The sequence below is a fragment of the Pseudoalteromonas sp. SR44-5 genome, from assembly GCF_014163675.1.
Classification (GTDB): Bacteria; Pseudomonadota; Gammaproteobacteria; order Enterobacterales; family Alteromonadaceae; genus Pseudoalteromonas; species Pseudoalteromonas rhizosphaerae.
On the sequence record NZ_JACJDT010000012.1, the window covers coordinates 1 to 57,671 of the forward strand.

The window sequence follows — 57,671 nt, forward strand, 5'->3', positions numbered from 1 at the left end:
AACATCATCACATTGAGATAATGCTTTTTCAACCGCTTGAACTTTAAATTCTTGTGTAAATCGACGTCTCATTTTTATCTGCCTCTATTAAAAGTTAGAGGCGACAACTATCCTGACACAGGGGGCTATTTCTACATAAGTTAGTTAATAATTGACGTAAAGATTTACTTAAAGGGAAACCATCAGAGTTACCAATAATTTTTCTTTTAGATTTTCCTTTCCAATCAGATTCTTCATCACCATGTTTATTATTGTCATTTGAAACATAAATAGATTGAGAGGTTACTTTATCTAAATCAACACGTATGCCTGAGTTTTGATTTTTTTCATCTTCATCATTGTCAGGATCATCAGAGACAAACTCAACAGTAGAAGCGTTACAACCTTCTTTGTGCTTTGCACCAAAACAAGCCATACGACTTATCTTTTGAGTTTCATAGCCTTTTGTAAACCAAGCTTTTTCGCCACAATCTATACAGTAAATTAAACCTCTATATTTATCTGGATTTTCTTCGTAGTCGATTGTAGAACAAATTGAATCGTCTTCATTAAATTTACAGTGCAGCATTCATCATCCTTGATACCCATCTCTACTTGTTGAAATAGAGAACAATATTTATTGTTGTAGATCAATTTACATTTTAAGGTACTACGAGTAAATAATCAGTTTAGTTGTTTAAGCTACTTCCTATCTAGTAGTGTTAATACATATTAACTTTGGTTGATTTTTTTGCGTATGACTTACGTCTTTTTACTATTAATCGCTTTAAACACTGAGTAGCTAACGGCTAATACTAGGCAGATGGTGGCGGGGATAAAGAGTGCATTAAATTTATAAAACTGGAATGCATAAGCACCTAATGTGCCACCGCAAATGAATCCTGAGATGATCAGTAAAAACAACAGTGCTTTGCGTTTATCAAAGGGTTCGCCTCTTAATTTAGCGCCAAGCATTAGCCCTAGATCAGTAAAAATACCGGTAACATGGGTGGTGCGAATAACTGCGCCGCTGTAAGTGGTGGCTAACGCGTTTTGTAAGCCGCAGGCTGCGGATGCTAAATAGTGCCCGTTTACAGAGTCATTCGATAAAAAATACACTGAGCTTGCTAACAGCATGGCTTCAAATAACAGCAAGCTGCTGTAGTTATGGCCGAGTTTTAATGCACCACTTTGCAAAAAAGCGCCGGAGATCGCCGCACCAGCCAAAAAACTCAGTAGGATAAGAGCTAGGTGTAATACATCAGTAACGGGGGAGGTAACAAGGCTTGTGCCAAGGAGTGTTGCAGTGCCTGATAGATGGGAAATTGATTGATGTTTGAACCCTAGTAACCCTATCGAATTAACAAGCCCAGCAACAAGCGCAAGTAAAAACGATCCATATTCTACCCAACGAGGTAATTTTGAAATCACGGCTAACAGTTAATTTAATAAAATCTGTTTGGTAACGTATCAGTTCGTTATTTATTAAACAATAGCTAGCTAAATTTTCAGTGCATAGCATAGTGTGTGCTGGATCAGCAATATTTAGGTAGCTGTTGTGGATTGGTTGCTTACCAGTGCTAAAAATTCCTGCTCGGGTAATGGCTTTGCAAACAAATAGCCTTGGCCATAATCACACCCTATACCAAGTAATAATTGCTGCTGCTGTGGTGTTTCAATGCCTTCGGCAATCACTTTTAAACCAAATTGATGTGCCATAGTGATAATTGCTTTGCATAACGCGAGATCTTGATTGTCGGCTTGAATGTTATCAACAAAACATTTATCAATTTTTAAATAATCTGCGTCCATTTGTTGCAAGTAGGCAAGCGATGAATAACCGGTGCCAAAGTCATCTAAAGCGAGTTCCATACCCGATTTTACCAGCGCTTTCAGGCGTTGTTGGGTGAGTTGCTCTGGTGCGATCATTAACCCTTCGGTGATCTCGCTAACAATTGCACTCGGTGGTAAATTGGCGGCTTCTAGCAAGGCTGGCCACTGATCAATACCGCTATCAAGGCAACTAAATTGCACTGGCGAGACATTAATACTAAGTTGAAAGTTGGCATCAACCTGGGCTCGTAAAACTGTTAGCGTTTGTAATGCGCGAGTAAATACAAATTGTCCTAATGGGTTGATATATCTAGACTCTTCGGCTAAAGGTATAAATTCAGCGGGACTAATTACGCCGCGTGTCGGGTGGCGCCAGCGCAATAGTGCTTCTGCTTTATGAATGTGCCCAGAATCTAGGTTAACGATTGCTTGGTAATAAAGATCAAATTGTTTTTGTTCAATGCCATAGCGCATATTTTTGAGTAAATCCATACGCGCTTGTGCTTGCTCGCGTAAGTTGTGATTGAAAAACTCAAAACAGTTACGACCACTTTGTTTAGCTTTATACATGGCTTGGTCGGCGGCTTTTAATAACAGCTCTGAGCTATCGCCATCGATTGGTGCAATAGCGATTCCGATGCTGGTTGCTATGTGTAGTTCTTCGCCTTCGAGTATAAATGCTTTTGTCATGGCATTGAGGATATCGTTGGCTACTTTTTTAATGTGTTCTTCAGTGACTAGCTTGGCATGCACAATGACAAATTCGTCGCCACCAATACGTGCAATAAACTCAATATCAACAATTTCTTGTTGCAAACGAATTGCGATCAACTTTAGTAATTCGTCACCATAAAAATGGCCTAAGGTGTCATTTATGTCTTTGAAATGATCAAGATCAAGTAGCATGATCACCAGTGGCTCATTAGGATTTAAGGCGTTGTTGAGGCGCTGATTTAAGCGCTCTTTAAGCTCAATTCGATTAGGTAGATTGGTTAAATGATCAAAGTGAGTTTGATGCCATATCAGATCTTCGGCTGCTTTTTTAGCGGTAATATCGGTAAAAATCGCGACTCTGCGCTGCGCTTCAGAATGTTCATTGTATACAGTATCGATAGTAAGCCACTCTGTGAATAACTCGCCATCTTTACGACGGTTAATTATTTCACCTTGCCAACGGCCAGTCTCTTGTAATTGCAGCCACATTTCTTGATAAAACGCTTTGCTGTGCTTGCCTGAAGCTAAGATAGCGGTGGTATTGCCCAGGATTTCATTTTTACTGTATTGAGTTACTTCACAAAAAGCCGGGTTAACATCTAAGATAATGCCGTTTGGATCGGTAATTGCCATTCCTTCACTGCTATTTGAGTAGACCAATGAGGCCAGATGAGATGCTTTTTCAGCGTTCTTTCGCTGGCTGATATCTTGCAATACAATAGTGTACTCGTTGCTATTATGCTTGGCACTGATCCGCGCTTCAAATACTTGCTCAACTTCGCTGTTATTGATTGTTAATTCAAATTGGCTAGTTTTATTTTTGCAGGGCAAATGCTGAAGTAACTGTTTACTTTTTTCTTCACCAAGTAGCTCGCGAAGGTGTAACTTTGAACGTGTATACACAGGTAAATTTAACTGTGAAATTTGCCCACCTAAGTTCAGTACATCACCGTGAACATTGATCCGAATGTAGGTATCAGGCAAAGCGTTTAATAAACTACTTAATTCGTCATGTTGGCGTTTGACACTCGCTTCTGCCGTCAGACGTGTTTGCGCCATCGCTTTAAAATGTTGATAGAGAGTATTCAGCTCTGGGCTATTTAAAGAAAACTGTTTTGGTAATAACCCTTGCGCAAGCTCTTTAATCGTCAGAGTGAGTTGTGCTATGGGCGTTAATACGTTGCGCTTTAATTGGTTATGAGCAAATATAGACAGGCCAATAATCATCAATGTAAATGCAGCTAATGTGATAAAAAATAGTTGGTTGGCAGCTTGAATTGCGTTATTAAATGGCATGACAACATAGACATTTAGGCTATTTTTAGTTTCATCGGTATACATGGTTTTACTGTGTAAAATGTGATTAATACCTTGCAATTCAATTGTGCTATTGAGCATTGGTAGTTCAGAGCTAAATCCATAGGCGTTAATATTTTCGCCAAACAGCGATGGATCGTTAGGGTAATTTGCAATAATGCGACCGTTGTTGTCGGTTATAACAGCAATGGCATCTTCGGGTAAGTGAGAGTTGGCAAGTATCTGGCTCCACCAATCTAATGTGACAACCGTTACTACTGCCCCATATACTTGTTGCTGCTGATCAATAAGTGGATAAGCAAAATTGAAACTGAGGGAATTGATACTGCGATCTTTTTGAAAATAGCCAATGGCAAAGCTTTTAGTTGCCACAGCATTTTTAAAGTATTCACGATCGGCAATATTAATATTTTCTTTGCGTCCTTGCGATAAACACACCGCGTCGCCTTGCATGTTGACGATACCAATATTTGCAATTTCAGGTTGAAGTTTTTGTATTTTAGCTAAGTAATAAGGGCAGCCGGTTTGTAGTGGCGCGGCAAAATCTTTTAAGTCAGCAAGTTGAGTGGTAAATGTCTTAATTTTTTTGAGTAGCTCAGTCTGCTGCTCAACAAGCTGTTCGGCAACCGTTAATGCCTGCAGCCGACTTTCTTGGCGTGCGGTTTCTTTGGCATGCCAAAGGCTAAATAAGATCACCAAAATGCCGGGTAAACTCAGTAATATAAATAACCGATAAAGTCGATGTTGTAACGATGAGGAAAAAATAACAATACTCTTCATACTGGGCTTTGGCATAAAATTGTAGCCAATTAAGTTGAAAATAACCATATATAATATAAGGTTAATTGCGGTTTATCTAATAAAGACCAAAGTAATAGCTCTGAAGAGTAAGATTGTGCTGAGCAAAGCTCAGTATCTATGAGGATTTATAGCAAACGTAACAACCAGCTAAATTGACTTAGCTTTATTTTATTGGCTGAATTTTGGCTATGACCATTTAGCGCTTGATAGCCTGCACCTGCCGTAAAGGCACTGGCAATACCGACATTCGATACTGCAAAGCGTTTAAGTCGGTAGTTGAAAGCTTGATGATGTTGCTGTTTTAACGCATTGATGCTATTCATTTTTTGACTTAAGTGACGAACTTTATGATTTGGTTTCTTAATAAAATAATCAATTAGCATTATTCACCCCTATTTATATTGAGTAATTGTTTAATGCTGTGCGCAGTTTTATCAAAGCCAATTTTGCTGCTGATATAACCAATGTTTTTCCACAGCCACATTAAACAAAGCAATTGTAAGCCAATTAGACATACAGCACTGAGCCATATTGATTGACTAAAGGCAAAAACCGCAAAGCCAAGTGTGATCAGCAAACCGGCCCACAACAATACTAAACCACCGGCAAAACTTACCAGCAAAATAATAGTCAATGCCAAAGAGCGAGTTGATAGTCGCCACTCGGCACTCGCTAATTCTTTGCAAATACCAGCCTGTTGGCGATAGTCTTGATAAAGTTGCTCACCATATTGAGATAATTTAGCAAGATGATCTTGCCACTGATCAGCACTTTGCGGTGCAGGATCAGCGGCTTGATGCTGTTTATCTTTAGGATCGGTATGTGGTTGCATAATTGCTTACTTGCTACGGCGAAATAGTGCTGTCACTAGCATACCAGCAGCAAACGCAAGACCAGCTGTAGCAAGCGGGTTTTCAGAGGCTAATTGACGAGTTTTACCACTGTATTCAGACAGTTTTTCACGCGCAATTTTTTGCTTTTCAGTGAGTGTTTCAGCTGAACTTGAAGCACCATGACGAATACTTTGTTCTGCTGTTGCAGCCTTTGAAGACAGCGAATCAACAGCAAGATGAGCCGCTGAGGTTGCTTTGTCTGTTAATGGTGATTCAGTGTGAGCAGCAATATCATCAACTTTTTTACTGGTTTTTGCAGCTGAATTTGAACTTGATGTTGAAGTAGTCATAGTAATCGTTCCTTAAATATAAAACTAGATTGTGTAATACTTGTTGCAGCCTTCGTACCACTTCTACGATCTTATTTAAATTCTTAAAAATCAATGGTTTGTTTTTTATCTTGTGAATCGCTTTGTTTGAAATAACAGCGTTTAAAGTAACTATTGCAAAAAGATCGCGTAAATTTTACAAGATCTATTAAGCAGCAATTCGCTACTAATATTTTGTAACTGTTCATTGATTATTCATTAATCATTTAAGTCTATTTATTTTGTTTTATCTCAGAATAAAATATTTTTTTTGATGTTATCCACTTTTTCCCACGTAATTCAGTAGCTTCGCGCTAGGCCTTATTTTTTCTGGCTTTAACACACCATTATAGGTTTCTGCTGACTTGACAAAATAGCTTGTCAAGCCCTAAACTGGAGCACTGTGGTAAAAAGTGGTATTTAGTGGATCAAATTGGATCAAATTAATCAAAACAGATTAATTACAAACTTTTAAAGTAGGCTTTTTATGTTCCGTGGTGCGAGTTCACTGAGTTTGGATGACAAAGGACGATTTGCGGTACCGACTAAGTACCGAGACTCGCTGTTGTCTGAAGATCAGGGGACGGTGATCTGTACTGTCGCACTGAACGAGCCTTGCTTGTGGTTGTATCCACTGGCGCAATGGCAGGATATAGAAGATCGCTTAGCTAAAATTTCCAATATGAATCCACGCGCTCGACGCATGCAACGGATGTTGTTAGGTAATGCAACAGAATACCAATTAGATAAAAATGGCCGAATATTGCTGGCACCGTCGTTACGGTCTCATGCTGATTTAGGCAAAAAAATCATGTTGGTCGGTTTGATGAATAAATTTGAGATCTGGGATGAAGAACGTTGGCATGAACAAATGCGCCAAGATACCGAAATTGAACGACTCGGTGAGTTTGAATCAACCCCAGACTTAGATAATTTTTCGCTCTGATCACACAATAAAAAGGCAAACAATAGCTAATGACAGCGCAATTTGAACATATTTCCGTACTAATGGACGAAACCATCGAAGGTCTAGCAATTAAGCCAGACGGTATTTATATGGATGGTACATTTGGCCGTGGCGGACATTCTGGACAAATCTTGGCGCGCCTTGGTGAACATGGCCGATTACAGGCCATTGATCAAGATCCACAAGCGATCAAGTCTGCCGAAAAGTTTGCCGACGATAGCCGTTTTGCCATTGCCCATACTCGCTTTTCTAACCTATACGAAGTAGCAGAGCAAAACGATCTATTAGGAAAAGTAGATGGTATTTTATTAGATATCGGTGTGTCATCACCACAACTAGACGATGCTGAACGTGGTTTTAGTTTTATGAAAGATGGCCCGCTTGATATGCGTATGGATCCTACTAGCGGCCGCAGTGCTGCGCAGTGGTTAGCCGAAGCTGAGCTGGAAGACATTGTTCATGTGATCAAAACTTATGGTGAAGAAAAGTTTGGTCGTCGTATTGCACATAAAGTACTTGAAGTGCGCGCTCATACGCCGATTACAACAACTAAGCAACTTGCTGATTTAGTTGACGAAGCAGTGCCAGTAAAGGATAAGTTCAAACACCCTGCGACGCGTACTTTCCAAGCTATTCGTATTTATATCAACAGCGAATTGGAAGAGATTCAAACGGCATTACAAGCTGCGTTGGGTGTATTAAAGCCCGGTGGCCGATTAGTGGTGATTTCGTTTCATTCACTAGAAGACCGTATTGTTAAACAGTTTATTAAAAAACAGAGTAAGGGAGCGGCGTTACCCAGAGGTCTGCCTTTAACTGATGCACAAATAAATCAAAATCTGACGTTAAAAGCAGTGGGTAAAGCTATTAAGCCAAGCCAAGCTGAAGTTGACCGTAACCCACGTTCACGCAGTTCAGTACTTAGGGTGGCACAGAGATTGGGATGAAGCCAAAAGCGAATCATCGACAACCCAATTTATTTTTAGAAATAATCAAAGGCCTAGGAGCAAACAAGTTAACCTCGGCCTTACTGGTTGTGATATTCGCATCTAGTTTGAGTGTGGTGCAGGTCACTCACTTTGCTCGCCAAGAGCTGATTGAACAAGATCAGCTGTTACAACAGCGAGATGAACTCGATTTAGAATGGCGTTATCTATTAGTTGAAGAAGAGTTTTATTCGCAACATGCGCGCATTGAAGAAATTGCTATTGAGCAACTGCAAATGAAACGGTCCACAAGCCAAGACGAACAGGTGATAGTACTGCCATGAGAAGTAGAGGAAAAAAACCAGTAAATAGTTTGATCACATGGCGTTTTATGCTGGTGTGCTCTGTGGTGCTGCTGGTTTTTGTGACTTTAGTATCTCGTGCTGCTTATTTGCAAGTTATCGAGCCTGATAAAGCTCGTTCAGAAAGTAATAAACGTACCGTGCGCGTGGAAAAGTTGCATGTGCAACGCGGGATGATTTTTGACCGTAATGGCAAAGAACTTGCTGTTAGTGTGCCCGTTGTAAGTGTATATGCGGATCCTAAAGCATTACATAAATCACTGCGTGCTAAAGTGCTCAAACAGGCGCGCAAAAATGGCGAAGATGAGAATGCCCTTGCAGAAAATACCGCGCTACTTGAACAACGTATTGCGCTGTACTACAAAAATGATTTACGTTGGCGTGAGCTTGCCGATGTACTGCGTATTGAACCGAAAAAAATTAATGGTCGCTTGCGGGATGATGCCAGTCGCCGCTTTGTTTATCTAAAACGCCAAGTAACCCCTGCCGTTGCCAATTATATTGGCGATTTACGTCTGCCTGGTATTCATTTATTAGATGAATCAAAACGCTATTACCCTGCCGGAGAAGTCACCGCACATGTGCTTGGTTTTACCAATATTGATGGTAAAGGTATCGAAGGCATAGAGAAGCTTTACGAAAACGCATTAACTGGCGTTGAAGGTCGTCGCACAATTCGTAAAGATGCACAGGGGCGTGAAGTTGAAGTGCTTGATGAACGTGAACGGATTGAACCCGAAAACATCCAGCTTAGTATTGATCAGCGTATTCAAGCGATAGCCTATAAAGCGGTTAAATCAGCCGTGCTGACCTACAAAGCAACGTCTGGCTCTGCGATGGTGGTCGATGTGAGAACTGGTGAAGTGTTAGCGATGGTTAACAGCCCGTCTTTTAATCCAAATAATTTAAATGATGCAGCGCCGCATAAACGCCGTAACCGAGCGATCACGGATTTGTTCGAACCAGGTTCAACCGTTAAGCCTCTAGCCATATTAGCTGGGTTAGACTACGGCTCAATCCAACCGGATGATAAAATTGATACTTACCCAGGCTGGATGCGCATCGGTGGTACGTTAGTTACAGACTCGCGTAACCATGGTGAAATGACCTTACGTGAGATTTTAAAGTACTCCAGTAACATGGGTGTGACAAAAATAACGCAAGATGTACCGAAGGATTACTTTGTTGGCTTGTTCCAAAAAGTTGGCTTTGGTTCTGATACAGGCACCGGCATGGTTGGTGAAAGTAGTGGCTTGTTTTATCCGAATCGACGTTGGTCTGACCATGAAATTGCAGCACTTTCTTTTGGTTATAACGTTGCTGTAAGCACCGCACAAATGGCGCGTTTTTATGCCATGTTAGGTGCCGGCGGGATCAATAGACCGTTGACCATCCTCAAGCAAGATTCAATCCCTGAAGGCGAGCGTATTTTTCAACAAAAAGATGTTGAAGCGGTTGTGCATATGATGGAAAGCGTTTTTGAAGAAGGTGGAACAGCGAGCCGCATAAAAGTTGATGGTTATCGTGCTGCGGGTAAAACGGGTACCTCTAAAAAAGCCGCTGCAGGTGGTTATGGTGATGAGTATGTTGGTTACTTTACTGGTATAGCACCTGCGAGTAATCCACGTTTAGCTGTTGTTGTAATGATCAATGAGCCCGGTGGAGATGTTTATTATGGCGGTGCAACTGCAGGACCAGTGTTTGCAGAAATAATCTCCAATGCGTTAAGAATTTTAAACGTGGCACCAGACAAAGGCTCGGTTGCCTACGTGAAGGGCATAGATGATGATGCGTGATTTAAAAATAATTTTACAACAAATAGAAGTAGCAGCAACAAGCTTACTAGTAAAGCACTTGCGTTTGGATAGTCGAGATGTCACCCCTGGGGATGTCTTTGTAGCAATTAAAGGTCATCAATTAGATGGCGGACAATTTATTGATAAAGCGATTGCAAATGGTGCAGTTGCAGTAATTGCTGATCGTTTATGTGAGTTTGAATGTGATTTTGAACCGCTTTATTTAATTTCCGATTTGAATAAGAAATTGCCCGCATTAGCGAGTCATTTTTATCAGCAACCAAGTAAACAATTAGATGTGGTGGGTGTTACTGGCACCAATGGTAAATCAACTACCACTGCGATGATTGCTCATTTAGCTAAGTTTTGCGACACCCAATCAGCGATTATCGGTACGCTTGGGTATGGGCAACCAGAAAGTTTAACTGAGTTAATTAATACCACACCGTCTTGTGTTGATTTACAAAGAATATTAGCGCAACTTGCCACTGACAATAACAAACTGGTGGCGATGGAAGTGTCATCACATGGTTTGGTACAGCAGCGTGTTGCGAAAACGCACTTTAAAGCTGCTGTGTTTACCAATTTATCGCGTGATCATTTAGATTACCACGGTGATATGGCCAGTTATGCCGATGCAAAGTTAATGCTAATGCGAGATTTTGACGCGCAGCTGGTGGTACTAAATCAAGATGATAACCAAGTAGAGCAATGGTTAGAACAATACGATTTTAATAACTTAGTGTGTTATGGCCATAAAAACTTGCAGCCAAAAGGTGCTAAGTTTGTATACTTCACTGATGTTTCTTACCATAAAACCGGTATATCGGCACAGTTGACGACAAGTTGGGGTGATATTGCTATTACCTGTCCGCTGTTTGGCGAATTTAATTTATATAATTTAGCGGCTGCAATCGCAACTTTACTTGGTTTAGGTTACCCATTAGATCAACTGGCAGCGGGTTGTGCAAGCTTGCAACCAGTTGCTGGACGCATGCAAGCATTTAGCGCGCCAAACCAACCAACCTGTATTGTTGATTATGCTCACACGCCAGATGCGTTAGCTTTAGCATTGCAAGCATTGCAACAACATGTGCCCGGTGGCGTAAGTTGTGTATTTGGTTGCGGTGGAGACCGTGATAAAGGCAAGCGACCAATGATGGCCCAAGCGGCTGAGCAAAATGCTGATAAAGTAATTATTACCAGTGATAACCCGCGTAGCGAAGATCCATGGCAGATCATTAAAGATGTTGCTGCTGGTTTAAGCCAGCCTGACCGTGCGCACTTAGAAGCTGACCGTGCTCATGCTATTGCCTTTGCAATAGATAACGCAAATGCCAATGACGTAGTGCTTATTGCAGGTAAAGGCCATGAAGATTATCAAATAATTGGTACGCAACGGATAGATTTTTGCGATCGTAAATTTGTCCAGCAGCACTTACAACAAAAGCAAAAGCTAGACCCACAAGAACAACAAATAAGAGGATCGCAGTTATGATCCCAATGGATTTTGATTGGCTAGCAAATGTGCTAGCAACTGATTATCAAGGTGATAATCAAACAGTAAAAAATATTAATACAGATACTCGCACCGTATGCGAAGGAGAAGTATTTTTAGCGCTACAAGGCCCTAATTTTGATGGCCATCAGTTTTTACAACAAGCGAAAGACAAAGGCGCAATAGCCGCTATTGTTAGTCAAAAAGTTGCCGTTGATATTCCACAGTTTTTAGTTACGGATACGCGTATTGCGCTAGGCGAAATTGGTGCTGCGGTAATGGCCAGTGTGGCACCAAAAACTATCGCAATTACAGGCAGTGTCGGTAAAACCACAGTAAAAGAAATGTGCGCAGCTATTTTAGCTCCTCACGGTGAAGTACTGTCGACTAAAGGTAATTTTAATAATGACATTGGCGTGCCATTAACCTTGTTACGCCTAGAACCGCAGCACAAATATGCGGTGATTGAGCTTGGCGCTAACCATATTGGTGAAATTGCCTATACCACGGCGATGACTAAGCCAGATGTTGCCGTTGTTTGTAATGTGGCAGCTGCGCATATTGAGGGTTTTGGCTCTCTTGCGGGTGTGGCAACGGCTAAAAGTGAAATTTACGATGGTTTGAAAGAGCATGGCATTGCGCTAGTTAACTGTGACAGCGAATTTAGTGATGGTTGGCTTACTAAGTTACAAGGGCGCAATGTAAAACGTTTTTCAAGCACTGAAAAACTAGATATTTGGGCAGAAGAAGTCAGCCTCGATGAGCAAGCTCAGGCGTCTTTTTATATTTGTACCAAGCAGCATCGAGTACCCGTTAAGCTTGCATTGCCAGGTCGTCACAATGTTACAAACGCCCTTATAGCAGCTGCATTAACCTGTGAATTTGGCGTTAGTCTTGAGGCTGTGGCAACGGCACTCGCAACCATGGCTGAAGTAAAAGGCCGAGTAAACATTATTCAAGTCAATGAAACACTAACCGTGATTGATGACACTTATAATGCCAATGTGCAATCGGTTAAGGCTGCAATTGATTTATTACGCGACCTCCAAGGTCAGCGTATTTTAGCGTTAGGTGATATGGGAGAACTTGGTGAAGAAGCCGCGCTTTATCACCAACAAGTTGGCGCCTATGCCAAACAACAAGGTATTGATGAGTTGTATAGCTTAGGTGTACTGAGTCAATACGCCAGTGATGAATTTGCTAAACCACAGCGGCATTTTTCAAGCCGCGAGGAACTGTTGCAACAATTACAAGCACAGTTAACTGACTCAGCACAAAAAACCACCATAGTCGTGAAGGGATCGCGCAGTTCTCGCATGGAATTATTAGTACAAGATTTAGTTAACAGCCAGCAAACTGGCCGCAATGGAGTATCTCAATGTTAGTTTGGCTGGCCGAGTATTTAACACAATATTACAGTGCATTTAATGTGTTCTCGTATTTAACCGTTCGCGCTGTATTTGGTATTTTAACGGCACTATTAATTTCTTTATATTTTGGCCCTAAGTTGATCCGAGCATTGCAAAGAATGCAAATTGGTCAAGTGGTTCGTAACGATGGCCCGGAGTCGCATTTATCGAAAAAAGGCACCCCAACCATGGGAGGCTTGTTAATTTTAGCGTCTATTTTTACCAGTACTTTGCTGTGGGCTGATTTAGCGAATAAATATGTATGGGCTACCTTGTTTGTGATCGGCTCATTGGGAATTGTGGGCTTTGTTGATGATTACCGTAAAGTGATCCGCAAAGATCCAAAAGGGTTGATTGCGAAATGGAAGTATTTTTGGCAGTCAGTGATTGCCTTAGTGGTTGCCTGCGCATTATTTTTTACTGCTAATCATGCCAACGAAACATCATTAGTAGTGCCGTTTTTTAAAGATGTATTACCGCAGCTAGGTTTGTTTTACATAGTTATGACTTACTTTGTCGTGGTGGGGACGTCAAATGCTGTGAATCTGACCGATGGCTTGGATGGTTTGGCCATTGTACCGACTATTTTAGTGGCAGCAGCACTGGCTATTATTGCTTACTTAACTGGTAACGTGAATTTCTCTGCTTACTTGCATATTCCACATTTACCATTGGCCAGTGAGTTGGTTGTAGTATGTACCGCCATTGTTGGTGCCGGATTAGGCTTTTTATGGTTTAACACTTACCCAGCACAAGTATTTATGGGTGATGTTGGTTCATTAGCGCTTGGTGGAGCATTGGGTATTATTGCTGTATTAGTTCGCCAAGAGTTAATTTTAATCATTATGGGCGGTGTATTTGTGATGGAAGCACTGTCGGTTATCTTGCAAGTTGGCTCTTATAAATTACGTGGCCAACGGATTTTTAGAATGGCACCAATCCACCATCATTACGAGTTAAAAGGCTGGCCTGAGCCACGAGTTATCGTGCGTTTTTGGATAATTTCTATCGTGCTAGTGTTAGCTGGCCTAGTAACATTAAAGATCAGGTAAATGACGTATTTAAACGAGATGAAAAACAAACATATTACAGTGCTCGGACTCGGTGTAACCGGTCTGGGCATTGTGCGTTTTTTATTATCTCAAGGTTTAACGCCTAATGTAGTTGATAGTCGCCAATCACCGCCCGGTTGTGATTGGTTGCAACAACATGCGCCAAATTTAACGACGCAGTTTGGTGATTTAGCAACTGCACAGCTTGAAAGCGCCGATATGATCATCATCAGCCCTGGTTTAAGTTTAACACTTCCAGCAGTTGCACAAGCAATGCAAGCGGGTGTTGAAGTGATTGGTGATATTGAGTTATTTGCCCGTTTAACAGACAAGCCGGTGGTGGCTGTAACAGGCTCTAACGGTAAATCGACTGTCGTTACGTTGGCTTATGAAGTATTGAAAATGGCTGGTTATAAGGTCGGACTTGGCGGAAATATTGGTACTGCCGCACTGGATTTATTAGCTGATGATTTTGATGTTTACGTATTAGAGCTATCGAGTTTTCAGCTCGATACGATGCACAGCTTAAAGCCGGTTAGCGCTACGGTACTTAATGTGTCGGAAGATCATTTAGACCGTTACCCAAGCTACCAAGCCTATATTGATTCAAAACAAACGATTTATGCTAATGCCGCGCTGGCTGTAGTAAATAAGACTGACCCAGCAACGTATACACAAACAATGCCGCAATTAAGCTTTGGCTTAGAAAATGCGGATTATTGTTTAATGACGTATCAAGGTGACAGTTACTTTAGTTATCAAGGCAAAGCTCTATTGCCTGTTAGTAGCTTGGCCGTAGTTGGTCGTCATAATCAGCTAAATGCGTTAGCGGTTATGGCATTATTGAGCCCATTTGATATCAGTGCTAGTCAGTTTGCACAAGCTTTTAGCCAATTTACTGGCTTGGCGCATCGTTGTCAGTTTGTTGCCGAGCAAGCGGGGGTTAAATATTTTAATGACTCTAAAGCTACGAATGTCGGGGCCACCATTGCGGCGATAGAAAGTTTAGCCGATCAGGCCAAGCAACTAGTAGTGATTGCCGGAGGCGATGCCAAAGGCGCCGATCTCGATAGCTTAAAGCCGTATTTACAACAGCAAGTTAAAGCGCTTATTTGTTTTGGTAAAGATGCCAAAGCACTGGTTGCGTTGACTGACAAAGGCCACTTAACAGAAAATATGCAGCAAGCGGTGATGCTTGCCAAGCAACTTGCCACTGCGGGCGATATTGTGTTGCTTGCACCTGCATGTGCCAGTATCGATATGTATAACAATTATATGCAACGTGGTGAGCACTTTAGTCAATGCGTATTAGCGGAGGCAGTATGATTGCTTTAGCTAATATTCGTGACACCCTGACTCCTAAGCCTTCGGCGCAGTTATACGATGTGCCACTGTTATATTGTGTGATCATGCTAATTGGCTTGGGGTTTGTGATGGTGACGAGTGCGTCGATGCCGACCGCTGATCGCTTATTTAACAATCCCTATCATATTATTATTCGCCACAGCATGTTTTTGGCGATGGGCTTTGTGCTGTTTTGGATCACCTGCTGTGTACCAATGACCTGGTGGAAACGCTCGAATCCTTACTTATTACTGTTTGGCATGGCGCTACTGATAGTGGTGTTAATCGTTGGGCGTGAAGTGAATGGCGCAAAACGTTGGATCCCAGTAGGTCCGGTGGGCTTTCAGGTTGCTGAAGCGGCTAAATTATTCTTTTTCAGTTATATCGCCGGTTACTTAGTGCGTAAACGCGAGGAAGTTCAAGAAAATATTAAAGGCTTTGCTAAGCCAATCGCAGTGTTTGCAGTTTACGCATTGTTGATTTTATTACAGCCCGATTTAGGCACTGTGGTGGTGATGTTTGTAACTACCGTAGGCTTATTGTTCTTAGCTGGGGCTAAGTTATGGCAGTTTTTTGCCTTGATATTAACAGGCGTAGGCTTAGTCGTATTGCTCATTATTGTTGAGCCATATCGGATGGCGCGGGTGGTCGGTTTTCTAGAACCATGGGATGACCCATTTGGTAAAGGCTACCAGTTAGTACAATCGCTGATGGCATATAGCCAAGGTGGTTGGTTTGGCCAAGGTTTAGGTAATAGTGTGCAAAAATTGCAATATTTACCTGAAGCCCATAATGACTTTATTTTTGCGGTGATTGGCGAAGAGTTAGGTTTTATCGGTATCGTCAGTATTTTAATGGTGTTTGGTACTTTGGTGTTTAGAGCACTGTTAATTGGTCAGCAAGCACTTAAATGTGGCAAAGAATATGAAGGTTACTTTGCATTCGCAATAGGTATTTGGTTTGCATTTCAAACCATGGTTAATGTGGGGGCGAGTGCCGGTATTTTGCCAACCAAAGGTTTAACCTTGCCGTTTGTATCTTATGGTGGCTCAAGTTTACTTATCATGACTATTGCGGCAGGTATTTTATTACGCGTGGATTTTGAAACCAAAATGGCCACTAAACAAGCAACATCCGGTGGAGGCAAGCGATGAATAAAAAATTAGTCGTTGTTGCTGGTGGTACTGGCGGGCATATTTTTCCCGGCATAGCTGTGGCTGATCACTTAAGGCAACAAGGTTGGCAAGTGAGTTGGATTGGCACTGCTGATCGAATGGAAGCGCAGGTTGTACCAAAGCATAATATTGAGATTGATTTTATTAATGTTAAAGGTGTACGTGGCAATGGCCTTGCACGTTTAGTAAAAGCCCCTTTTATGGTGATTAATGCCATATTACAAGCACGCAAAGTATTGAAAAAACAACAACCTGATGTTGTGTTAGCAATGGGCGGCTATGTTACTGGGCCGACTGGCATTGCCGCAAAAAGCTTAGGTATACCACTGGTGATCCATGAGCAAAATGCGGTTGCCGGTATGAGTAATAAGTACCTAGCCAAGTTTGCCAATAAAGTGTTGGCTGCATTTCCGCAAGCATTTGCCTCTGGATACAGTGACGTGGTTGGTAATCCGGTACGAGCCAGCGTAGCAAATGTGGCAATGCGGGAAGTATCAAGTCCGGTTAACGTGTTGGTCGTTGGTGGCTCGTTAGGTGCGCAGGTGCTAAACCAAACTTTGCCAGCAGCATTTAAACAGCTCAGCGAAGAGTTTCAGATCAATACATGGCATCAAACCGGTAAAGGTCATTTAGGCTCAGTAACACAGGCATATCAGCAGCAAGGTTTTAGTGCTGAACAAGCTAAGGTGGCTGAGTTTATTGATGATATGGATACCGCTTATAGCTGGGCAGATATTGTAATTTGCCGCGCGGGGGCGTTAACCGTAAGTGAGATTGCTGCTGCAGGAAAAATGGCCGTGTTTGTGCCGTTTCCGCATGCGGTTGACGATCATCAAACTGCGAATGCAAAATTTTTAGTTGATGGCAATGCGGCATTATTAATGCCACAGGGGCAGTTCAATCAACACAGTATTGTTGAACTATTACGCCCGTATTTAGCCAAACCAGCATTAATCAGTGAACTTGCAAGCAATGCTAAGCAATTGGCGACACTAGAAGCTACTGCCAATGTCGCATGGCATTGTATGGATGCCGCAGGTGTCCCCTTGTCAGCGCTGCAAGTAACAGAAAAAAGAGATAATTAAGTGAAACAAATGTCAACACACAAGAGCACTCGCCCGGCAATGCGCCGAATTAGCACTATCCACTTTATTGGTATTGGTGGCGCAGGAATGGGCGGTATTGCCGAAGTACTCGCATTTGAAGGATATCGTATTACTGGCTCTGATATTGCCCATAGTGCAATGACCGAACGTTTGATCCAAGCTGGGGCTGAAGTGTTTATTGGCCATCATCAAAGTAATGTTAAAGATGCCAATGTAGTGGTGGTGTCAAGTGCAATTGATGAAGCTAATCCTGAGATTATTGCTGCTAAGGCGGCACGTATTCCGGTTGTGCGCCGTGCAGAAATGTTGGCCGAGCTAATGCGCTTTCGCCACGGTATTGCTATCGCTGGTACTCATGGTAAAACCACCACCACTAGTTTGATCGCGAGTATTTATGCTCAAGCTGGGCTGGATCCAACCTTTATTATTGGTGGTTTACTTAATAGTGCGGGTAGTAACGCAAAAGTCGGTAAAAGTGATTTTTTAATTGCTGAAGCTGATGAGAGTGATGCGTCATTCTTGCATTTGCAACCTATGGTATCGGTGATCACTAATATTGAAGAAGATCACATGGATACCTACGGCGGTAGCTTAGAAAAAATGAAAGATACTTATGTGGACTTCATTCATAACCTGCCTTTTTATGGCCTTGCTGTGGTGTGTATCGATTCAGAAGTGGCAGCTGAGCTTATTCCGCGATTTGGCCGTCCTGTGATCACTTATGGTGAATCAAGCGACGCCGATTACCGCATGACTGATTTTAGCCAAACGGCAAATACCAGTCAGTTTAAAGTGCGCACTAAGCAAGGTGATGAATTAACTGTGCATTTAAATATGCCAGGTAAACATAATGCATTGAACGCCACTGCAGCGATTGCTGTTGCAAAAGATCAACAAATAGCTGATCACGCGATTTTAGAAGCATTGCAACAGTTTGAAGGTATCGGACGTCGTTTTCAGCATTATGGCGATTTTGAAAACGAACGTGGCAAAGTAATGCTGGTGGATGATTATGGTCATCACCCTTCAGAAGTTGCAGCGACTATAGCGGCAATTCGCCAAGGCTGGCCTGATAAACGCTTAGTAATGATTTATCAACCACATCGCTTTACTCGTACTCGTGATTTATATGAAGACTTTGTAAAAGTGTTAGCCGATGTTGATCAGTTATTATTGCTTGATGTATACGGCGCTGGTGAAGAGCCAATTATTGGCGCAGACAGTAAAAGTTTATGTCGCAGCTTACGTCAACGCGGTAAAGAACCACTGCATGTTGCAAGTAGCTCCGAACTAGCTGGAGTATTAGCTGATACGTTACAAGATAATGATTTAGTTATAACCCAAGGTGCTGGTAATATTGGTCAATTAGTAAAAACACTCGCGGCGACATCGCTGTCGATTGAGCAACTTAAGCAGGTAAAGGTATGACGCAATTAAACACACAGTTTGGCAAAGTGGCAGTGTTGTTTGGTGGACACTCAGCTGAGCGCGAAGTATCACTAAAATCAGGCCAAGCGGTATTGAACGCATTACAAAATGCGGGCGTTGATGCCATTGGCTTTGATCCAAAAGAGCAACCGTTATGGCAATTAAAAGAACTCGGCATTGAACGAGTATTTATCGCCCTGCATGGTCGCGGTGGTGAAGACGGTACTATTCAAGGTGCACTTGAGTTTATGGGGTTGCCATACACTGGCAGTAACGTATTAGGCTCAGCATTGGCGATGGATAAAATACGTTGTAAGCATTTATTTAAATCTGCGGGCTTGAGCACTGCGCCTTATGCGGTGGTGGATAGCAAGCGTGGTTTTGATGCGACAGCGATAATGAATGAACTGAAAAAAGTGATGGTAAAACCGTCGCACGAAGGTTCTAGCATTGGTATGGCGCAAGCAAATAATGCGCAAGAGCTTGAAGCTGCTTTAGCTGAAGCGTTTAAGTTTGACAGCCAAGTACTGGTTGAGCAGTGGATAACCGGGCGCGAATTTACAATCACTGTACTAGGCGATGAGGTACAGCCAGTGATTGAAATGACCACCCCAAATGGTTTTTATGATTACCAAGCAAAGTATCAGTCAAATACCACGCAATATCATTGCCCAGCAGACTTATCAGCTAGCGATACCACGCATTTACAAGCAATGGCTTTAGCGGCATTTGAGCTAGTGGGTGCCAGTGGTTGGGGCCGTGTTGATGCAATGCAAGATGCAGACGGTAACTTTTATTTGTTAGAAGTAAACACAGTACCAGGAATGACTGAAAAATCGTTAGTGCCAATGGCTGCTAAAGCAAATGGTGCAAGCTTTGAGCAATTAGTTGTTCGCATTTTGGAGCAAACGCTTTAATATGCATCCCTTTTTGGAAAAAGCGCAACAATTAAAACAGCAACTAAATTGGTCGCTAATTTTAGGTGTGAGCTTTTTTTTAATCGTGGTTTTCAGTTTGGTGCAAATCACCAGCGGCGTTAGACAGTGGTTGGTAGAAAATAAAGATGCGCAAATAAAGCATTTAGCGGTGTTGGGGAAACCTCAATACACAGATGAAAAAGCGATTATTAACGCGATTAAAAAAGCCGACTTATCGAGTTTTTTTGATTTAGACGTGAAAAACATACAACGTCTAGTGCAAGACTTACCTTGGGTGGCTACTGCATCGGTACGTAAGCAGTGGCCAGATACATTACAAGTGTATGTGGTAGAGCATCAGGCTGTCGCAGTGTGGAACAGTGATTTATTACTTAACCAAAGCGGTGAAGTGTTTCAAGCTAGCAGTGCGAAGCTCAGTGACGAGCTGCCACAACTTTATGGCCCTGAGGGCAGTGAATTTGAAGCATGGGGAGCTTTCAAGCAGTTTGATGAAATGCTTAAGGTTAATAATTTAAAGTTAACCAGCCTGGCATTGTCAGAGCGATTTTCATGGCAGTTATGGCTCGATAACGGTATTCGCCTTAAATTAGGGCGTAAAGAAAAAGCTAAACGGGTACAACGGTTTATAGATGTTTACCCGCGGATGGAAAAACGTGCAGATGCACAAGTAGATGTAGTGGATTTACGGTATGATACCGGCCTTGCGGTGAGCTGGAAGCTCCTGGAAGAAGCGCAATTACAAAATAAGAGTAAGGCATGACTAAGTCAGCAGAAAGAAACCTAGTGATTGGATTAGACGTTGGCACCTCAAAAGTGGTGGCCACGGTTGGTGAAATCACCGCAGATAACAAACTCAGCATTGTTGGGGTTGGCAGCCAAGTGTCCCATGGTATGGATAAAGGCGGCGTAAACGACCTTAACTTGGTGTCGGAGTCTATTCGTCGTGCAATCGATGAAGCTGAACTTATGGCTGATTGCCGTATTAGCTCCGTGTATTTGGGGATCTCAGGTAAACATATTCAGTGCCAAAACGAAAGTGGTGTTGTGGCAATTAATAATACTGAAGTGACTGATGAAGACATTGAAAATGTTATTCATATTGCGCGCTCTGTGCCTATTTCAGCCGAACGTAAAATGCTGCATGCACTGCCGCAAGAATATAGTATCGATATGCAAGAAGGGATTAAAAACCCGCGTGGTATGAGTGGTGTACGAATGGAAGCACGTGCTCACATCATAACTTGCTCAAACGATATGGCGAAAAATATTGAAAAATGTGTTGAGCGTTGTGGTCTTGAAGTTGACCAACTGATTTTCACCGCATTAGCGTCGTGTTATTCGGTATTAACCGATGACGAAAAAGAGCTCGGTGTTGCGGTACTTGATATCGGTGGCGGTACGATGGATATCACTATTTATATCAATGGTGCGTTGCGCCACTCTGCAGTTATTCCTGTAGCGGGCAACCAAGTTACTGGCGATATTGCAAAAATATTTCGTACACCGATATCCCATGCTGAATCACTCAAGGTACAATATGCCTGTGCAAGTAGCCAAATGGCCAGCAGCGAAGAAACTATTGAAGTGCCTAGTGTCGGCGGGCGACCAGCGCGGTTAATGTCGCGTCATACCTTATCTGAGGTGGTTGAGCCACGTTTTAGAGAATTATTTGAATTAGCGATGGAAGAAATACATCGTTCAGGATTAGCAGACCAAATTGCAGCAGGACTCGTCATTACTGGCGGTAGTGCTAAAATGGCTGGCGCGATGGAAGTGGCTGAAGACATTTTCCAGATGCCAGTGAGAATAGGCAAACCTATAGGGATAGTTGGTTTGACAGATTATGTAGATGACCCTTCATATGCAACGGCGGTTGGCTTATTACAATATGGCCGCACAATGCAATCGATGAATGCACAAAAATCGAAACCTGAAGGCGATAATAATTGGTGGAACCGCATAACGAAGTGGTTTCAAGGCGAGTTTTAATACTCAAGTCGGAGAGTAAACATGTTTGATATAATGGAACAACACAGCGAAGAAGCTGTTATAAAAGTAATAGGCGTGGGCGGCGGCGGCGGTAACGCTGTTGAGCACATGGTTAAGCAACAAATTGAAGGCGTGCGTTTTATTGCCGCTAATACGGATGCTCAGGCATTACGTAACTCATCAGCAGATATTACTGTGCAACTAGGTACTCAGATCACGTCTGGGCTAGGTGCGGGTGCAAACCCTGATGTAGGTCGTAAATCAGCAGAAGAAGACGCCGATACTATTCGTGCCAGCCTTGAAGGTGCTGATATGGTATTTATCGCAGCGGGTATGGGCGGTGGTACTGGCACAGGTGCTGCGCCTGTGGTTGCCAAAATTGCTAAAGAGTTAGGTATTTTAACGGTTGCTGTAGTGACACGTCCGTTTGACTTTGAAGGTAAAAAGCGCGCAGCAGCGGCTGAACAAGGTATTAACGAATTGTCAGAAATTGTAGATTCACTTATTACAATTCCTAACAATAAATTGCTTAAAGTTTTAGGTAAAGGGACTACACTGTTAGACGCATTCGCTAAAGCAAATGATGTATTATTTGGTGCCGTGCAAGGTATTGCGGAACTAATTACTCGTTCTGGTTTGATTAACGTGGATTTCGCCGACGTACGTACAGTAATGTCAGCCATGGGTACTGCGATGATGGGCACAGCGTCTGCATCGGGTCCTGATCGTGCGCAAGAAGCTGCAGAGGCTGCAATCTCAAGCCCACTACTTGAAGACGTTGATTTAACTGGCGCGAAAGGCATCCTAGTTAACATCACTGCAGGTATGGATATCGCAATTGAAGAGTTTGAAATTGTTGGTAATCACGTTAAAGCATTAGCATCTGAAAATGCGACTGTGGTGGTTGGTGCGGTTATTGACCCTGAAATGACTGATGAACTACGTGTAACTGTAGTCGCTACAGGTTTAGGCGGCGATCGTCGTCCACAGTTTGGTATTGTCGATAACGGCTTTAAAAAAGCGTCAGGTTCTGATGTTAGCAGTTCAACAAACCAAACTAGCAGTATGTATGTACCAAGCTTTGCAAGCCAAGGTAGTGGCGATGAAATGACTGCTGCTCCAGCGATTGAAAAGCATGAATCGAGCAAGACAACGCAAAGCAATAGTGGTTTATCTAAAACTAATGATAGCGGTAAAAAGTCTGATAAATCAGAAGGTGGCGATTATTTCGACATCCCTGCATTTTTAAGAAAACAAGCAGATTAAGCAAAAAGGTAATTGTTTTTGTTTAAAAAGCGAACGAATTTGGCAGCTGGTCGTATATGTGATATAATCGGCGGTCTAACTGTAACTATAAGTGAGCGAAGCTATGATTAAACAGCGTACCATTGCAGAGATAGTCAAAGCCATAGGAATTGGACTTCACAAAGGTGAGAAGGTCACTATTACTCTCCGACCTGCGAGCGCAAATACTGGGATAGTATTTCGTCGTGTCGACCTTGATCCGGTTGTTGATTTTGAAACAACACCTGAAGCCGTTGGCGATACGCAATTATGTACCTGTTTAACTAACAAAGATGGCGTTCGCTTATCTACGACTGAGCACCTTATTGCTGCGGTAGCGGCAATGGGTATCGATAATTTGATCGTTGAATTAGATAGCTCAGAAGTACCAATAATGGATGGTAGTGCATTACCATTCATTTATTTGTTACAAAAAGGCGGCATTGCAGAGCAGAATGCGGCTAAGCGCTTTATTCGGATTAAAGAAAAAGTACGTATTGAAGAAGGTGATAAATGGGCCGAGATTGAACCATATGATGGTTTTCATATCGACTTTGAAATTGCTTTCGATCATCCGGCAATCAATGAAAGCCGCCAACGTATCGGTTTAGATATTACGGCACAAAGCTTTACAGAAGAAATCAGCCGTGCACGTACTTTTGGCTTTATGAAAGACATTGAATATATGCATGCTAATAACCTAGCTTTAGGTGGCAGCATGGATAACGCCGTGGTATTGGATGAGTTTAAAGTACTTAATCCTAACGGTCTGCGTTATAGCGATGAGTTTGTTAAGCATAAGATTCTAGACTGTGTTGGTGACATGTTTATGACAGGCCACAACATTTTAGGAAAAATTACAGCTTATAAATCAGGCCATGACCTGAACAATAAGTTACTTCGTAAAATTATGGCGACTGAGTCAGCATGGGAATGGGCAACATTTGATACCCCAGTATACATGCCAGCACCAGGTTTAGAAGTAGCCACAGCTTAATCGCAAACGCTTAAAACAGTTATAAAAAATGACGCTATCTAGCGTCATTTTTTTGTTTAAATATTGCGGTTTAGTTTTTTAATGTTATACCAATCGTGTTAAGTTACTGACCATTTATAGCGACAGATAAATGGAGTGATAACAAGGCGTAAATTTTGACATGTAGTTGTTCTACTTAAAAAATTATAACGCAGTTAGCGCTTTATTTAGCTCGCTAGAATGGTTAAATATTTAAGTCGATTGGTATTAAACCTTTTTACAATCCTAACAGCTGTTGTAACTGTACCAGCTCAGTCACTTGGTATGTTGGTTCAATGCCTTCTGGCAGAACTGTGTTGGGATGCTGTAGCCAGCAGGTATCAATCCCGGCATTTTGGCCACCTAAGATATCACTGCTTGCGGTATCACCGACCATTAAGATCTGTTCTTTTGGTGGATTACCTAACAGTTCAAAAGTGTGATAAAAAATTTCTGCGGCTGGTTTTGCAATTCCCACTTGCTCAGAGATAACTAAACAATCAAACATCTCTTTTAATCCGGTATGCTCTAAGCGGCGTGCTTGTAGCTGGGTAAAACCATTAGTGATAATGCCTAATTTAGCATGCGGTTTTAGTTTATTTAGCAGTTCAATAGCACCAGGTAATGGTTCGCAGATCTCAGCCATGGCAGTTAAAAAATCATCATTAAGCTGTTGAGCTGGAACATTGAGCTTATTAGCCCACTCACTAAATCGAGAGACTTGTAGGTGAGTAGCGGAAATAGTATTGTTTTGATACTCAAGCCACAACGGTTTATTTGTTGCTTGATAATGACTGTAATCAGCGTCATTAAAATCAACGCCATAAACTGCAAACATTCTTTTTAAGCCTGCATAGGCATTAAAGCTAAATAAGGTTTCGTCGGCATCAAATAAAACATGGGTGTACTTCATTAAACTTCCTTAGAGTAAAGCGCGGGATGAAGAAAAGGCGCCATAGCGAGTGTCAGCGCTTGCGTATAGGTACTTTCTCGGGTGGCATGATGATTAGTTAATAAACCAATAGCACCGCCTTGCTGTTTGATATTGGTAGTATTAAATGCGTTATCCATTACATCGCCAAGTTCTTTGCCTTGCAATAACGCATTATACAGGCTTGGGGGTAAAGGAAGGTTACTACTACGACCGATAGCACGTTGTTGGTTATCAGCAACGACTACAAATGCAAAGGTAGCGGGGCCGTAGCTAAATTGCTCAGCACCACCTTCCATTGCAACATAAAAATCAGCTTGGTAATGCTGTTGGCAATACAAGACACGATTTTGTGCGCCTATTCGTGTTTCATCTTCACCTATTGGCTGATCAGGTACTTGTGAAGGTGCATCAACTCCTTGACAATCAATCGTCATATTAGGGTAATAGAGAGAGAAAATACTGCGGGCAGCATTTATTTTTACCGGATTTTTGGAACCGACGAGAATGCGTAATGGCTCTGTCATGCTGATATCTCCTTTTATGATGAAGTCAGCAGTTTACATAAGCTATGTATTTCAGCAAGCGTATTTCTTAAATAGGCAAATCAACGGGGGCTAATTCGGCAAGCGCACGCTTTTTAAGGATAATATCTTTGATAAGTGGGGTTAATACTAACTCCATAGCGAGTCCCATTTTTCCACCAGGGACCACTAAGGTGTTGATCCTCGACATAAAGCTGCCTTCGATCATACGTAGGTAATACGGAAAATCGACGTCATCTATGCCACGAAAACGAATAACCACAAAGCTTTCATCAAGGGACGGAATATCTTTTGCGCTAAATGGGTTTGAGGTGTCAACGGTTGGCACGCGCTGAAAGTTTATGTGAGTACGTGAGAACTGTGGCGTAATGTGATTAATGTAATCATCCATACTGCGGACAATTGAGCCCATAACAGCTTCGCGAGAGTGACCACGTTCAGAGGTGTCGCGGATTAACTTTTGGATCCACTCAAGGTTAATGATAGGCACCATACCAATTAGTAAATCAACATGCTTAGCTACATCATGATCTTCATCGACAACACCGCCATGCAGTCCTTCGTAGAATAAAATATCGGTGCTGCTTTCCAGTTCTTGCCACGGAGTAAAGGTACCTGGTAGTTGATTGTATGGCACGGCTTCGTCAAAGGTATGCAAATAACGACGTAATTTACCTGCTCCAGTATCGCCATAGGTGCTGAACAAACCTTCAAGGGCTGCAAAGTCATTAGCTTCACGACCAAAGTAACTAATGTGTTTACCTTCTTGCTGCGCTTCGCGAACTTTTTTATCCATCTCAGGACGAGTATAGCGATGAAAACTGTCGCCCTCTATAAATGCGGCCTCAATATTAAGACTACGAAATATATGCTTAATAGCACTTGTCGTGGTGGTAGTACCCGCACCAGATGAACCAGTGATCGCAATAATAGGATGTTTAGCTGACATAATTTTTCTCGTTTTAAGTAGCTCTGTAGTTATAAGGCGTAGTAAGGGGGTAGGTCAAGTGACATATCAATAACAGACTTGGGAATAACTATAAAATAGCGCTATTATAAGGGCGATAAAAATAATTAGAGAATGATATGAAATTGACTTTACCTTGGCTAAGTTTTGTTGCCACCCTTGCAGTTACCCCTAATAGCGTTTTAGCTGCGATGCCAAAAAGCGAAATTTTACTTGCTAAACTTAACACAGAATATGGGTTACAAGTAAGCCGTATCACTAATAATGATGTTTATAATAATCAGCCTTTACTTACCAAAGGTGGTATTTATTTTACCCAAGAAGTGCAAAGTGAAGGGCAAAGTCAAACAGATCTAGCTTTTTATGATTTTACCAATAAGCAAGTAACTAATTTAACAAATACTGCTGTGAGTGAATACTCGCCGACTTTAACACCTAATGGTAAGGCACTGTCAGCTATCGTAGTCGAGGCGGATGGTAAGCAAAAGTTATGGCAATATCCGTTTGACGATAATGTTAAACCAAGTCGTATTTTTGAGTGGATAGAACCAGTTGGTTATCATGCCTGGGGCGCCAAAAATGATATGGTGATGTTTATTTTAGGCGAACCACATACTTTACAATATACTCAGGTTGCTGCAGCGAAGCCAAAAGTGGTTGCTGAGCATATTGGCCGTACGTTGACATTTAATCATGCATTAGCTGCCTATACATTTAGTTATAGCAAAGCGCAGCAGCACTGGTTAGCAAGTTATGATCCGCAAGAAAATACCGTCACTGACCTCTTTCGTTTACCGCAGACTGTACAAGATTACGCATTTAAAGACGCTAATACGGTCATTTATGCGGTCGATAATCGTGTTTACCAGCGCAAGCTAAATAGCCCTGAGCAGGTCTCTCTATGGCTTGATTTAACGCCTTTCTGTGACACCAATATTACCCGTATTAGCTACTTAAATGATCAACTCGCTTTTGTATGCGTTAAATAACTATAATATAAAACTTTGCAGGTTCTTGGCTGTGCTGTAGTTTACAGCTAAGAGCTTAATGAAAATCAAGGATATCCATGTCAGCTAGTCCAGAGCAAATCAACGAGCAACTTATTGCATTAGAGTGCCGTAGTAATTTTAGAATTAAGAATATCACTGAATATATGTTACCTAAGTCCAAAGAAGCAATTTATCTGCATATAGAAGGTGGCCAAGCTAAGCTTGTGCTTCGTCCTGCACTGGAAGTCTTTAGTGATGATTTTAATAAAATAGCAGGCGTTAACCGCATTAGCGGTTTTTTTCATAGTAGTGAAATGACACGGTTTCCAACGCGTATTTTTAAAAGCACGAATCCAATCCATTATGGAATTGGTTTTAAAATGACCAGCGTTGAAGGAGCAAAAGAGTTTATTTCTCAGCTAGTAAAAATTATCAATGGATAAATAACGCTGTTGATAAAAAACGGCAAGCCAATGGCTTGCCGTACAAATTAACGTTTTAAGAAACTATTAACTGAAGCTAGTTCACGTTCTTTGAGTGCAATACAATTATTTACGCTTTCTTCAAGCTTGCTTAAGGTACGGGCATAACCTGGCTCATCAGCAATTTTGCTCATAAAGAAAGTTTGCGTTTTTGCTAAGCTGCTGGCGCTACAACCTGAGGTGGTAAAGTTAGGCAGGTTAGGTACGAAGAAAGGTGGCAAGTTTGCAACTACCTTATCGTAATTCGCGTATATCCATTCAATAAACAAAGCTTCACGGGCTTTCGTGTAAGCCTGTCCTGACATAATCGTACGCATGTCAGATGCAGTGACATCGTCAGTTAAGCTGTAATTTAATACCTTAGTTTGTAGCTCTGGCGTGCCAAAGTAACTCATAGCCGCTAGCATTTTTGTACGCACTTGCGGATCTTTGGTAGTTTTAAAGGTATTTATATACGCATCGAGTAGGTTTTTATCACCATGGAATGCGGCTAAGTTTAAGTAGATTGACGCAAGGTACGGATCAACTTTTTCTGGGTTATTTAAGTAAACACGGGCTTGTGCCTTGGCGGTATTGATCACACTTTGATCTTCACCATCAAAACCTAAACGTGCAACTACTTGAGTACGTAATTGCGAGATTGCAGCATCTTCATTTACTTTTGCAGTTAAACCATACTGTTTAGCTGCAGGCATGATGCTTTTACGAATAAATTCAGGCCACAGGTCTTGGTTGCTTTCATCTTCAAAGGTACGCTTTTGTGCGGCTAAATAACCCAAAGCGGTATTAGCAACGCGTGGGTGTTTATCGCTTACAAAAACTTCTAGTGTTTGCATTAAATGTGCAGCAGAAATAACACCAGCATCTAGTAATGCATCAGCGGCAGACAATAACGCTAAACGTTCTCGTACTGTCAATGACTGCGCGGCGTTATCAATCAATGCAGCAAATTGTTTGTCATCCATCACCCAGCGGTAATAACCTAAAGCGCCTTGATCAGGATAAATCCACTCAGGTTCAAATTCAAGTTCAACAGTTTGATTGGCTTTAGTTAGTAATATATTGGCAGTTTTAACTTTATCGCCAGCACCGTATTTTATTGCAACTGGCACATTCCAAAGCTGTGCAGGAGCATCAACGCCCGCGTTAGTAAAGCGGCTTTGATTAATGGTAATCGTTTTACCTTGCTGAGTTACTTTGATCAGTGGGAATGAAGATTGTTCGATAAACGATTTTAAAACCGCTGCCACATCTTTATTTGATGCTTTACCAAGGGCTTGCCATAAGTCGGCTGCTTCGGCGTTTTTATACGAGAACTCTTTTAAATAAGCGCGAATACCCTGCTGGAAAGCCTCTTCGCCAATCCAGTTTTCAACCATAGCTAATACCGAGCTGCCTTTGCTATAAGCTAAGCCTAGGCCGTCCATAATATCGGCTTCGGTTTTGATTGGTTTACGAATTGGCTTAGTACTTAAACGAGCATCTAACGCCATAACGTTATTTTGCGGCAGGTCTAAATGTGATTCAAATTCAGGGTTAAGCTGGGCTGTGATTTTAGCAGCCATCCAGCTTGCAAACGCTTCATTTAGCCATAAGTCATTCCACCATTTCATGGTTACTAAGTTACCGTACCACTGGTGAGCAAGTTCATGAGCGATGATAGATACATTACGTTGTTTTTTATTGCGAGTCGCTGTAGCCAAATCAAGCAGCAAAATATCTTCACGGTAGGTAACTAAGCCTGCGTTTTCCATGGCACCGAATGGAAACTCAGGAACAGCGACTGAATCTAGTTTTTTATAAACATAAGGAATACCAAAGTAGCCTTCAAGCGCGGCCAATACTTTTGGCATTGCTTGCTCGGCATATTCACCTAAGTGAATTTTACCTTGTGGCGTGATCACACGGCCTGGAATTGGCATGCCTTTGACTTCACGCTCCTCAAATGGACCGACAGCCATAGCCACTAAGTATGAAGGAATTGGCGGTGTTTTATCAAAAAAGTGAGTGGTCATATCGCCATTAACGGTCGTTTTTAACTCAGGTGTATTGGCATACACTTTTTGAGAGCTAGGTGCTGTAATCGTTAATTGGAATGGAATTTTATAACTTGGTTCATCAAATACAGGGAATGCGCGGCGGGCATCGCTCATTTCAAATTGGGTAAATAAATACGGCACACCCTGATCTAAGGTTTTATACAGGCCAACACTTTGGCGATTATAGGGGGCAGTGAAGTCGACTTTAAGCGTGTATTTACCTGGTTGAATTTGCTCATCGCAGCTAAATTTTACTTTACCTGTTTTTAGCATTTCAGCACTTAAGTCACAGTTTTCTGCCCCAAGCAGTTTGGCCATTTGCGTTGCGTAAGCAACACCATTAAGCTCGATATAGTTAGTTGGCTTAAGTACTTCAAGGGCGATTTCGGTCATGCCGCTAAAGGCTTCTTGAGCTGGATCAAGCGTTAAAGATACGTGTTGAGAACTTGGTTTTGCGAGCTTTTCTAGGACAAACTCATTAGCATGAGCTGAACTTACTGCAATGGCCACACTGAGTGTGAGTAGGCTTTTAATAAACATAGATATCCCTGATATTTTCTTGTTAGAGTTTTGTGCACAGTTATCCTAACAGTTTTTAAGCAGTGAGTAATGAGCTAGTTGGTAACAAAGTTTGTCAAATGGTGTGGCGCTGATTAAAGCGGTGCCAATCAATGTGCTGGTTGATCACGCGTATTTGTTGGCAGATCTGATTAAGGGTGATTACATCGCTAAATTCAGTCAATTCATATTCATTAAAACCCAGCAGATAATTAAAAGCATCTTTATTGCCTGCTTGAATTGCATAAATGCGGATTTGCTGCTCAAAATTGAGCCTGAGACTGCTGACAGCGGTTTTCATACCAAGTTGATCGATATTGGGAATATCACACTTTTGTAAGTAGCCGGCACGCTCTCCTTCACCAGAGAACCAAATGCGAACTTTCTCGCTATAGCGACCTGATTTAGCTGGTAAGTCAAACAATAGGCGATTGTGTCCTTGTTGTTTAACTGCTGCGATATACTCGTTTAAGCCAGCATCAAAAAGTGCTTGATGGATAGGCACAATACGGGCTTTTATCTTGCCGTGGGTATGGAAATGAAAACAAAGGATCTGTTGATGTTCAACAATATCGCACAGTTGTAAGTGGCCAATTTCATCACTGTAAGCTCCACTGTAATAAGCGATTAAAGGGAGCCAAAAATGCCAGTGTTTCGGCTGTTCGCGAGGTAAGCGTTGATCACCATATATATAGCCATGGTAAAGCGTATGTAATTCCATAGCGGAAAAAGGGCGGCGACCAAGATGGGACTTCAACGTAATACCCTGAAAGTAAAGATTTGCGCTAGTTTATAGCAAATAAACCAGCGCAGTAAAGCAATGTTAAATAATGCTTATTCGCTTAGTGCGCGTGCTAATCCAACCGGCTCGATTTCAACACATACTTGGTCGTCATTCCAGTTTAGGCCAACCAGTGCGTCATCTTCTTTTAGATCTTCAACCCAGTCATCTAAAAATTCATCCAAGGTGATTTGCAGTGGGCTGTAATCGGCCCATTCTTCTTTACACTGGGCTTTTGCTGTTGCTTCACTTTCCCACAATAGTAGTACATCGGTGTTTTCAAATTGGTTAGAGTCACAAACCACAAAACCGCCATCTTCAGCACCTAGCGCCCAGATTTGTTCACTTTGACGTACTTTTTCAACAAAACTAACTAGTTCTGATTCAATTTCGATATCACTCATGTGTTTACCCTTAAATGTTAATTACGTGGATCGGTTTGCTGCACTGCCTGTTGCTGAGCAAATGAATAATAGAACTTCATTAACTCGGTATGTGCCGTTAGATCCGTTAACTCGCGGAAGCAAATCCAATCAAGTAAGCAGTATAAACTGATGCACAGGTATTCACAGCTTTTAAATCCTGCATCTGCAAAATGGTTATTTAAATAGCTTAATGTTTCAGCAATGCGTTCATTTTGTAGATTAAAAAATAATTTATCATCTTGCGTATCGAATCCTGAACGCTGACAAAGTAATAGCTCAACCAGCGAATCATTGCATGCATTAATGATTGTTAGTAGGTGCTCTTGTTGCCAATTCAGACGAGTTTGACTGTGTTGTTCGAGCAAAAAGCGGATGATGTTATTTGAATCAGCCAAGGTTTGCTGCTTAGTGATTAGTACTGGAATTTTTCGGGCTGGATTATTTTGTATCATTAGCTGACGATCAGTGTCTGAAAAAATATCTAAGTTGATAAACTCAAGACTGCATTGATTTAACAGTGCCCAAATACGAATGCGGCGTACAAATGGCGAAGTTGTTGAGCCTAATAGTTGCATGTGCTTTCCTTAGGATAAAAAGAAAGCCGCAGAGGCGGCTTTCTTTTAGGTTAGTAATAAAACCAACGTTATTCTGTACGACTAGTCACTTCAAGTAAGTGGTAGCCAAACTGAGTTTGCACAGGACCTTGTACTTGATTAATCGGTGCTGAAAAAACCACTTTATCAAATTCAGGAACCATCATACCAGGACCAAACTCACCTAATGCACCGCCATCCTGACCTGAAGGGCAGTTTGAATGTGCCTTAGCTAACTCAGCAAAATCTTCGCCTTGTTCAATCTTGGTTTTTAAATCTAAGCACTGCGCTTCGCTGTCTACTAATATGTGTCTTGCACTTGCCACTGTCATAAAATCTCCCGTTTCAAGGTGGTGTTTTTTTAATCAAATCTTACGTTATTCTAGTTCAATAATAACTACTTGTACCAGTATAAAATTAAATATCTGAAATTGCTTGTTCTATTGCTTTAACTAACTTGTCTGAATCTGGCTTGGTTTTGCTATTAAAACGTTCAACCTGTTTGCGATCTGCAGATACAAGGTATTTATAAAAGTTCCAATTTGGCGAACTCGTTTGGGCATTTAAATGCTTAAATATAGCATTGGCATCACTACCTCTGACTTCGCTGGTGGCAAACATCGGGAAGGTCACACCGTAATTTACAAAACAGACTTTAGCGGTGGCTTTTTCGTCATCTTCTTCTTGGAAAAAATCATCAGAAGGAAATCCCAGTATCACTAAACCTTGATCTTGGTATTTTTGATATAGCGCTTCAAGACCTTCAAACTGTGGCGTAAAACCGCAGTTGCTTGCCGTGTTGACGATCAATAAGGGTTTATTCTTGAATTGACATAAATTAATACTCTCTTTGGAGCGAAGTTTGCGCATAGTAACATTAGTGAAATCATCACATGACGTATCCTCAACCTGCTGTTGGCTTGTTTGCTCTGGCTGTGCATAAACACTACAACTGAGTATTGCGCAGCATAATAATAATTTTTTAAACATACCGATTCCTTAACTTGTTGTGGCTGATCACCCTGGATGGCAGTCTACCGTTTATTTTGCAGTAGTGTGACTTTAACTCATACGTTACTATGCAATGAAGTGATCAACAACCGCTAAAAACAAAATGACAATACGATTAGCAAATAGTAATGATTTAGCCGCCATAGTTGCAATTTATAATGAAACAATAGCAAGTAGAATGGTTACAGCCGACACTGAACAAGTAAGCATAGCAGACAAGCAAAGTTGGTTTAATAGCCATACCGAGCAGCGGCCTATTTACGTTTATGAGCAAGACTCGAAGGTGATAGCTTGGCTTAGTTATAAATCTTTTTATGGTCGTCCAGCCTATGATGGAACGGTAGAAATCAGTATCTATATTACCGCATTTGCACAAGGCCAAGGGCTTGGCAAACGCTTACTTACTTTTGCCCAAGAGCAAGCTAAGCCATTAAAAATTAAAGTGCTACTAGCATTTATATTTAGTCATAATATACCGAGTATTAAATTGTTCGAGCGCTTTGGTTATCAACAATGGGGAAAGTTACCTAATGTGGCTATTATGGACGACAATCACTACAGCTTAACTATCTTAGGTAAGCATTTAGGGTAGATATACGACTAAAAATAATCCTTTAGATGGTGTTAATGCAGAAAACTTAGACTACGCTTTTATCATGTTAAGTTGATGAAAAGCGGAGTCAAAGCTGTGCGGAAAATATTGATCGTTGATAGCAATAGTATTTTAGCGATGCGGATAAAAGTATTGCTTGAATTGATTGGCTGTGAAGTTGAATTGATCCACTTTTCAATGCTACAGGAATGTACTGCGTTTAGTTCTTATGATTTAGTGACTATTGCACATGGTGTTCCAGTGGCTACCGCAAGTTTTTTAGTAACACAGGTCAGTCAAGAGCGCTTTTTACTGCTTGCACCTAAAGTTGAAAACAGCGAACAACTATCTTTATTTAGTGAGCTTAATCGACTGGCGCCAAATGCTCTGGTGATTTATCCCTTCTTCGCGAATAAAGAGATCAGCACCTTATTAGAGAGTGTGTTAGAGCTTGGCTCCGATAGTGTTTTAGTATTACCAACGGTATTGTTGGTTGACCATATTCCGCAGCGGCTTGAAAAAATAGCAAATAGTCTATTAGGTGCTCATATTAAAACGATTACAGCTAATAGTATTAGCTCTGCGATTAGCCAAACACAAGGACATGAAATTGATCTGCTATTGAGCGATTTTAGCTTGCCTGATGGATCTGGTTTAGAAGTATTTGCCGCCCTCAAAGTATTATATCCGCAATGTCGTTGTTTACTATTTACCTCAAAACCAAATCAAGTGTCGATGATTGAAGCTATTCGCCAAGGGGTGGAAGACGTACTAGTTAAACCAATTAATGAAAATATGTTACTGCAATCGGTGCATAAACTTTGGCAAACGGAGTTATTAAAACGTCATAACACTGAATTAGTTGAACGCCTACAAGATACCGTTGATGCACTTATTGAAAAAGATAGCTTGTTACGTGTCATTTATAAGCACACACCTGATGCGATTATGTTATTTGAGCGCAATGGTGAAGTGATTGAAGCAAACGATGCTTGCTCTAAACTATTTCGATTATCGGCAAAAGCACTGAAAAGCAGCTCAGTATTTACTTTATTGGATGCAACGTCTGTTGAGCAAATCAAAGAAAAAATAGCGACGTTAAATAAAAATCGTCAATTTAGTTGTGACGTGTATCTGCCAATGGAAGGCGAAGATGCCATTCCATTAGTTGGTTCATTCAATGAGATAGATCATCATGGTGATATTGCACTTGCGGTTATTTTTAAAAACGTTACTCACCTTAAGCTCAAAGAGGAGCTATTACTCGAAGCAAAAGATATGCTTGAAGAGCAAGTACGTGCCCGAACATCACAGCTTGAAGACGCTAAAAATATCGCTGAGGCAGCAAATCACAGTAAATCAGAGTTTCTTGCTAACATGTCCCATGAATTACGCACTCCAATGCATTCAATATTAAGTTTTGCCCGCTTTGGTTTAGATAAACTCGGCAGAGGTGATATTTCAGTTGAAAAGCTACAGAAATATTTATCTCGTATTGAGTGTAGTGGCGAGCGGCTGCTCTCATTACTTAATAATTTACTCGACTTATCTAAACTCGATGTTGGTAAATTCCCTTTTAATCCTCGCCCACACAATCTTAATAATATTATTAAAACCAGTATTGATGATGTGTCAGGTACTGCTATGGAAAAAGATATTGAAGTGAAGTACTTACCACAAAAACCGCCTCTTATAATTGACTGTGATGAAGAGCAAGTAAATCAATTATTACGCAATATCCTCGGCAATGCGTTGAAGTTTAGTGATCCGCATAGCTGTATTGAAGTCGTTTTAATTAAGCAGCAAGAGCAGGCAATTATTGAAGTGATTGATAGTGGTATAGGGATCCCCGATGATGAGCTTGAACATGTGTTCTCAAAATTTGTACAAAGTAGTAAAACCAATAATGGTGCTGGCGGAACGGGGCTTGGCTTAGCTCTGTGTCGTGAATTTGTATCATTACATAAAGGTGTTATTTCTGCTCATAACAACAGCTCAGGAGGCACGACGATTCGTATAGCTCTGCCATTAGAAATAAAAATTTCTGCTACTCAAGAAGAAATTACTTAGCTTGACTGGTAAGAGTTTTTTTTATGACTAAACTATTAATATGAATTATGAAATGGATGATAATTATGCCTTTAACGAGAATATTAGCTGTTGATGACGAGCCTTTTAATTTAGAAATTATAGAAGAGATATTGTTGGATCTTGATTTTGAATTAAAGATGGTTAGCAGTGGTCCTGAGTGCCTCAGCACAGTGGAAGAGTTTGCGCCGCAAGTAATCTTACTCGACGTGAGTATGCCACAAATGAATGGTTATGAAGTATGTAGAAAACTAAAGGCCAATCCCAGAACTGCAAATATTATCGTGATGTTCGTATCAGCCAGAGGCACTGTCGAAGAGCGGATGGAAGGGTATGCAGTCGGTGCAGAAGATTATATTGTTAAGCCATTTGGACAGGACGAACTTAAATCGAAACTGAAAATTCTTAACCAAGTACTGATTGAAAAAGAATCGTTAGAACAGCAAGTTGAAGAAGCCACATCCACTGCATTTAATGCCATGGCTAACAGTAGTGAAATGGGGCAAATAGTTAATTATATTGAGAGCATTGGTATGATTAACAATACTAAAGCGCTGGGTGAAGCCTTAGTTCATTGTTTAAGATCGTTTGATTTACAAAGTAATGTTGAGTTTAGAGCTAATATTGATGCTCCTGACCACTTTGCCCTAAATGGAACGTGTTCGCCGATTGTAATTGAATTGTTTGATATGCTCAAAAATAAGGGGCGGCTACATGAATTTTCCCATCGTATCTTAGTTAATTATGAATTAATTAGTTTATTGATTTTAAATATGCCAGATCACGATCCTGATAAGCATGGCCGGATCCGAGATCATGTGTGCTTTATTGTCAGTGTCACGGAGCAACAGCTACGCGCAATCATGACCCGTGAAGCTTTACAGTCGCAGCAAACAAAGCTAAATGATGCAATTACTATGGTTAATAGCAAGTTTCATGGCTTAATTGAGCTGTTAAATGAAAACCGTCAGAGTAATGAAGCGGTGTTCAAGCGTTTACAAGAAGAGTTAGAAGAGCGGATCCCATCAATGGGGCTAGACGAAGATCAAGAAGTGTTTATTTATCAGAAGGTAGATCAAGCAATTCAAAAATCAGTTGCCCGTGAAGAGTCTGTACAGGGGGTAAAAGCAGCTTTTCATGAAATTGAGCAAGACCTGTCTATCTTATTGAAAAAGTAATAGTAAATAATCAAGGGGTGTGAAGCTACGCATCTCTTGGTAAGCCCTTTTCTACGATACGTATCAAACGGGCGGTTTTTCTTAGCAACTTATCTTGTTTTGAGTGTTGTTGCTTAAGCGCCCACTCTATATGTTCTTTTACCAACTCGGTTGATTGATCATAGCTGGCACTGAGTGCGTCAACGATCGATTGGCTAAATTGCGCATTACCTAAACCTACAGCAATATTTCGTAGCCAGCGCTGATGACCAATTCGACGGATCGGACTGCCTTCGGTATTTTTTAAAAAGGTGGCTTCATCCCAACTAAATAAATCAAGTAAATCTTTATCTTTTAGTTGTGTTCGTGGGTGAAAGTCGGCTTCATCGGTAATTTGCCCGTAGCGGTTCCATGGGCAAACTAATTGGCAATCATCACAGCCGTAAACGCGATTACCTAATAGTGAGCGATATTGCTCAGGGATTGGTCCTTGCAGCTCAATAGTAAGATAAGAAATACACTTGCGTGCATCCACCACGTAAGGCTCTACAATTGCGCCGGTAGGGCATAAAGTAATGCAGGCAACGCACTTTCCACATCCCTCAAACTCATTGGGCTTATCAATTGGTAAAGGGATATCAACAAATAACTCACCCAAAAAGAACCAAGAACCGGCTTCTTTATTGATTAGCAAGCTGTGTTTTCCACGCCAGCCTAAACCTGCTTTTTCAGCAAGTTGACGTTCTAATACTGGTGCTGAATCAACAAATGGCCGATAACCTAATTGAGCGATTTGCAGCTCAATTTTTTGACCTAATTTTTTTAATCGATTACGCATCAGTTTATGATAATCACGCCCTAACGCATAACGACTAATATACGCTTTATCGGTATTTTTGAGGGTTTTAGCAAAGCTTGCATCAGGGGGCAGGTAATTCATTTTTACAGATATAACCCGCACAGTACCTGGGACTAGCTCCGCAGGGCGAGCGCGTTTCATACCATGAGCGGCCATATATTCCATATCGCCGTGATAGCCTAAATCAAGCCAGCGCTGTAATTGTGCTTCGTGTTTACTTAAATCAATGTCAGTGATGCCAACTTCAGCAAAGCCTAGTTCTTTACCCCACTGTTTTATATCAAGGGCTAACTGCGTGTGATCGGATATTGAGCTACTCACATGGGTACATCATTAAGAAAAAATAACGGCGTAATTTAACACATTTACAGCGCAGTTAAAACGCTTGTACTTAGACAAAACGCTTTAACTGCTGCTGAGTTTGCTCACTTAGTTGTTGTGATAGTTGACAATCACCTAGCGCTACATCAATTTGTGCTTTTGCTTGGCTGCCTAATGCAACGATTTGTTCAACTGATTGATGGGTTTGATTTTGTGTCTGTTCGAGTAAGTGCACAGCGCTTACAATTTGCTGTAATTGTTGTTGATTGTGTTCAAATTCAACAAGCCGATCGGTAAATCCATGGGATGTATTACTAATGGTTGTTTCTGCATTATGTGAATAACTGACAAGTTGCTCAGATTCTTTATTTGTTTGATTTACTAAAGAATCCATTTGGTTGATGAAATCGCTGATCTGGCGAGTTGCATCACTTACTTTAACCGATAAAGTTCTTACTTCATCTGCTACAACCGCAAAACCACGACCTGCTTCACCCGCACGAGCGGCTTCTATTGCAGCATTGAGCGCCAACAAATTAGTTTGATCTGAAAACTCTTCAACCATTTTCAGGATGCTACGAATATTCTCGCTGTTTTGTTTTAAGCCAGAAATCGTTTCTGAAAAACTGCTCAATACATGACTAATCGATTTAACTTGAGTGACTAGTTTTGTGAGTTCTTGTGCAGAGTGTGTAACAAAGTTTAAATGCTCTGCGTTTACTTGATGAACATCATCGGTATTGGTAACGATACTTTGCAGACTATCAGTTATTTGATTACTGGCTGCGGTTATTGTTTGGCTAAAATCAATTTGTTGTTCGCTTAGCTGCGCCGTATGTTGCATTGACTCAGTCACTTGATTATTACTTTGTGCGCTGGCCTGCGAACTTTGGTAAGTGGTAGCGAGCAATTGGCTTAGATGATCAGTAAAGGTATTGTACTGTTGGCTGATCTCACGAAATTCATCATAGGTAAAGTGGGGGAGTTTAGCTGCTAAGTTTGCATCTTGGCGGTTAATTTTTATTAATGTATCGCGCATTGCCGTAACTGGGCGCACGATCAGAAAGCGCATGTAAAAGAGTGTAAAGGCAAAGCCGGCAATAATAATCACCGTGAGTAACCAAAATAGGCTAGTGTCTGCGTCTTGCGTAGTTAGACTTTTATATAACCAAATCAAAGTAATAGCTTGGAAAATAAATACAAAGCTAAGGTTGCCAACAATCTTTCGGGTTAAAGTAAAAAAGAAGCTTTGTTCTATAAAATTATAAATACGCATATACCCACTCATCAATTGCCCGCTCGGCTGTTGTATTGTTTTACTCAGTATCGTTCAAATTCACTTTAATTCAAGAATATAGGATGAACGGCAGCTATTTTTGATAACTACAGTGAGTTTAAAATCATTTTCGTGTTGCATGGATAATTAGTAAAAATTCCGTCGACACCAAAACTCAGCATTAACTCAATATCTTCTTGTTTATCAACCGTGTACGCATAAACTTGTAAGCCGCGTTGTTTGGCATCCGCGACAAACTCATGGTTAATAAAGTTTTTATCAACATGAATACTAAACGCCTGTAAGCGCTGGGCAAATTCGGCATAGTTGATAGGAATGGAGCCCGTTAACGCGCCAATTTTTAGCCAAGGTAGTTTCTGTTTAAGCCACATTAATTGATGATGATCAAATGAAGAGACTAACAGCATATCCTGAGATAGTTTGTTATTAACGATATTTAACTCAATCAGCTCAACAAATTTATCCAACGAGAAAGTGTGTTTTAACTCAAGGTTTAAGAGCACTTTATTGGCTGTCCAATCAATAGTTTGCTGTAGGGTTGGGACAAATTCGCCATTGCCGGCATCAAAACATTGAATTTGCTCTCGGGTAAGTTTATTTATTTTGCCGCGGCCGCTGGTGGTGCGATCTAGCCAAGTATCATGGATGATCATGTAATCATCCAAACAGCTTTGTACATCGACTTCAATACCATCGACTTCAATTTCGACTGCTGCGGTTATCGCACTCTGGGTATTTTCTGGATAAGTGCCACTGGCGCCCCGATGAGCAAAAACTTTTATCATAATGTGTGTTTCCGAGTAACTGACCATGTTTCGTAAAATGCTGCACTAATCACTAAAGCACCGCCAAGCAGGGTCTGTAGTGAAGGTTGTTCATGCAACAGCAAAAAAGCTAAAAATGTGCCATATAAAGGCTGTAAACAAGAAATAAGTCCCGCTGTTGATGCTGATAAATACTGTAAACTTGCCGCAAATAAAGAGTGCGGAGTTGCAGTAAAAATTACGCCAGCGACGAGCAATAACCCTAGATCTTGGTTCGATATATTAATCACTGGTACTTCAATAAAAGCACATAATAACAAGCTAGCCACTAATGTTTGATAAAACATAGTTTGTGGCCCACCGTAGTGGCTAAAGTATCGCTTATGAACAATATTTCTAAACGCGAAAAAAAATGCTGAAATAACACCGGTTACCACGCCTAAGGTGACATCATTACCCATATCTGCATTTGGTGTCAGTAAATAGATCCCTGTTATTACTACACTTGCGCTGAGCAAATCGTTTACTTTGGGCTTACTACCATTAAAGAATGGTTCAATAAATACGGTGATCACAGGGTAAGTAAAAAATGCAATCATGCCAACCGCAATCCCAGCCATTTGCATACCAGCAAAGTAGGTGACCCAATGTATACCTACAGCAGCCCCTAACAACAAAGCAATTAAGTAATCTTTAGCACCGCTGAGTTTAATTGCTTTTTTTTGCCATAACAGCAATATCATAATAGCCAGACCCGCGATGGCTGCGCGGTACACGGTGATATCTAATGCGTTGAGATTTATTAATTTGGCAAATAGTGCTGTGCCACCAAAAAGTAATACCGCAATATGTAAATAAATTAAACTTTGTTGTTGGGGTTGCATGTAAATTCGCTCTGCTATTTTTTACTATCTTATCACTGCTCATAATAAGGTGAAATTTTTAAAACATGACAAATGTCAGCAAAGTTGATGACATTTTACACTCTTATTTTTTTTAGCGGCTGGCATAGTTATCACATTCAACTGGAGGTAATTATGAATGCTTTAATTTTAATCAGTTTATATATCAGCGATTTTTTTGAAATATATAGTTTTAGTATTACTTACGCCGGTTACTTTATGCTGTTATGTGTTTTTGTGTTATTTAGTAAAAACATAATTATAAATAAAACGATACACTTGGGGTATTAGTATGAGTTCACTTGACACGGTTGCTGAGCAAATCGATAAAGGGTTTTGGAAGTATGGACATTTAATTTTTACTGGCTTTTATTTGTTGCCAATTATGATTAACTTTGCAAATTTAACCGCAAACAACATTTTTATGTCCTTAGCTTTATATATTGCTTTTATTATGCTCTATATAAAAGCAATAAATTGCCAAGATACCGATACTACTAAGTTAGTTATTGCTATGTTGTTAGTTTGTTTTAGTGCTACTTTTTATACCTCGGGCACACCGACATTATTTGGTTTCGTTGCCTATATTGTCGGTTATGCATATAGTAAACTGCAACGAATTTTTTCAGCGTTAGTGGTCATTTTAACTGTTCTATTAAGTGCATATATTGGCGATATTGCAAAAGTAGAATACTTTCTCGCTATATCTTTAATTTTATGTGCGGCCTTATTTAGCTACGGTATAGCTGCAAAAAGAGAGCAGCAATATAAAATCCGCGAGCAAGAAAACGCCACGCAATTAGAGCAATTAGCAGCAATTGCTGAACGCGAGCGTATTGCTCGCGATTTACATGATATTTTAGGTCATTCTCTTTCATCAATTGCTTTAAAAGCAGAGCTTGCTAATAAATTAAATCAAGGTGAGCGTTACACACAAGCAAATACTGAAATTGCCCAAGTTGCAGAGCTTGCAAGGCAGCTATTGAGTGATGTGAGAAGTGCTGTCAGTGATTTAAAACAGCTCAATCTTGCGAGTCAAATTTCCCAATTGAAACAAAGGTTAACCGAACAAGGTTTTGAGGCGGATTTTAACGTCAAGTTAAATGTGTTACCTGCAAAAGTAGAAGGTATCGCAAGTCTTATTATTAAGGAAGCTGTTACTAACTTACTACGCCATAGCAGCACCAAGAAATGCATCGTTAGCATAGCGCAAAATCAGCAGCAGTTAATAATCAATGTGATTGATCATGCACCATGTAGCTCAATAAAACCTGGAAATGGCTTAAATGGCATTAAAGAACGAGCAGAGCAGCTAGATGGTAAGGCTACATTTACCTGTGAGGATAACTTTAGTTTAAATGTAATGCTGCCTTTAACAGCGAAGGGGTTCTAATGATCAAGGTGTATTTAGTAGAAGATCAGGGGCTTGTGCGCGACGCAATCGCAGCATTATTAAGTCTAGATTTTAATATTGAGGTAATTGGTCAAGCAAGTAACGGGCAAGATGCATTAACAGCCATAAACATGCTAGACAGTAACTCTCTTCCTGATATTATTTTAACCGATATCGAAATGCCTAGCATGAACGGCATCGAACTCAGTGAGCAAATTGCATCAAAATACCCTGCTATAAAAATAGTTATTATGACCACCTTTTCGCGAGCGGGTTACATTAGGCGTTCTTTAAGTGCTGGCGTTAAGGGCTTTATTTTAAAAGAAGCCCCGAGCGATGAATTAATTAGCGCGCTTAAAAAAGTAATGCACGGGCAAAAGGTTATTGATCCTGAGCTTGCTATTAACGCATTAGATGATACTGATCCGCTGACAGATAAAGAACGAAAAGCATTACAACTCGCAAGTGAAGGGTTGAAAACAGCCGATATTGCCGCAAGGTTATACTTAAGCGAGGGCACGGTACGTAATTACTTATCAGACGCTATTGCTAAATTAAATGCCATAAACCGAGTAGATGCAGCGCGTATAGCCAAACAAAAAGGTTGGTTATAACGCCGTAATAAGCTGTTTAAAGCAAGTAAAAGCGCTTTCTTAAAAGTTTCATAGCTTTTGCCTGTCTCATTGATCGGTTATGGGTTAAAATAACATCATAACCAATTAACAAGATAGTGAATGTCAAACCAAGATCCTAATCTCAGTCGAGAACAAGAAAAGTACGAAAACCCTGTCCCAAGTCGTGAGTTTATACTTACTCATATAAAAGACCGTGCCAAGCCTGCTAATTTTCATCAATTATGTGAGGAGTTAGCGGTAAACGATGATGAGCGTCAAATTGCTTTTAAGCGTCGTTTACGTGCCATGGAGCGTGATGGTCAACTGTTCTTTAATAAATTTAAATGCTACGCCTTAATTGATGAAGCTGGGCTTGTTAAAGGCAAAGTAATCGGTCACCGTGACGGGTTTGGCTTTTTAGAAGTCGAAGGCGAAAGTAAAGACTGGTTTATTGCCAAGCATCAAATGAGTTCGGTGCTGCATGGCGACATAGTACTGGCTAAAGGCACCAAACGAGGCTCCGGCGGCAAGTGCGATGCGCGTATTATTAAAGTGCTGACTGGCGAGCGAGCACCAATTGTAGGTCGCTATTTTGTTGAGCACGGCATAGCAGTGGTGGTGGCGGAAGATCCACGTATCACCCAAGATATTATTATTTTGCCGGGCAGTGAAAACGGCGCACGTCACAACCAAATGGTGCAAGTGCAAATTACCCAAAACCCTAATCGTAATATGAATGCGGTAGGGAAAATCATTGATGTACTGGGTGAGCATTTAGCCCCTGGTATGGAAATTGAAGTGGCACTGCGTAATCACGATATCCCGCATGTATGGCCAGAAGCGGTTGAAAAGCAGGTTGAACACTTAGGTGAGTTTGTCGAAGAAGGTGACAAGCAAAATCGAGTCGATTTACGTGATTTACCATTGGTTACGATTGATGGTGAAGATGCTCGCGATTTTGATGATGCGGTGTATTGTGAGCCTGTTGAATCGGGTGGTTGGCGGTTATGGGTAGCGATTGCTGATGTATCCCATTATGTCGCAATGAATACCCCACTTAACGCCGAGGCAATCGAACGTGGTAACTCAGTGTATTTCCCTGAGCAAGTTATTCCTATGCTGCCAAAAGTATTGTCCAATGGCTTGTGTTCATTAAATCCAAAAGTTGACCGTTTATGTATGGTCGCAGAAATGCTGGTATCGGCTGAAGGTAAACTATCAGGCTATCGTTTTTACGAAGCGGTGATGAATTCGCATGCGCGCTTAACCTACACCAAAGTAAACGCTATCTTACAAGGTGATGAGAAGTTACGTACTGAATACGCACCGGTCGTGCCACATTTAACTGATTTACAGCAAATGTATATGGCATTAAAAGCTGCCCGCCAAGAGCGCGGAGCGATTGAGTTTGAAACCCTTGAAACACGCTTTGTATTTAACGCTCAGCGTAAGATTGAATCAATAGTGCCGGTGCTGCGTAATGACGCCCACAAGCTGATTGAAGAATGTATGATTTTAGCCAATGTGTCTGCGGCTAAAATGCTTGAAAAACACGAAGCCAGCGCGCTTTATCGTGTTCATGCTGAACCAGATGGAGAAAAACTGGCTAACTTTAGACAGTTTTTATCAGAGTTGGGTATTGAATCAACACTCAGTGATGAGCCAACACCAAAAGAAATTACCCATGTGTTAGCCAAGCTTGGCGACCGCCCTGATGCTGAACTTATCCAAACTATGCTACTGCGTTCGATGAAGCAGGCAGTATATCAAGCTGAAAACATCGGTCACTTTGGTTTGTCATTAGGTGAATATGCACATTTCACCTCGCCAATTCGTCGTTACCCAGATTTAGTCGTACATCGTGCGATTAAAGGCATTTTGAAAGCCCAAGGTATGGTTACGTCGGGTGCGTATGTTTATAGTGACGAAGAAGTCGCGCAATTGGGCGAGCAGTGTTCAAATACGGAGCGTCGTGCAGATGATGCAACCCGTGAAGTAGCTGATTGGCTGAAATGTGAATACATGCAAGATCATGTGGGCGACGAATTTGAAGGAGTGATCTCATCGGTTACTAACTTTGGTTTGTTTATTCGCTTAGCTGATTTACAAATTGATGGCCTTATCCATGTCACTAATTTAGGCGATGAGTATTTTCAATATGATGGCGCTAAACATTGCTTGATTGGTGAGCATTCTCGTAAAGTTCATCGTTTAGGCGATAAAGTCACGGTTCAGGTTGCATCGGTAAGCTTAGATGAGCGTCGCATCAATTTAACGCTCAGTGGCGATGTTGCACAAGATAGATACGCCCGTCGTCGTGCTGATGCAAAAGGGCATCAGCCGGCAAGTGTTCGTTCGCAGCTAAAACGTGGCAAAATACCAGGTAAAAAAGCTGACGCGAAAGAGTCAGGTGAACTTAGCGGTCGTTCTGATCAGGGAAAACCAAAGCCAAAAAAAAACAGTGCCAGTAGAGGCAAAAAGAAGCCTGCAGGAAAATCAGCGGATGCTGGCACTACAACTACTGCAAAAAAACCAAAGAGAAAGGCCGTGAAAAAGCCGAAAAGACCCGGCAAAAATGCCCGTAAAAGTAAGAGTTCAGGAGCAAGTGATACGTGAGTAATGAATTAATTTTTGGCTTTCACTCTGTTGAAGCAATTTTCGCAAGTGAGCCTGAGCGTTTTATTGAAATTTATGCCCTAAAAGGACGTGATGATAAACGCTTATCTCCAATTATTGAAGAAGCGCGTAAATTTGGTATATCAGTGCAGTTTATGCAGCGCAAAGCCCTTGATAACAAATCAAAGGGTGAACAGCATCAAGGCATTATTGCTAATGTTATCGCAGCTCCTACTTTCAATGAAAAAGATTTAGATGCAATCATTGCGCGTGAAGAAACGCCATTTTTACTGGTTCTCGATGGCATAACAGATCCGCATAATTTAGGTGCTTGCTTACGTAGTGCTGACGCTGCCGGTGTTCACGCCATTATTGTGCCAAAAGATAAATCAGCAAAACTAAATGGCACAGCACGTAAAGTTGCCTGTGGTGCAGCTGAGACAGTACCGCTGATCCAAGTCACCAATCTTGCCCGTACTTTACGTGAAATTAAAGATGCCGGTGTTTGGGTTGTTGGTACTGCTGGCGAAACCGATGTTCATGTATTTGATGCCAATCTGACCGGGCCTATGGCGATTGTTATGGGCGCTGAAGGCGAAGGTATGCGCCGCTTAACGCGCGAACATTGTGATGTGTTAGTTAAAATCCCAATGGCAGGTACTGTATCAAGTTTAAATGTATCGGTTGCCACAGGTATTTGTTTGTTTGAAGTACTGCGTCAGAGAAATGCGACACAAGCTTAGTAATAATTGTTCAAAATAAAAGTTTAAACGCTGCTTTTTACATAGCAGCTTTTTTATTTTCCTTTATTTTTCCTATTTTAAAGAGTCCAACGTTAAAGCTTTATTAATTCAAATCTTTAAATGTAAATTGTTATAGTGTTAGTGTTGTTGTTATTGTTAATGTTAATGTCGTAATAATTAAAATAATATAAATTAAGGATTAATCATGTTTAGAGCTATATTCATATGCTTTGCTTTTATCTCTACATTAACTTACGCAAAAGAAAATCCATGGGACGCTTATGCTCACTTGCCAATAGTCGAGCAACCACAAATATCGCCAAATGGAGAGATGATAGCAACGGTTTATAATACTGATGATGGGCCAACCGTTAGCATTACAAAATTTCCAAGTATTGAATTAAATATTCTTGCTCGTATGAAAAAAAAACGAGATCGTATTGATTTTATACGTTGGTCTGGTGACAAGTATGTAATTGTTTCAACCAGCTACCCTGAATATAGTTATGGTCAGTTTTTACGTATTTCTCGATTATATGCTTTTGATGTGACAACAGGTGAACACAAAGTACTGACTACGAAACGCTTTTCAGAAAGTCGTTTTTATAAATATCAAAGTTTTAGATTAGTATCATCACTGAAACACGAAACCGATTATGCACTGGTGTCTACTTACGATGAAAACGATAGTGCATATTCTGTTTTTCGAGTTAATTTAGGTGATTCTCAATTTGAAAAAATACAGCGCAATAAAGACGGCATTAGTAGCTGGTATGCTGATAATAAAGGAGTGGTACGCTTAGGCATTGCTGTAGAAGAAAAAGACGATAAATTTACAGCCTCAGTATGGTATCGTGCAAAAAAAGAAGATGAGTTAGAAAAAATACATACTCACACTTGGGGTGAAGATAACACATTTAGTATAGAGGCACTTACGACTGACGGTACTAAAGCCTATGTAATGTCAGACAGAGAGCTAGGCCGTGAAGCGCTGTGGTTATATGATATCGCTTCAGGAGAATTTGAATCACTAGTTTATAGTCATGAAAGTTATGATTTAAGTAATACTATAAGAAATAGCGAAGGTGATTTGATTGGAGTTGGTTACTATGATGACTTTTATCAAACCTTTTATTTTTCAGAAAAAGATGCTCAACAAGAGCAAGCAGTCGGTAACTTATTTAAAGATAAACAAGTAACAATTGCCAGTCGAAATCGTGACCATAATCGGTTATTAGCATATGTGGTAAGTGACAGTAGTACTCCAGTCTATTACTACTTTGATTTAAAAACTAAAAAAGGTGGTGTTTGGCTCTCTCAATATCCATATTTGGCATCAAAAGAATTCAGTTCTGTCCAAAACTATAATTTTAAAGCCAGTGATGGTATGGATGTTTCAGGCTATTATACCCAGCCAAAAGGTGCTAAACAGCCACCATTAATTGTTATGCCTCATGGTGGGCCTAATGCAAGGGACTATAAGTATTTTAATAAAGAGTTACAGTATCTAGTTAGTTTGGGTTATGGGGTGCTACAAGTTAACTTTAGAGGTTCAGCGGGTTTTGGTAGTCAATTTGAAACTGCTGGTTATTATCAGTGGGGTAAGCGTATGCAACAAGATGTTTACGATGCGATGGATTGGGCAATTGATTCTGGTTTAGCTAAAAAAGGCAATGCGTGTATTTATGGCTCAAGTTATGGAGGTTATGTGGCATTAACGGCGGCAGCTCAAGAACCTTATCGTTTTAAGTGTATAATTAGTGCTTCAGGCGTATCTGATCTTGAAACTTTTGTTGAAGATGAAAGTAGGCAAGGGTCTTATTTAGGTAATATTGTTGATATGACAGATAGTAATGCCGTAAAGGCGTTAGCTGATGTATCAGTCATTAATATGGTTGACAAAATTAAAGCCCCGGTACTACTTATTCATGGTGATAACGATACCCGAGTTGACTATAGGCAATCGAGCATTTTTTATAGTAAGGCTAAAAACCACGTTGACGTCAAATATGTAGAAATTAAAGATGGCACGCATTTTTTTGATGATTTAGAAAGCCAAAAAATATTGTTCTCAGAAGTAAGCTCTTTTCTGCAAAAGAACTTATAACATGTAAATGTTTTTTAGCTATTAAAAACTGTTTAGTTGAATAAGCAAATTTGTTTATTACCGAACTTATAAAACCTACTTGCTTAATTTTCCGACTAAGCGTAAAATGCGCGCTCATTTCGGCCTATTTAATATTAATTCCTTGCCTTAAACCGACCGGCTGAAACGGTAGAAGGCTCTATTAACCGTAAGGAATATCCATGCGTCATTACGAAATCGTATTCATGGTTCACCCAGATCAGAGTGAGCAAGTTTCTGGTATGATCGAACGTTATACTGGTTCTATCACTGAAGCTGGTGGTGTTATCCACCGTCTTGAAGACTGGGGCCGCCGTCAATTGGCATACCCAATCAACAAGCTTCATAAAGCTCATTATGTTCTTATGAACGTTGAAGCACCTACTGAAGTAATCAGCGAGCTAGAAACTACTTTCCGCTACAACGATGCAGTGCTTCGTAACTTAGTTATGCGTACTAAAGACGCTGTAACTGAAGCATCTCCTCTTGTAAGAGAAGAGAAGAAAGAAGCACCAGCTGCTTAATTGTTTTGAGTCCAAGCATGGCGCTTGATCAGCGAGAATTTTAAGGTAAACCATATGGTCAGTCCTTTTATGAATCAGCTGGTTATTTCTGGGGTTGTTTGTAAAACACCTAAGATTAGCCAAAGCCCTGCTGGTATCCCGCATTGTATTTTTGTTGTAGAACATAAATCAATGCAAGTTGAAGCAGACCTTAACCGTAATAGTTATGTCAGGCTTCAAGTGGTTGCCAGCGGTAAGCAAATGCAACAACAGACTCAACATTTGCACGTTGGGCAGGCATTGCAAGTGAGCGGTTTTTTAAATCGTCACGAAGGTCGTAACGGCCTTAGCCAATTGGTTTTGCATGCTCAGCATATAGAAAGAATTATTTGAGGAATTTATCTCATGGCACGTTATTTCAGACGTCGTAAGTTCTGCCGCTTTAAAGCGGAAGGCGTACAACAAATCGATTATAAAGATCTAGCTACTCTTAGAAACTATGTTACAGAAAGTGGCAAAATCGTACCTAGCCGTATTACAGGTACTAGCGCTAAATACCAGCGCCAGCTAGCAACTGCTATTAAGCGTGCTCGCTACTTAGCCCTTCTTCCATACACTGACTTACATAAGTAAGCAGCGGATTAACACGTTTTTAAAAGGTGTAGAAACATGCAAGTTATTCTACTAGATAAGATCGCTAACCTAGGTGGCCTAGGTGACCAGGTTGTAGTTAAATCTGGCTTCGCACGTAACTTCCTTTTCCCACAAGGTAAGGCAGTTCCTGCAACTAAAGCTAACGTTGAAACTTTTGACGCACGTCGTGCTGAGCTTGAAGCGAAAATCGCTGACCAGCTTGTTGCTGCACAAGCACGCGCTGATAAGCTTGAAGCATTAGCTGAAGTTACATTAGTATCTAAAGCCGGTGACGAAGGTAAGTTATTCGGTTCTATCGGTACTCGCGACATCGCTGACGCTATCTCAGCTGTTGGTGTTGAAGTTGCTAAGTCAGAAGTTCGTTTACCTCTAGGTACTATCCGTGAGACTGGCGAATTTGACGTATCAATCGCAGTTCATTCAGAAGTAACGGCTACTATCAAAGTAATCGTAATCGCTGAAGCTTAATTTTTAATTAAGCGAAAAAAGCCGTGCTGAAAAGCACGGCTTTTTTGTTTATTATTATCATCCATATCACTAGCTAGCATATCATTTTCCACATAAATATTGATTAAAGTCCCTTTTTTAGGTTTTTTATCTGGTATTGTTTGATCTAAAGTAAAAACTAATTATTTATACCTATTAAAATGTAGCGACATTGTAATTATATTACAGATTGTTGACAGTGACAGCGCTGTCACTGTATATTGTTTGTGCACTGGGCATAGTGTTAAGGATGTAAAAATTGAAAGAGCAGATAATGAGAAGTACGAAGCTTTTTTCTGGTTTCACATTAATCGAGTTATTAATAGTCGTAGCTATTCTAGGTATTTTATACAGTGTAGCTATGCCTTCATATATTGAGCATATGGAGCGTAGTCGCCGTGCCGATATTCAACAAGTAATGTTGCAACATGGTGCAGTATTAGAGCGTATTTATTCGCGTAATGGTGGTTATCCAAATGCTTTTGATACGGCAAAAAATACAGATTTTTATACTTTTACTTATACAGCGCTAAACCGCGTTAGTGGCGCTGCAGCTGATGCTAATTTTAAAAGTCGTGCATTTACATTAACTGCAACCCCAAAAATCGGTTCTGCCCAAGCAGGAGATCGCTGTGGTGCATTAGTGATTAAGCATGATGGCACACAATCAGCTGATGCTAATAGTTGCTGGGAGTAACAATGACTAGAACAGCCGGTTTTACATTAGTGGAGTTGATGACTGTGGTTGGGATCGTTGCGATTATGGCGGTATTAGCGTTTCCTTCTTTTAGCCAGCAAATCATGCAAGATCGGGTTGTTACCACCGCAAATCAGCTCAATAGTGTGTATAAATATGCGCGCAGTGAGGCGGTAAAACGTAATCGTGAGATTAAGCTAGTGGTAAGTGGCGATAAATGGCAGGTAACAGCAGCTGTTGATGGTGTTGATACAGTATTAAAAGAATTCGTCATCCAACATGATGGTGTAACAGTTGGTTTAGTTGATCGTACCGTGTGGTCAAGTGGCGAAATCTCTGCGGCGAGCGAGATTTTAATTAAAGATGACAATGATAAAACGGTAGATTATTACTTGTGCATTTTAAAAAGTGGCCAAAATTGGTTAGCTGAAAAATCAGTGGCGTGTGCATAATGATTAAACAAAGTGGCTTTTCATTATTAGAAGTGATGCTGTCAGTTGTTATCGCCGGTATTGCTTTATTAGGGTTGGCAGCAGCTCAGCTCAAATCGCTACAATATGCCACTAACAGTTTTAATTACACTGTATCGTTGGTGCAAGGGCAAAATACGTTAGAGCGTATTTGGCCTCGCTTGTGTGAGTTACAAACGACGAATCCGGCTTTATTCACGGATGCTAACTTTCGTGCCTCTTTAGACCCGCAAATCGATGATTATCAGCTGAGCTTACCTGCGGCGTATGCGCATGATATGCAAATCACAGTTTCATGGGCTGATGAGCGGATCAAGCAACAAGACCCTGCTCAATTAGAAAATCAAATTACCTTAAATGCTAGTTACCCTGAGCTACCAGTTGGGTGTATTTGATGATGGCAATTTATCGTCCGCGAGGTTATACCCTTGTAGAACTGATGGTGGCTCTAGCCGCTGGTTCATTCCTACTAGCTGGAGTTAGCCTTTCATACTCAGCTATTAAAGGCACTATTTCAGTTAGTAAAGAGCTTGAAAATGCGCAAGAAGTAATACGTTACACAAGTAAGGTTTTTACGCGTAGCATTAAACAAACACCAAGCGCACCTTTGGTTGCAGCAGATGGCTCGGCAATTACTGTTACTCAGCCAGCTGGGGTTATCACCTGTAATGGCAGTGTATCAACAGCTGATATAAATGAAGTTTATAGCCTAGTAGGCAATAATTTAATGTGTACATTAGGAGCTGCTCCAGCAGAGCGGTTATTGACGGGAGTCGCCCGGTTGAGTTTTGCAATTGATAATAACATTGTCACTATTTATGTTGGCCCAGAGAACTTACCTGCGCAATTTGAAGACACTATTGCCATTGATATTGCGGTTTCTAATGTTATTTTAAACAATGCTTTTGGTGGTGTGTAATGGCTAAAAAACAAAGTGGTTTTACGCTTGTAACAGTACTTATCCTCACCAGTATGGCGAGTATTGTGGTACTTAATTCATTGCGTGAAAATATTATTCAAGAGCGTATGAGTGGCAATTTTCAAAAGAAAATAAATAGCCGGTTACTCGCTGAAAAAGGTATTTTCGAAGAAGCAAAGTTATTACAGCAAGCTTTTTCAGATGATAAAAGCTTAGATATCGATGGCTTGATCGCAGCGACAGGCACAGCATCAGGGCGCGGTTTGATTGGCGAAGATGCAACTTATAATGCCACTATTAGTAAAAATGCTGCTGGAGAGCTAGAAATCATCAGCTTGGGTGAGCGTTATGGTGGTGATGCACAAAGTAATTTAGTCGCACGGTTTGGATTTACGCCCGGAAATAGTCTGACTCCTTACTCAGATGCAATCATTGGTTGTCGCGGTGTGTCATTGGGGGGATCGGGGAAAATAACTAGCTATGACTCTACTGATGCAACGTATGTTGGTAATGATGCTGATGTGAGAACTACAGTTCACAATGCAGATGTAACATTAAGTGGTACAGGAACAATTAAGGGAAGCGTAGCCTCTACAGGTTCTATTGTTGTAAGTTCTTCACAATCTGTTGAAGGGGATTTATGGGCAAATAAAGATATTCGCTTCCCGTCAGGAACAAGTGCATGGAATACAAAAATCAATGGTAATATTTTTGCCAATGGAAACATCCAACTTAAAGATATGACGGTGAACGGCTATGTTCGCACTGAAAAAGACTTAACCTTAAATCATGGTGTTCATGTAAACCAGAGTAATGCTGAGCTTGCTGATATCCTTTATGGTGGCAGCTTACTAAGCTCTGCTAGTTATACTAATAATTCTGTAGTAAAAACTTTATCAAGCAGCGCTTATGTTGAAGGTTTGAAAGTACCTAATGTTGCAGGTTTAGATCCCGATGATCCAGATAGCATACCTACATATGCGAAAGATAAATGCGATCCATTGAATATTAGTACTTTAAGCGAATTAAATGCATTTGGACCTTTCCCTGATTTACTTTTAACTAAAAATACGAAAAAAATTCAAATTAACGAAGATAAAGCTATTTTTACTAATAATGGAACGGTTACTGAATACCTTGCAAAAGACGCTAACGTGTTAGGTGCTAAACAAGAAAATATGTACTTTTTTAATGATTTAACTATAAATGGTGGCAGCTTAGATGCATTGTTAGCTGGCGATAGCAATCAGAAAATCGGCATTTATATTGCAGGTGATTTTTCAATTACTGGCAGTGGAGAGTCTCATTTTAAAATACATAAAGGGGTGAGTCTAAGCCTTTATGTAATGGGGAAAATACATATTCGAAAGAGCCCCGTTGTTGAACAAACTGTTGTAAAGTTAACACCTTCAGATGCATATGCGTTGAATATTTTTTCAGGGTATAAATCTGGCGATGGTGCTTTGTCATGTAAAAAGAAAGATGGCGCAAGTGATAAATTTGGTATTTATATCGCCTCTAACGCTGATATGTTCGCGACAATTTATTCTCCCTTAACTGATGTTAGAGTTGATGCTGGAGCTCGTTATACCGGTTCTATCCGCGGAGGCAGCGTATCAAATTGCGGTAATGGTGAAACGAGATACGATGTTGCATTAAAAAACATGACTTCAGGTGGTGGCTCTAATGGTGGATCTAAAATTACCTTTTTAGGCTGGTCATATAAAGTACCGGAAAAAACCACTGAAGGGCCCGAAGAAGATCCCCCAGAAGCAACGTTATAAAACCACTTGATAAAACGGCTAGCTGATAAGTTAGCCGTTTTTTGTTAAAAATAATTTCATGTCATTTAAACCTTTTCACTTACATCTCACGTCTAACTATTCAAGAAACTTAAAATTCTGAAAGATCGTATTTCCTGAGTGCTTAGGTATACTCATTTCATAATAATAATCATAAAGGGACAACATCAACGATGTTGATAGATGCAAAACATGCTTTTACACAGCTAAGCGAAGATGCACTTATTACCCGTGTAAAAAGCGGTGATCAAAATGCTTATGCTGCACTTTATGAATTACATGTAAAGCGGGTTTATGGATTGTGCTTACGGTTACTCGCAGATCGCGAACATGCCGAAGATGCAACTCAAGAAGTATTTGTGCAGCTGTGGCATAAAATCGCTAGCTTTGAAGGGCAGTCACAGTTTTCAACTTGGCTGCACAGTGTCACCAGTAATATTGCGATTAGCTATTTACGTAAACATAAGAATTGGTTGCAAAAAGTAGTGAGCTTCGAGCAAAGTGGTATGGATGAACAAAGCGCAACAGATTGCCAAGGTCTAAATGGACTCGACAAGTTAGTATTACGACTACCTGAGCGAGCTCGTATGGTATTTGTGCTGCACGCCATTGAAGGTTATCGCCATGAAGAGATTGCCACTATGTTAGGAATGGCAGTGGGTTCTAGTAAGTCGCAATTTCATCGCGCCCGTCAGTTATTAAAAGAGTGGTATGAAAATGAGTAAGCCTAATTTTGAAACATTTTTAGCTGAGTCAATCAATAACACTGAGTTAGAGATCTCACCACAAAAAGATTTATGGCCAGGTATCGAAAAAGCATTAACGCATGCTCCTCAGGCGCAAGGTAAAGCTGCGCTGTGGCCTAAATTAGCGGGTGTGGCAGCATGCTCAGTGGCGGCTTTATTAACCGTGCAGTTGCTGTTTTCCGGCTCTGAGCCTGCGACAAGTGTGGTGATGAGTGACTATTTTACCCAGCAAAAACAAACCTTGTTGGTGCAATATCAAAATCAGCCTGCATTGACAGATAACTGGCAACAGCAATTAACAGAATTAGAGGACGCTGAGCGGGCAATAAAGCAAGCCCTCGACAATGAGCCTGAGAATCCAGCGTTATTAAAAATGCTCGCACAGGTTTATCAGCAGCAATTAGATCTAATCAATAAGGTGCATGCACCGAAGTGGCAACAAATTTAGGAGTATCAACCATGAAAACATTACTATTAGCACTAACTTTATTGCCGTTTTTCGCCTCTGCTGGTGAGAAAATCAATGAACAAATTGAGGTGCCCGCTAATAAGCGTATTTTTATAGATAACCAACGCGGTGATGTACGTATTGAGGGCTGGGATAAATCACAATTACAGATCACCGGTGAGCTTGATGATAAAGCACAAGGGTATCGTTTAGAAGTGGCAGGAGATCGTATCGAATTTATCGTTAAAATGCCGCGTAACAATAATAACGGTTGGAATAGTGGCGATGGTTCTCAATTAGTTATTTATATGCCAAATAGCAGCGAACTTGAATTTACCGGTGTTAACGCCACTATCAGTGCTAAAAATTTGATCGCCGGGGCTGATATTGATGTCGTTAATGGTGATATTAACTTACAAAACATCAGTGGCAATATTACTGTGGATACCGTTAATGGTGATGTCAGTGCGATAGGCTTAAAAGGTGATATACGCTATGAAACCGTAAACGGCGAAATTAATGACAAAGACTCACAAGGCACGCTGCGCTTTACTGCTGTCAATGGTGATATTAAATCCAAAACAGCAGCTCAAGAAGTTCGCTTAGAGAATGTTAATGGCGATATCGACTTTGCTTTTCAGGCATTAAAAAGCTTACGTATTAGCACGGTAAATGGTGAGAGTGAAATACATATTAATGAGTTACTAAAAGGTGCGCAAATTACTTATGAATCTGTTAGTGGCGATGCCGATTTTTACTTCCCGACGGATGTTTCTGCGCGGTTTGAAATTGAAGCGCATGCCAATGGTAAAATTATTAATGAGTTGAGTGACGATAAAGTTAAAAAAGCGAAATATGGGCCATCAAGTGAATTGGAGTTTGCGGTTAATGGTGGTGATGCTGATATTGAAATAGACACTATCAGTGGGCGCATAGAATTACGTAAGCAAAAGTAATCTCCCGTAGCAAAGTAGGAAAAGAAATCCTGCTTTGCTCTTTGCACAACGTAGCCAAGTAGATAGAATAGAGGCCATTCATTGTTAGTATTGCGAAGTTATGGCTAAACCAGATAAACAAGTCGACACTCTTAAAGTTCCTCCTCATTCCATTGAAGCAGAGCAATCTGTTTTAGGTGGCTTAATGCTTGATAATCAAGCCTTTGACCGTGTTGCCGAGTTGGTAGTTTCGCAAGATTTCTATACACGTACCCATAAGCTTATTTTTGAAGCCATGGTCGAGCTTGCTGAAATAGGCGATCCAATCGATTTGATCACCATATCAGAGAGCTTAGAGAAAAAGAATTTACTCAGTGGTATCGGTGGTTTTGCTTATTTAGCTGAAATTGCTAAAAATACGCCAAGTGCGGCGAACATCGACGCCTATGCGAATATCGTACGCGAACGTGCTGTTGTACGTGAAATGATTGGCGTTGCCAATGAAATAGCCGAAGCAGGTTTCAATCCGGAAGGGCGCACCAGCCACGATTTACTCGACTTTGCAGAGAGTAAAGTGTTTAAAATTGCTGAGCAGCGGACAAAAAGTAACGATGGTCCGCAAAGTATTCACAGCATCTTAGAAAAAACAGTCGATAAAATCGAAGAGTTGTATCAGTCGCCACAAGATGGTGTGACGGGGGTAAGTACCGGTTATGCCGATCTAGATAAAATGACCACTGGTTTGCAGCCATCAGATTTAATCATTGTGGCCGCCCGTCCGTCGATGGGTAAAACCACATTTGCGATGAACTTAGCTGAACATGCCGCAATGACACAAGATAAGCCTGTGCTTATTTACTCATTAGAAATGCCCTCGGAGCAGATTATGATGAGGATGTTGGCATCCCTTGGTCGAATTAATCAGACCAAAGTGCGCACCGGTCAATTGGATGATGACGATTGGGCGCGTCTTTCATCAACCATGGGGCTACTGATGGAAAAAGGAAAGATGTATGTTGATGATGCATCAGGTCTAACTCCAACAGATGTTCGCTCACGTGCGCGTCGTATTGCTCGTGATCACG

The 57,671-nt window shown here is 40.9% G+C and carries 58 protein-coding genes (1 of these 58 running past the window's edge); 39 read left to right on the forward strand and 19 right to left on the reverse strand.

Going from position 1 to position 57,671, the window contains the following annotated elements:
• Positions 1-94: 94 nt before the first annotated feature.
• The 6 genes from H5154_RS08750 to H5154_RS08775 all read right to left on the reverse strand — a co-directional run bounded on the left by H5154_RS08750 (position 95) and on the right by H5154_RS08775 (position 5,827).
• Positions 95-568: a hypothetical protein gene (locus H5154_RS08750; protein WP_182718044.1), complete on the reverse strand. Its 474-nt coding sequence runs from the start codon at positions 566-568 to the stop codon at positions 95-97.
• 173 nt (positions 569-741) lie between these two features.
• Entirely contained in the window at positions 742-1,410 is a 669-nt protein-coding gene (locus tag H5154_RS08755; protein WP_182718045.1) for a YoaK family protein, read from the reverse strand.
• A 114-nt stretch (positions 1,411-1,524) separates the two neighbouring features.
• Positions 1,525-4,638, reverse strand: coding sequence for an EAL domain-containing protein (locus tag H5154_RS08760; protein ID WP_259398480.1), 3,114 nt, complete (start codon positions 4,636-4,638; stop codon positions 1,525-1,527).
• A gap of 131 nt (positions 4,639-4,769) precedes the next feature.
• Positions 4,770-5,027, reverse strand: coding sequence for a hypothetical protein (locus tag H5154_RS08765; RefSeq protein WP_182718046.1), 258 nt, complete (start codon positions 5,025-5,027; stop codon positions 4,770-4,772).
• Positions 5,027-5,476 (reverse strand): hypothetical protein, encoded by a 450-nt coding sequence (locus tag H5154_RS08770; RefSeq protein WP_145236851.1) that lies wholly within the window; start codon positions 5,474-5,476, stop codon positions 5,027-5,029. The genes H5154_RS08765 and H5154_RS08770 overlap by 1 nt, the downstream gene beginning before the upstream one ends.
• Positions 5,477-5,482: 6 nt before the next feature.
• The gene (locus H5154_RS08775) at positions 5,483-5,827 is read right to left on the reverse strand and encodes a DUF883 domain-containing protein (protein WP_182718047.1); all 345 of its coding nucleotides are present in this window, start codon (positions 5,825-5,827) and stop codon (positions 5,483-5,485) included.
• 505 nt (positions 5,828-6,332) lie between these two features.
• On the opposite strand from H5154_RS08775, the gene mraZ reads away from it, so the two are divergent.
• From mraZ to lpxC, 16 genes are all read left to right on the forward strand, one after another.
• Entirely contained in the window at positions 6,333-6,791 is a 459-nt protein-coding gene (gene mraZ, locus H5154_RS08780) for a division/cell wall cluster transcriptional repressor MraZ (RefSeq protein WP_145236856.1), read from the forward strand.
• 29 nt (positions 6,792-6,820) lie between these two features.
• The gene (gene rsmH / locus H5154_RS08785) at positions 6,821-7,759 is read left to right on the forward strand and encodes a 16S rRNA (cytosine(1402)-N(4))-methyltransferase RsmH (RefSeq protein WP_145236860.1); all 939 of its coding nucleotides are present in this window, start codon (positions 6,821-6,823) and stop codon (positions 7,757-7,759) included.
• The gene (gene ftsL / locus H5154_RS08790) at positions 7,756-8,082 is read left to right on the forward strand and encodes a cell division protein FtsL (RefSeq protein ID WP_145236863.1); all 327 of its coding nucleotides are present in this window, start codon (positions 7,756-7,758) and stop codon (positions 8,080-8,082) included. Before rsmH ends, ftsL begins: the two co-directional genes overlap by 4 nt.
• A complete protein-coding gene (locus H5154_RS08795) occupies positions 8,079-9,896 on the forward strand; it encodes a penicillin-binding transpeptidase domain-containing protein (RefSeq protein ID WP_149980613.1) in 1,818 nt (605 codons plus the stop codon). Before ftsL ends, H5154_RS08795 begins: the two co-directional genes overlap by 4 nt.
• Positions 9,889-11,394, forward strand: coding sequence for a UDP-N-acetylmuramoyl-L-alanyl-D-glutamate--2,6-diaminopimelate ligase (gene murE, locus H5154_RS08800; RefSeq protein WP_182718105.1), 1,506 nt, complete (start codon positions 9,889-9,891; stop codon positions 11,392-11,394). The genes H5154_RS08795 and murE overlap by 8 nt, the downstream gene beginning before the upstream one ends.
• Entirely contained in the window at positions 11,391-12,779 is a 1,389-nt protein-coding gene (murF, locus tag H5154_RS08805) for a UDP-N-acetylmuramoyl-tripeptide--D-alanyl-D-alanine ligase (protein WP_182718048.1), read from the forward strand. The genes murE and murF overlap by 4 nt, the downstream gene beginning before the upstream one ends.
• Entirely contained in the window at positions 12,773-13,855 is a 1,083-nt protein-coding gene (gene mraY, locus H5154_RS08810; protein WP_145236872.1) for a phospho-N-acetylmuramoyl-pentapeptide-transferase, read from the forward strand. The genes murF and mraY overlap by 7 nt, the downstream gene beginning before the upstream one ends.
• Positions 13,856-15,181, forward strand: a complete 1,326-nt coding sequence (gene murD / locus H5154_RS08815; RefSeq protein WP_182718049.1) for a UDP-N-acetylmuramoyl-L-alanine--D-glutamate ligase — start codon at positions 13,856-13,858, stop codon at positions 15,179-15,181.
• The gene (ftsW, locus tag H5154_RS08820; RefSeq protein ID WP_182718050.1) at positions 15,178-16,353 is read left to right on the forward strand and encodes a cell division protein FtsW; all 1,176 of its coding nucleotides are present in this window, start codon (positions 15,178-15,180) and stop codon (positions 16,351-16,353) included. Before murD ends, ftsW begins: the two co-directional genes overlap by 4 nt.
• Positions 16,350-17,459: an undecaprenyldiphospho-muramoylpentapeptide beta-N-acetylglucosaminyltransferase gene (gene murG, locus H5154_RS08825; RefSeq protein ID WP_182718051.1), complete on the forward strand. Its 1,110-nt coding sequence runs from the start codon at positions 16,350-16,352 to the stop codon at positions 17,457-17,459. The genes ftsW and murG overlap by 4 nt, the downstream gene beginning before the upstream one ends.
• 9 nt (positions 17,460-17,468) lie before the next feature.
• Positions 17,469-18,908 (forward strand): UDP-N-acetylmuramate--L-alanine ligase, encoded by a 1,440-nt coding sequence (murC, locus tag H5154_RS08830; RefSeq protein WP_259398481.1) that lies wholly within the window; start codon positions 17,469-17,471, stop codon positions 18,906-18,908.
• The gene (locus H5154_RS08835; RefSeq protein WP_145236888.1) at positions 18,905-19,825 is read left to right on the forward strand and encodes a D-alanine--D-alanine ligase; all 921 of its coding nucleotides are present in this window, start codon (positions 18,905-18,907) and stop codon (positions 19,823-19,825) included. The genes murC and H5154_RS08835 overlap by 4 nt, the downstream gene beginning before the upstream one ends.
• Before the next feature lies 1 nt (position 19,826).
• Entirely contained in the window at positions 19,827-20,606 is a 780-nt protein-coding gene (locus tag H5154_RS08840) for a cell division protein FtsQ/DivIB (RefSeq protein ID WP_182718053.1), read from the forward strand.
• Positions 20,603-21,835: a cell division protein FtsA gene (gene ftsA, locus H5154_RS08845; protein WP_145236894.1), complete on the forward strand. Its 1,233-nt coding sequence runs from the start codon at positions 20,603-20,605 to the stop codon at positions 21,833-21,835. The genes H5154_RS08840 and ftsA overlap by 4 nt, the downstream gene beginning before the upstream one ends.
• A 21-nt stretch (positions 21,836-21,856) precedes the next feature.
• Entirely contained in the window at positions 21,857-23,101 is a 1,245-nt protein-coding gene (ftsZ, locus tag H5154_RS08850) for a cell division protein FtsZ (protein WP_149980617.1), read from the forward strand.
• A gap of 103 nt (positions 23,102-23,204) precedes the next feature.
• Entirely contained in the window at positions 23,205-24,116 is a 912-nt protein-coding gene (gene lpxC, locus H5154_RS08855) for a UDP-3-O-acyl-N-acetylglucosamine deacetylase (protein ID WP_182718054.1), read from the forward strand.
• Positions 24,117-24,372: 256 nt separating this feature from the next.
• Here lpxC and yjjG read toward each other — a convergent pair whose 3' ends face one another.
• The 3 genes from yjjG to H5154_RS08870 all read right to left on the reverse strand — a co-directional run bounded on the left by yjjG (position 24,373) and on the right by H5154_RS08870 (position 26,559).
• On the reverse strand, positions 24,373-25,047 hold the full coding sequence (yjjG, locus tag H5154_RS08860) for a pyrimidine 5'-nucleotidase (RefSeq protein ID WP_182718055.1): 675 nt from the start codon (positions 25,045-25,047) through the stop codon (positions 24,373-24,375).
• On the reverse strand, positions 25,047-25,592 hold the full coding sequence (yjjX, locus tag H5154_RS08865; protein WP_145236907.1) for an inosine/xanthosine triphosphatase: 546 nt from the start codon (positions 25,590-25,592) through the stop codon (positions 25,047-25,049). The genes yjjG and yjjX overlap by 1 nt, the downstream gene beginning before the upstream one ends.
• 67 nt (positions 25,593-25,659) lie before the next feature.
• Positions 25,660-26,559: a phosphoribulokinase gene (locus tag H5154_RS08870; protein WP_145236910.1), complete on the reverse strand. Its 900-nt coding sequence runs from the start codon at positions 26,557-26,559 to the stop codon at positions 25,660-25,662.
• Between the two features lie 137 nt (positions 26,560-26,696).
• On the opposite strand from H5154_RS08870, the gene H5154_RS08875 reads away from it, so the two are divergent.
• Together H5154_RS08875 and H5154_RS08880 are read left to right on the forward strand one after the other, a co-directional pair.
• A complete protein-coding gene (locus H5154_RS08875; RefSeq protein ID WP_182718056.1) occupies positions 26,697-27,566 on the forward strand; it encodes a hypothetical protein in 870 nt (289 codons plus the stop codon).
• Between the two features lie 77 nt (positions 27,567-27,643).
• On the forward strand, positions 27,644-28,009 hold the full coding sequence (locus tag H5154_RS08880) for a hypothetical protein (RefSeq protein ID WP_145236916.1): 366 nt from the start codon (positions 27,644-27,646) through the stop codon (positions 28,007-28,009).
• Between the two features lie 47 nt (positions 28,010-28,056).
• Here the strand turns inward: H5154_RS08880 and H5154_RS08885 are convergent, their stop codons facing one another.
• The 6 genes from H5154_RS08885 to H5154_RS08910 form a co-directional block, all read right to left on the reverse strand.
• A complete protein-coding gene (locus H5154_RS08885; RefSeq protein ID WP_182718057.1) occupies positions 28,057-30,627 on the reverse strand; it encodes a M1 family metallopeptidase in 2,571 nt (856 codons plus the stop codon).
• Between the two features lie 94 nt (positions 30,628-30,721).
• Positions 30,722-31,402, reverse strand: a complete 681-nt coding sequence (locus H5154_RS08890; protein ID WP_145236922.1) for a hypothetical protein — start codon at positions 31,400-31,402, stop codon at positions 30,722-30,724.
• A 77-nt stretch (positions 31,403-31,479) separates the two neighbouring features.
• Positions 31,480-31,830, reverse strand: coding sequence for a DUF2750 domain-containing protein (locus H5154_RS08895; protein ID WP_145236925.1), 351 nt, complete (start codon positions 31,828-31,830; stop codon positions 31,480-31,482).
• A gap of 17 nt (positions 31,831-31,847) precedes the next feature.
• Positions 31,848-32,426: a glutathione S-transferase family protein gene (locus H5154_RS08900; RefSeq protein WP_182718058.1), complete on the reverse strand. Its 579-nt coding sequence runs from the start codon at positions 32,424-32,426 to the stop codon at positions 31,848-31,850.
• A gap of 68 nt (positions 32,427-32,494) precedes the next feature.
• Positions 32,495-32,776, reverse strand: coding sequence for a peptidylprolyl isomerase (locus tag H5154_RS08905; RefSeq protein WP_145236931.1), 282 nt, complete (start codon positions 32,774-32,776; stop codon positions 32,495-32,497).
• Positions 32,777-32,861: 85 nt separating this feature from the next.
• Positions 32,862-33,434 carry a glutathione peroxidase gene (locus tag H5154_RS08910; protein ID WP_145236935.1) on the reverse strand — a complete coding sequence of 191 codons (573 nt, stop codon included), beginning with the start codon at positions 33,432-33,434 and terminating at the stop codon, positions 32,862-32,864.
• Positions 33,435-33,558: 124 nt separating this feature from the next.
• On the opposite strand from H5154_RS08910, the gene H5154_RS08915 reads away from it, so the two are divergent.
• The 3 genes from H5154_RS08915 to H5154_RS08925 all read left to right on the forward strand — a co-directional run bounded on the left by H5154_RS08915 (position 33,559) and on the right by H5154_RS08925 (position 37,313).
• A complete protein-coding gene (locus tag H5154_RS08915; RefSeq protein ID WP_145236938.1) occupies positions 33,559-34,047 on the forward strand; it encodes a GNAT family N-acetyltransferase in 489 nt (162 codons plus the stop codon).
• Positions 34,048-34,122: 75 nt separating this feature from the next.
• Positions 34,123-36,117, forward strand: a complete 1,995-nt coding sequence (locus tag H5154_RS08920) for an ATP-binding protein (protein WP_145236941.1) — start codon at positions 34,123-34,125, stop codon at positions 36,115-36,117.
• A 65-nt stretch (positions 36,118-36,182) separates the two neighbouring features.
• Complete coding sequence (locus H5154_RS08925; RefSeq protein ID WP_145236944.1) at positions 36,183-37,313, forward strand: PleD family two-component system response regulator; 1,131 nt, start codon at positions 36,183-36,185, stop codon at positions 37,311-37,313.
• 25 nt (positions 37,314-37,338) lie between these two features.
• Here the strand turns inward: H5154_RS08925 and queG are convergent, their stop codons facing one another.
• The 4 genes from queG to H5154_RS08945 all read right to left on the reverse strand — a co-directional run bounded on the left by queG (position 37,339) and on the right by H5154_RS08945 (position 41,417).
• Entirely contained in the window at positions 37,339-38,472 is a 1,134-nt protein-coding gene (gene queG, locus H5154_RS08930) for a tRNA epoxyqueuosine(34) reductase QueG (protein WP_182718059.1), read from the reverse strand.
• A 70-nt stretch (positions 38,473-38,542) separates the two neighbouring features.
• A complete protein-coding gene (locus H5154_RS08935; RefSeq protein ID WP_182718060.1) occupies positions 38,543-39,760 on the reverse strand; it encodes a methyl-accepting chemotaxis protein in 1,218 nt (405 codons plus the stop codon).
• A 95-nt stretch (positions 39,761-39,855) separates the two neighbouring features.
• Positions 39,856-40,554 (reverse strand): glycerophosphodiester phosphodiesterase family protein, encoded by a 699-nt coding sequence (locus H5154_RS08940; protein WP_145236954.1) that lies wholly within the window; start codon positions 40,552-40,554, stop codon positions 39,856-39,858.
• Entirely contained in the window at positions 40,551-41,417 is an 867-nt protein-coding gene (locus tag H5154_RS08945) for a DMT family transporter (RefSeq protein ID WP_149980630.1), read from the reverse strand. The genes H5154_RS08940 and H5154_RS08945 overlap by 4 nt, the downstream gene beginning before the upstream one ends.
• A gap of 310 nt (positions 41,418-41,727) precedes the next feature.
• On the opposite strand from H5154_RS08945, the gene H5154_RS08950 reads away from it, so the two are divergent.
• The 18 genes from H5154_RS08950 to dnaB all read left to right on the forward strand — a co-directional run.
• Positions 41,728-42,828, forward strand: a complete 1,101-nt coding sequence (locus H5154_RS08950; protein ID WP_182718061.1) for a sensor histidine kinase — start codon at positions 41,728-41,730, stop codon at positions 42,826-42,828.
• The gene (locus tag H5154_RS08955) at positions 42,828-43,442 is read left to right on the forward strand and encodes a DNA-binding response regulator (protein ID WP_182718062.1); all 615 of its coding nucleotides are present in this window, start codon (positions 42,828-42,830) and stop codon (positions 43,440-43,442) included. Before H5154_RS08950 ends, H5154_RS08955 begins: the two co-directional genes overlap by 1 nt.
• A 120-nt stretch (positions 43,443-43,562) precedes the next feature.
• Positions 43,563-46,058: a ribonuclease R gene (rnr, locus tag H5154_RS08960; RefSeq protein ID WP_182718063.1), complete on the forward strand. Its 2,496-nt coding sequence runs from the start codon at positions 43,563-43,565 to the stop codon at positions 46,056-46,058.
• Positions 46,055-46,801, forward strand: a complete 747-nt coding sequence (gene rlmB / locus H5154_RS08965) for a 23S rRNA (guanosine(2251)-2'-O)-methyltransferase RlmB (protein WP_064667888.1) — start codon at positions 46,055-46,057, stop codon at positions 46,799-46,801. The genes rnr and rlmB overlap by 4 nt, the downstream gene beginning before the upstream one ends.
• A gap of 205 nt (positions 46,802-47,006) precedes the next feature.
• Entirely contained in the window at positions 47,007-48,908 is a 1,902-nt protein-coding gene (locus tag H5154_RS08970) for a S9 family peptidase (protein WP_259398482.1), read from the forward strand.
• 200 nt (positions 48,909-49,108) lie between these two features.
• Positions 49,109-49,450, forward strand: a complete 342-nt coding sequence (gene rpsF, locus H5154_RS08975) for a 30S ribosomal protein S6 (protein ID WP_145236974.1) — start codon at positions 49,109-49,111, stop codon at positions 49,448-49,450.
• A 54-nt stretch (positions 49,451-49,504) separates the two neighbouring features.
• Positions 49,505-49,822, forward strand: a complete 318-nt coding sequence (gene priB, locus H5154_RS08980; protein ID WP_182718064.1) for a primosomal replication protein N — start codon at positions 49,505-49,507, stop codon at positions 49,820-49,822.
• Positions 49,823-49,834: 12 nt separating this feature from the next.
• Positions 49,835-50,062, forward strand: a complete 228-nt coding sequence (gene rpsR / locus H5154_RS08985; RefSeq protein ID WP_002962753.1) for a 30S ribosomal protein S18 — start codon at positions 49,835-49,837, stop codon at positions 50,060-50,062.
• A gap of 36 nt (positions 50,063-50,098) precedes the next feature.
• Positions 50,099-50,551, forward strand: a complete 453-nt coding sequence (gene rplI / locus H5154_RS08990) for a 50S ribosomal protein L9 (RefSeq protein WP_145236982.1) — start codon at positions 50,099-50,101, stop codon at positions 50,549-50,551.
• A 292-nt stretch (positions 50,552-50,843) separates the two neighbouring features.
• A complete protein-coding gene (locus tag H5154_RS08995) occupies positions 50,844-51,266 on the forward strand; it encodes a type IV pilin protein (protein ID WP_182718065.1) in 423 nt (140 codons plus the stop codon).
• Between the two features lie 2 nt (positions 51,267-51,268).
• A complete protein-coding gene (locus tag H5154_RS09000) occupies positions 51,269-51,718 on the forward strand; it encodes a GspH/FimT family pseudopilin (protein WP_182718066.1) in 450 nt (149 codons plus the stop codon).
• Positions 51,718-52,131, forward strand: coding sequence for a prepilin-type N-terminal cleavage/methylation domain-containing protein (locus H5154_RS09005; RefSeq protein ID WP_145236995.1), 414 nt, complete (start codon positions 51,718-51,720; stop codon positions 52,129-52,131). The genes H5154_RS09000 and H5154_RS09005 overlap by 1 nt, the downstream gene beginning before the upstream one ends.
• Positions 52,131-52,655, forward strand: a complete 525-nt coding sequence (locus tag H5154_RS09010; protein ID WP_182718067.1) for a PilW family protein — start codon at positions 52,131-52,133, stop codon at positions 52,653-52,655. The genes H5154_RS09005 and H5154_RS09010 overlap by 1 nt, the downstream gene beginning before the upstream one ends.
• Positions 52,655-54,439 (forward strand): hypothetical protein, encoded by a 1,785-nt coding sequence (locus H5154_RS09015; protein ID WP_182718068.1) that lies wholly within the window; start codon positions 52,655-52,657, stop codon positions 54,437-54,439. Before H5154_RS09010 ends, H5154_RS09015 begins: the two co-directional genes overlap by 1 nt.
• Positions 54,440-54,630: 191 nt before the next feature.
• Positions 54,631-55,182 carry an RNA polymerase sigma factor gene (locus H5154_RS09020; protein ID WP_182718069.1) on the forward strand — a complete coding sequence of 184 codons (552 nt, stop codon included), beginning with the start codon at positions 54,631-54,633 and terminating at the stop codon, positions 55,180-55,182.
• On the forward strand, positions 55,169-55,651 hold the full coding sequence (locus tag H5154_RS09025; protein ID WP_182718070.1) for a hypothetical protein: 483 nt from the start codon (positions 55,169-55,171) through the stop codon (positions 55,649-55,651). Before H5154_RS09020 ends, H5154_RS09025 begins: the two co-directional genes overlap by 14 nt.
• Before the next feature lie 11 nt (positions 55,652-55,662).
• Entirely contained in the window at positions 55,663-56,607 is a 945-nt protein-coding gene (locus H5154_RS09030; RefSeq protein ID WP_182718071.1) for a DUF4097 family beta strand repeat-containing protein, read from the forward strand.
• A 100-nt stretch (positions 56,608-56,707) separates the two neighbouring features.
• Positions 56,708-57,671: the 5' portion of a replicative DNA helicase gene (dnaB, locus tag H5154_RS09035; RefSeq protein ID WP_145237015.1), read on the forward strand. Its footprint extends 416 nt past the window's final position; the window shows 964 of its 1,380 coding nt (coding positions 1-964); it begins with the start codon at positions 56,708-56,710; its stop codon lies beyond the right edge, outside the window.

Excerpts from the sequence above, each read along its gene's own strand:
- H5154_RS08885 (WP_182718057.1), bottom strand. The coding sequence starts at position 30,627 with ATGTTTATTAAAAGCCTACTCACACTCAGTGTGGCCATTGCAGTAAGT.
- priB (WP_182718064.1), top strand. The coding sequence starts at position 49,505 with ATGGTCAGTCCTTTTATGAATCAGCTGGTTATTTCTGGGGTTGTTTGT.
- H5154_RS08750 (WP_182718044.1), bottom strand. The coding sequence starts at position 568 with ATGCTGCACTGTAAATTTAATGAAGACGATTCAATTTGTTCTACAATC.
- rpsF (WP_145236974.1), top strand. The coding sequence starts at position 49,109 with ATGCGTCATTACGAAATCGTATTCATGGTTCACCCAGATCAGAGTGAG.
- rplI (WP_145236982.1), top strand. The coding sequence starts at position 50,099 with ATGCAAGTTATTCTACTAGATAAGATCGCTAACCTAGGTGGCCTAGGT.
- H5154_RS08840 (WP_182718053.1), top strand. The coding sequence starts at position 19,827 with ATGCATCCCTTTTTGGAAAAAGCGCAACAATTAAAACAGCAACTAAAT.
- mraZ (WP_145236856.1), top strand. The coding sequence starts at position 6,333 with ATGTTCCGTGGTGCGAGTTCACTGAGTTTGGATGACAAAGGACGATTT.
- H5154_RS08945 (WP_149980630.1), bottom strand. The coding sequence starts at position 41,417 with ATGCAACCCCAACAACAAAGTTTAATTTATTTACATATTGCGGTATTA.
- H5154_RS08775 (WP_182718047.1), bottom strand. The coding sequence starts at position 5,827 with ATGACTACTTCAACATCAAGTTCAAATTCAGCTGCAAAAACCAGTAAA.
- H5154_RS08995 (WP_182718065.1), top strand. The coding sequence starts at position 50,844 with ATGAGAAGTACGAAGCTTTTTTCTGGTTTCACATTAATCGAGTTATTA.
- H5154_RS08940 (WP_145236954.1), bottom strand. The coding sequence starts at position 40,554 with ATGATAAAAGTTTTTGCTCATCGGGGCGCCAGTGGCACTTATCCAGAA.
- murD (WP_182718049.1), top strand. The coding sequence starts at position 13,856 with ATGACGTATTTAAACGAGATGAAAAACAAACATATTACAGTGCTCGGA.
- ftsW (WP_182718050.1), top strand. The coding sequence starts at position 15,178 with ATGATTGCTTTAGCTAATATTCGTGACACCCTGACTCCTAAGCCTTCG.
- H5154_RS08955 (WP_182718062.1), top strand. The coding sequence starts at position 42,828 with ATGATCAAGGTGTATTTAGTAGAAGATCAGGGGCTTGTGCGCGACGCA.
- ftsL (WP_145236863.1), top strand. The coding sequence starts at position 7,756 with ATGAAGCCAAAAGCGAATCATCGACAACCCAATTTATTTTTAGAAATA.
- H5154_RS09005 (WP_145236995.1), top strand. The coding sequence starts at position 51,718 with ATGATTAAACAAAGTGGCTTTTCATTATTAGAAGTGATGCTGTCAGTT.
- rpsR (WP_002962753.1), top strand. The coding sequence starts at position 49,835 with ATGGCACGTTATTTCAGACGTCGTAAGTTCTGCCGCTTTAAAGCGGAA.
- H5154_RS08760 (WP_259398480.1), bottom strand. The coding sequence starts at position 4,638 with ATGCCAAAGCCCAGTATGAAGAGTATTGTTATTTTTTCCTCATCGTTA.
- H5154_RS08950 (WP_182718061.1), top strand. The coding sequence starts at position 41,728 with ATGAGTTCACTTGACACGGTTGCTGAGCAAATCGATAAAGGGTTTTGG.
- H5154_RS09000 (WP_182718066.1), top strand. The coding sequence starts at position 51,269 with ATGACTAGAACAGCCGGTTTTACATTAGTGGAGTTGATGACTGTGGTT.
- H5154_RS09015 (WP_182718068.1), top strand. The coding sequence starts at position 52,655 with ATGGCTAAAAAACAAAGTGGTTTTACGCTTGTAACAGTACTTATCCTC.
- H5154_RS09020 (WP_182718069.1), top strand. The coding sequence starts at position 54,631 with ATGTTGATAGATGCAAAACATGCTTTTACACAGCTAAGCGAAGATGCA.
- H5154_RS08915 (WP_145236938.1), top strand. The coding sequence starts at position 33,559 with ATGACAATACGATTAGCAAATAGTAATGATTTAGCCGCCATAGTTGCA.
- yjjX (WP_145236907.1), bottom strand. The coding sequence starts at position 25,592 with ATGACAGAGCCATTACGCATTCTCGTCGGTTCCAAAAATCCGGTAAAA.
- lpxC (WP_182718054.1), top strand. The coding sequence starts at position 23,205 with ATGATTAAACAGCGTACCATTGCAGAGATAGTCAAAGCCATAGGAATT.
- ftsZ (WP_149980617.1), top strand. The coding sequence starts at position 21,857 with ATGTTTGATATAATGGAACAACACAGCGAAGAAGCTGTTATAAAAGTA.
- H5154_RS08925 (WP_145236944.1), top strand. The coding sequence starts at position 36,183 with ATGCCTTTAACGAGAATATTAGCTGTTGATGACGAGCCTTTTAATTTA.
- mraY (WP_145236872.1), top strand. The coding sequence starts at position 12,773 with ATGTTAGTTTGGCTGGCCGAGTATTTAACACAATATTACAGTGCATTT.
- H5154_RS08770 (WP_145236851.1), bottom strand. The coding sequence starts at position 5,476 with ATGCAACCACATACCGATCCTAAAGATAAACAGCATCAAGCCGCTGAT.
- H5154_RS08910 (WP_145236935.1), bottom strand. The coding sequence starts at position 33,434 with ATGTTTAAAAAATTATTATTATGCTGCGCAATACTCAGTTGTAGTGTT.
- H5154_RS08765 (WP_182718046.1), bottom strand. The coding sequence starts at position 5,027 with ATGCTAATTGATTATTTTATTAAGAAACCAAATCATAAAGTTCGTCAC.
- H5154_RS08895 (WP_145236925.1), bottom strand. The coding sequence starts at position 31,830 with ATGAGTGATATCGAAATTGAATCAGAACTAGTTAGTTTTGTTGAAAAA.
- rsmH (WP_145236860.1), top strand. The coding sequence starts at position 6,821 with ATGACAGCGCAATTTGAACATATTTCCGTACTAATGGACGAAACCATC.
- H5154_RS08935 (WP_182718060.1), bottom strand. The coding sequence starts at position 39,760 with ATGAGTGGGTATATGCGTATTTATAATTTTATAGAACAAAGCTTCTTT.
- yjjG (WP_182718055.1), bottom strand. The coding sequence starts at position 25,047 with ATGAAGTACACCCATGTTTTATTTGATGCCGACGAAACCTTATTTAGC.
- H5154_RS08875 (WP_182718056.1), top strand. The coding sequence starts at position 26,697 with ATGAAATTGACTTTACCTTGGCTAAGTTTTGTTGCCACCCTTGCAGTT.
- H5154_RS08920 (WP_145236941.1), top strand. The coding sequence starts at position 34,123 with ATGAAAAGCGGAGTCAAAGCTGTGCGGAAAATATTGATCGTTGATAGC.
- H5154_RS08905 (WP_145236931.1), bottom strand. The coding sequence starts at position 32,776 with ATGACAGTGGCAAGTGCAAGACACATATTAGTAGACAGCGAAGCGCAG.
- H5154_RS09025 (WP_182718070.1), top strand. The coding sequence starts at position 55,169 with ATGAAAATGAGTAAGCCTAATTTTGAAACATTTTTAGCTGAGTCAATC.
- H5154_RS08900 (WP_182718058.1), bottom strand. The coding sequence starts at position 32,426 with ATGCAACTATTAGGCTCAACAACTTCGCCATTTGTACGCCGCATTCGT.
- H5154_RS08870 (WP_145236910.1), bottom strand. The coding sequence starts at position 26,559 with ATGTCAGCTAAACATCCTATTATTGCGATCACTGGTTCATCTGGTGCG.
- murG (WP_182718051.1), top strand. The coding sequence starts at position 16,350 with ATGAATAAAAAATTAGTCGTTGTTGCTGGTGGTACTGGCGGGCATATT.
- ftsA (WP_145236894.1), top strand. The coding sequence starts at position 20,603 with ATGACTAAGTCAGCAGAAAGAAACCTAGTGATTGGATTAGACGTTGGC.
- H5154_RS08795 (WP_149980613.1), top strand. The coding sequence starts at position 8,079 with ATGAGAAGTAGAGGAAAAAAACCAGTAAATAGTTTGATCACATGGCGT.
- H5154_RS08835 (WP_145236888.1), top strand. The coding sequence starts at position 18,905 with ATGACGCAATTAAACACACAGTTTGGCAAAGTGGCAGTGTTGTTTGGT.
- rnr (WP_182718063.1), top strand. The coding sequence starts at position 43,563 with ATGTCAAACCAAGATCCTAATCTCAGTCGAGAACAAGAAAAGTACGAA.
- H5154_RS08970 (WP_259398482.1), top strand. The coding sequence starts at position 47,007 with ATGTTTAGAGCTATATTCATATGCTTTGCTTTTATCTCTACATTAACT.
- H5154_RS09010 (WP_182718067.1), top strand. The coding sequence starts at position 52,131 with ATGATGGCAATTTATCGTCCGCGAGGTTATACCCTTGTAGAACTGATG.
- murE (WP_182718105.1), top strand. The coding sequence starts at position 9,889 with ATGCGTGATTTAAAAATAATTTTACAACAAATAGAAGTAGCAGCAACA.
- H5154_RS09030 (WP_182718071.1), top strand. The coding sequence starts at position 55,663 with ATGAAAACATTACTATTAGCACTAACTTTATTGCCGTTTTTCGCCTCT.
- murC (WP_259398481.1), top strand. The coding sequence starts at position 17,469 with ATGTCAACACACAAGAGCACTCGCCCGGCAATGCGCCGAATTAGCACT.
- murF (WP_182718048.1), top strand. The coding sequence starts at position 11,391 with ATGATCCCAATGGATTTTGATTGGCTAGCAAATGTGCTAGCAACTGAT.
- H5154_RS08880 (WP_145236916.1), top strand. The coding sequence starts at position 27,644 with ATGTCAGCTAGTCCAGAGCAAATCAACGAGCAACTTATTGCATTAGAG.